The 47,481-nt window shown below is 70.3% G+C and carries 45 protein-coding genes, 1 tRNA gene and 2 pseudogenes; 18 read left to right on the top strand and 30 right to left on the bottom strand.

What is annotated here, in order from left to right; translation table 11 throughout:
- The 5 genes and pseudogenes from ACILSK_RS23590 to ACILSK_RS23610 form a co-directional block, all read right to left on the bottom strand.
- Window positions 1–260 (bottom strand): annotated as a pseudogene (locus tag ACILSK_RS23590) (hypothetical protein); the annotation flags it as partial.
- Complete coding sequence (locus ACILSK_RS23595; RefSeq protein ID WP_395729637.1) at window positions 260–418, bottom strand: hypothetical protein; 159 nt, start codon at window positions 416–418, stop codon at window positions 260–262. The pseudogene ACILSK_RS23590 and the gene ACILSK_RS23595, both read right to left, overlap by 1 nt.
- A gap of 474 nt (window positions 419–892) precedes the next feature.
- The gene (locus tag ACILSK_RS23600) at window positions 893–1,885 is read right to left on the bottom strand and encodes an AAA family ATPase (RefSeq protein ID WP_395729638.1); all 993 of its coding nucleotides are present in this window, start codon (window positions 1,883–1,885) and stop codon (window positions 893–895) included.
- Window positions 1,882–2,298 (bottom strand): hypothetical protein, encoded by a 417-nt coding sequence (locus ACILSK_RS23605; protein ID WP_395729639.1) that lies wholly within the window; start codon window positions 2,296–2,298, stop codon window positions 1,882–1,884. Before ACILSK_RS23605 ends, ACILSK_RS23600 begins: the two co-directional genes overlap by 4 nt.
- Before the next feature lie 36 nt (window positions 2,299–2,334).
- Window positions 2,335–2,544, bottom strand: coding sequence for a helix-turn-helix domain-containing protein (locus ACILSK_RS23610; protein ID WP_395729640.1), 210 nt, complete (start codon window positions 2,542–2,544; stop codon window positions 2,335–2,337).
- 96 nt (window positions 2,545–2,640) lie between these two features.
- Here ACILSK_RS23610 and ACILSK_RS23615 point away from each other — a divergent pair, with 96 nt between their 5' ends.
- The 3 genes and pseudogenes from ACILSK_RS23615 (at window position 2,641) to ACILSK_RS23625 (ending at window position 4,557) form a co-directional block, all read left to right on the top strand.
- The gene (locus ACILSK_RS23615; protein WP_395729641.1) at window positions 2,641–3,336 is read left to right on the top strand and encodes a helix-turn-helix domain-containing protein; all 696 of its coding nucleotides are present in this window, start codon (window positions 2,641–2,643) and stop codon (window positions 3,334–3,336) included.
- Window positions 3,329–3,550: pseudogene (locus tag ACILSK_RS23620) on the top strand (Arm DNA-binding domain-containing protein); the annotation flags it as partial. The gene ACILSK_RS23615 and the pseudogene ACILSK_RS23620, both read left to right, overlap by 8 nt.
- Window positions 3,551–3,609: 59 nt before the next feature.
- The gene (locus tag ACILSK_RS23625; protein ID WP_395729642.1) at window positions 3,610–4,557 is read left to right on the top strand and encodes a tyrosine-type recombinase/integrase; all 948 of its coding nucleotides are present in this window, start codon (window positions 3,610–3,612) and stop codon (window positions 4,555–4,557) included.
- Window positions 4,558–4,604: 47 nt separating this feature from the next.
- On the opposite strand, the gene ACILSK_RS23630 is transcribed toward ACILSK_RS23625, so the two are convergent.
- Window positions 4,605–4,686, bottom strand: a tRNA-Tyr gene (locus ACILSK_RS23630).
- A gap of 190 nt (window positions 4,687–4,876) precedes the next feature.
- Between ACILSK_RS23630 and ACILSK_RS23635 the strand changes: the two genes are divergently transcribed.
- The 4 genes from ACILSK_RS23635 (at window position 4,877) to ACILSK_RS23650 (ending at window position 8,073) form a co-directional block, all read left to right on the top strand.
- On the top strand, window positions 4,877–5,368 hold the full coding sequence (locus tag ACILSK_RS23635) for a YajQ family cyclic di-GMP-binding protein (protein WP_395729643.1): 492 nt from the start codon (window positions 4,877–4,879) through the stop codon (window positions 5,366–5,368).
- A gap of 142 nt (window positions 5,369–5,510) precedes the next feature.
- Window positions 5,511–6,446 carry an EamA family transporter RarD gene (gene rarD / locus ACILSK_RS23640; RefSeq protein ID WP_395729644.1) on the top strand — a complete coding sequence of 312 codons (936 nt, stop codon included), beginning with the start codon at window positions 5,511–5,513 and terminating at the stop codon, window positions 6,444–6,446.
- A gap of 75 nt (window positions 6,447–6,521) precedes the next feature.
- Window positions 6,522–7,349: a hypothetical protein gene (locus ACILSK_RS23645; RefSeq protein WP_395729645.1), complete on the top strand. Its 828-nt coding sequence runs from the start codon at window positions 6,522–6,524 to the stop codon at window positions 7,347–7,349.
- Between the two features lie 49 nt (window positions 7,350–7,398).
- Window positions 7,399–8,073, top strand: coding sequence for a class F sortase (locus ACILSK_RS23650; protein WP_395729678.1), 675 nt, complete (start codon window positions 7,399–7,401; stop codon window positions 8,071–8,073).
- An 18-nt stretch (window positions 8,074–8,091) separates the two neighbouring features.
- On the opposite strand, the gene ACILSK_RS23655 is transcribed toward ACILSK_RS23650, so the two are convergent.
- Entirely contained in the window at window positions 8,092–8,451 is a 360-nt protein-coding gene (locus tag ACILSK_RS23655) for a hypothetical protein (protein WP_395729646.1), read from the bottom strand.
- Between the two features lie 497 nt (window positions 8,452–8,948).
- On the opposite strand from ACILSK_RS23655, the gene ACILSK_RS23660 reads away from it, so the two are divergent.
- Together ACILSK_RS23660 and ACILSK_RS23665 are read left to right on the top strand one after the other, a co-directional pair.
- The gene (locus ACILSK_RS23660; protein WP_395729647.1) at window positions 8,949–9,254 is read left to right on the top strand and encodes an ArsR/SmtB family transcription factor; all 306 of its coding nucleotides are present in this window, start codon (window positions 8,949–8,951) and stop codon (window positions 9,252–9,254) included.
- Window positions 9,251–9,793, top strand: coding sequence for an SRPBCC family protein (locus ACILSK_RS23665; protein ID WP_395729648.1), 543 nt, complete (start codon window positions 9,251–9,253; stop codon window positions 9,791–9,793). Before ACILSK_RS23660 ends, ACILSK_RS23665 begins: the two co-directional genes overlap by 4 nt.
- Window positions 9,794–9,981: 188 nt before the next feature.
- On the opposite strand, the gene ACILSK_RS23670 is transcribed toward ACILSK_RS23665, so the two are convergent.
- Window positions 9,982–11,571, bottom strand: coding sequence for a helix-turn-helix domain-containing protein (locus ACILSK_RS23670; RefSeq protein WP_395729649.1), 1,590 nt, complete (start codon window positions 11,569–11,571; stop codon window positions 9,982–9,984).
- Window positions 11,572–11,818: 247 nt separating this feature from the next.
- On the opposite strand from ACILSK_RS23670, the gene aceA reads away from it, so the two are divergent.
- Both aceA and aceB read left to right on the top strand, forming a co-directional pair.
- Window positions 11,819–13,129 (top strand): isocitrate lyase, encoded by a 1,311-nt coding sequence (aceA, locus tag ACILSK_RS23675; RefSeq protein ID WP_395729650.1) that lies wholly within the window; start codon window positions 11,819–11,821, stop codon window positions 13,127–13,129.
- Between the two features lie 143 nt (window positions 13,130–13,272).
- Complete coding sequence (aceB, locus tag ACILSK_RS23680) at window positions 13,273–14,961, top strand: malate synthase A (protein WP_395729651.1); 1,689 nt, start codon at window positions 13,273–13,275, stop codon at window positions 14,959–14,961.
- A gap of 64 nt (window positions 14,962–15,025) precedes the next feature.
- On the opposite strand, the gene ACILSK_RS23685 is transcribed toward aceB, so the two are convergent.
- The 3 genes from ACILSK_RS23685 to ACILSK_RS23695 all read right to left on the bottom strand — a co-directional run bounded on the left by ACILSK_RS23685 (window position 15,026) and on the right by ACILSK_RS23695 (window position 17,490).
- Window positions 15,026–16,030 carry a hypothetical protein gene (locus ACILSK_RS23685; RefSeq protein ID WP_395729652.1) on the bottom strand — a complete coding sequence of 335 codons (1,005 nt, stop codon included), beginning with the start codon at window positions 16,028–16,030 and terminating at the stop codon, window positions 15,026–15,028.
- Window positions 16,031–16,130: 100 nt separating this feature from the next.
- On the bottom strand, window positions 16,131–16,904 hold the full coding sequence (locus ACILSK_RS23690; RefSeq protein ID WP_395729653.1) for an SRPBCC domain-containing protein: 774 nt from the start codon (window positions 16,902–16,904) through the stop codon (window positions 16,131–16,133).
- On the bottom strand, window positions 16,891–17,490 hold the full coding sequence (locus tag ACILSK_RS23695; RefSeq protein ID WP_395729654.1) for a helix-turn-helix domain-containing protein: 600 nt from the start codon (window positions 17,488–17,490) through the stop codon (window positions 16,891–16,893). Before ACILSK_RS23695 ends, ACILSK_RS23690 begins: the two co-directional genes overlap by 14 nt.
- Before the next feature lie 156 nt (window positions 17,491–17,646).
- On the opposite strand from ACILSK_RS23695, the gene ACILSK_RS23700 reads away from it, so the two are divergent.
- The 3 genes from ACILSK_RS23700 (at window position 17,647) to ACILSK_RS23710 (ending at window position 21,661) form a co-directional block, all read left to right on the top strand.
- The gene (locus ACILSK_RS23700) at window positions 17,647–18,219 is read left to right on the top strand and encodes a TetR/AcrR family transcriptional regulator (protein ID WP_395729655.1); all 573 of its coding nucleotides are present in this window, start codon (window positions 17,647–17,649) and stop codon (window positions 18,217–18,219) included.
- Between the two features lie 73 nt (window positions 18,220–18,292).
- Window positions 18,293–20,497, top strand: coding sequence for an MMPL family transporter (locus ACILSK_RS23705; protein ID WP_395729656.1), 2,205 nt, complete (start codon window positions 18,293–18,295; stop codon window positions 20,495–20,497).
- Between the two features lie 198 nt (window positions 20,498–20,695).
- On the top strand, window positions 20,696–21,661 hold the full coding sequence (locus ACILSK_RS23710) for an acyl-ACP desaturase (protein ID WP_395729657.1): 966 nt from the start codon (window positions 20,696–20,698) through the stop codon (window positions 21,659–21,661).
- A gap of 131 nt (window positions 21,662–21,792) precedes the next feature.
- Here ACILSK_RS23710 and map read toward each other — a convergent pair whose 3' ends face one another.
- On the bottom strand, window positions 21,793–22,563 hold the full coding sequence (map, locus tag ACILSK_RS23715; RefSeq protein ID WP_395729658.1) for a type I methionyl aminopeptidase: 771 nt from the start codon (window positions 22,561–22,563) through the stop codon (window positions 21,793–21,795).
- A 53-nt stretch (window positions 22,564–22,616) separates the two neighbouring features.
- Between map and ACILSK_RS23720 the strand changes: the two genes are divergently transcribed.
- Together ACILSK_RS23720 and ACILSK_RS23725 are read left to right on the top strand one after the other, a co-directional pair.
- The gene (locus ACILSK_RS23720) at window positions 22,617–22,892 is read left to right on the top strand and encodes a helix-turn-helix domain-containing protein (protein ID WP_395729659.1); all 276 of its coding nucleotides are present in this window, start codon (window positions 22,617–22,619) and stop codon (window positions 22,890–22,892) included.
- Between the two features lie 13 nt (window positions 22,893–22,905).
- A complete protein-coding gene (locus ACILSK_RS23725; RefSeq protein WP_395729660.1) occupies window positions 22,906–24,000 on the top strand; it encodes a hypothetical protein in 1,095 nt (364 codons plus the stop codon).
- Between the two features lie 102 nt (window positions 24,001–24,102).
- Here ACILSK_RS23725 and ACILSK_RS23730 read toward each other — a convergent pair whose 3' ends face one another.
- The 18 genes from ACILSK_RS23730 to ACILSK_RS23815 all read right to left on the bottom strand — a co-directional run bounded on the left by ACILSK_RS23730 (window position 24,103) and on the right by ACILSK_RS23815 (window position 44,850).
- Window positions 24,103–24,948 carry a polyprenyl synthetase family protein gene (locus ACILSK_RS23730; RefSeq protein WP_395729661.1) on the bottom strand — a complete coding sequence of 282 codons (846 nt, stop codon included), beginning with the start codon at window positions 24,946–24,948 and terminating at the stop codon, window positions 24,103–24,105.
- A 170-nt stretch (window positions 24,949–25,118) separates the two neighbouring features.
- Window positions 25,119–26,813: an NADH-quinone oxidoreductase subunit NuoN gene (gene nuoN, locus ACILSK_RS23735; RefSeq protein WP_395729662.1), complete on the bottom strand. Its 1,695-nt coding sequence runs from the start codon at window positions 26,811–26,813 to the stop codon at window positions 25,119–25,121.
- Complete coding sequence (locus ACILSK_RS23740) at window positions 26,813–28,489, bottom strand: NuoM family protein (RefSeq protein WP_395729679.1); 1,677 nt, start codon at window positions 28,487–28,489, stop codon at window positions 26,813–26,815. The genes nuoN and ACILSK_RS23740 overlap by 1 nt, the downstream gene beginning before the upstream one ends.
- 77 nt (window positions 28,490–28,566) lie before the next feature.
- Window positions 28,567–30,486, bottom strand: coding sequence for an NADH-quinone oxidoreductase subunit L (nuoL, locus tag ACILSK_RS23745; protein ID WP_395729663.1), 1,920 nt, complete (start codon window positions 30,484–30,486; stop codon window positions 28,567–28,569).
- A 26-nt stretch (window positions 30,487–30,512) separates the two neighbouring features.
- Window positions 30,513–30,812 (bottom strand): NADH-quinone oxidoreductase subunit NuoK, encoded by a 300-nt coding sequence (gene nuoK / locus ACILSK_RS23750; RefSeq protein ID WP_395729664.1) that lies wholly within the window; start codon window positions 30,810–30,812, stop codon window positions 30,513–30,515.
- Window positions 30,809–31,687, bottom strand: a complete 879-nt coding sequence (locus tag ACILSK_RS23755; RefSeq protein WP_395729665.1) for an NADH-quinone oxidoreductase subunit J — start codon at window positions 31,685–31,687, stop codon at window positions 30,809–30,811. Before ACILSK_RS23755 ends, nuoK begins: the two co-directional genes overlap by 4 nt.
- A 127-nt stretch (window positions 31,688–31,814) precedes the next feature.
- On the bottom strand, window positions 31,815–32,459 hold the full coding sequence (gene nuoI / locus ACILSK_RS23760) for an NADH-quinone oxidoreductase subunit NuoI (RefSeq protein ID WP_395729666.1): 645 nt from the start codon (window positions 32,457–32,459) through the stop codon (window positions 31,815–31,817).
- Window positions 32,446–33,792, bottom strand: a complete 1,347-nt coding sequence (gene nuoH / locus ACILSK_RS23765; protein WP_395729680.1) for an NADH-quinone oxidoreductase subunit NuoH — start codon at window positions 33,790–33,792, stop codon at window positions 32,446–32,448. The genes nuoI and nuoH overlap by 14 nt, the downstream gene beginning before the upstream one ends.
- Window positions 33,793–33,854: 62 nt before the next feature.
- Window positions 33,855–36,503 carry an NADH-quinone oxidoreductase subunit G gene (locus ACILSK_RS23770; protein ID WP_395729667.1) on the bottom strand — a complete coding sequence of 883 codons (2,649 nt, stop codon included), beginning with the start codon at window positions 36,501–36,503 and terminating at the stop codon, window positions 33,855–33,857.
- Window positions 36,503–37,813 carry an NADH-quinone oxidoreductase subunit NuoF gene (gene nuoF / locus ACILSK_RS23775; protein WP_395729668.1) on the bottom strand — a complete coding sequence of 437 codons (1,311 nt, stop codon included), beginning with the start codon at window positions 37,811–37,813 and terminating at the stop codon, window positions 36,503–36,505. Before nuoF ends, ACILSK_RS23770 begins: the two co-directional genes overlap by 1 nt.
- A 7-nt stretch (window positions 37,814–37,820) precedes the next feature.
- Complete coding sequence (gene nuoE / locus ACILSK_RS23780) at window positions 37,821–38,573, bottom strand: NADH-quinone oxidoreductase subunit NuoE (RefSeq protein ID WP_395729669.1); 753 nt, start codon at window positions 38,571–38,573, stop codon at window positions 37,821–37,823.
- A gap of 121 nt (window positions 38,574–38,694) precedes the next feature.
- Entirely contained in the window at window positions 38,695–39,969 is a 1,275-nt protein-coding gene (locus tag ACILSK_RS23785) for an NADH-quinone oxidoreductase subunit D (RefSeq protein WP_395729681.1), read from the bottom strand.
- A 113-nt stretch (window positions 39,970–40,082) separates the two neighbouring features.
- Entirely contained in the window at window positions 40,083–40,910 is an 828-nt protein-coding gene (locus tag ACILSK_RS23790) for an NADH-quinone oxidoreductase subunit C (RefSeq protein ID WP_395729670.1), read from the bottom strand.
- Window positions 40,907–41,506, bottom strand: coding sequence for a NuoB/complex I 20 kDa subunit family protein (locus ACILSK_RS23795; protein WP_395729671.1), 600 nt, complete (start codon window positions 41,504–41,506; stop codon window positions 40,907–40,909). The genes ACILSK_RS23790 and ACILSK_RS23795 overlap by 4 nt, the downstream gene beginning before the upstream one ends.
- Window positions 41,507–41,597: 91 nt before the next feature.
- Entirely contained in the window at window positions 41,598–41,966 is a 369-nt protein-coding gene (locus tag ACILSK_RS23800) for an NADH-quinone oxidoreductase subunit A (RefSeq protein WP_395729672.1), read from the bottom strand.
- 63 nt (window positions 41,967–42,029) lie between these two features.
- Complete coding sequence (locus tag ACILSK_RS23805; protein WP_395729673.1) at window positions 42,030–43,322, bottom strand: geranylgeranyl reductase family protein; 1,293 nt, start codon at window positions 43,320–43,322, stop codon at window positions 42,030–42,032.
- 132 nt (window positions 43,323–43,454) lie between these two features.
- Window positions 43,455–44,204: a demethylmenaquinone methyltransferase gene (locus ACILSK_RS23810; RefSeq protein WP_395729674.1), complete on the bottom strand. Its 750-nt coding sequence runs from the start codon at window positions 44,202–44,204 to the stop codon at window positions 43,455–43,457.
- Window positions 44,205–44,307: 103 nt separating this feature from the next.
- Window positions 44,308–44,850 (bottom strand): hypothetical protein, encoded by a 543-nt coding sequence (locus ACILSK_RS23815; protein ID WP_395729675.1) that lies wholly within the window; start codon window positions 44,848–44,850, stop codon window positions 44,308–44,310.
- Window positions 44,851–44,946: 96 nt separating this feature from the next.
- Here ACILSK_RS23815 and ACILSK_RS23820 point away from each other — a divergent pair, with 96 nt between their 5' ends.
- Window positions 44,947–46,227 carry an isochorismate synthase MenF gene (locus tag ACILSK_RS23820; protein ID WP_395729676.1) on the top strand — a complete coding sequence of 427 codons (1,281 nt, stop codon included), beginning with the start codon at window positions 44,947–44,949 and terminating at the stop codon, window positions 46,225–46,227.
- 10 nt (window positions 46,228–46,237) lie between these two features.
- Complete coding sequence (locus tag ACILSK_RS23825; protein WP_395729677.1) at window positions 46,238–47,314, top strand: CaiB/BaiF CoA transferase family protein; 1,077 nt, start codon at window positions 46,238–46,240, stop codon at window positions 47,312–47,314.
- Window positions 47,315–47,481: the final 167 nt, after the last annotated feature.

The raw sequence follows: 47,481 nt of genomic DNA on the forward strand, positions 1-47,481 counted from the left end.
TTGCCTTCGGCCGCATCGAGGAGGCGACGGGCCCGGTCCCGCAGCTCGGCCAGCTCATCCACTGCCCTGGCCGCCCCGCCCGTCTGTCGGGACTCCACCACCTTGCGCAGCGCCGGAGTGAGGTGGGAGTCGCGATGCCGGCGGACCGCGTCCTTGCTGAGCCCGTGCTCTTCGGCGACGCTGCGCTGGGAGGTGCCGACGGCCAGCGCCCGGTCGATCGTCTCCCGGCTGAGGTGGGAGCACACGGTGCAGGTGGGCATCAGGCCTCCCCGCCGGTGATGACGTAGGCGCCTCCGGGGCAGTCGTGCTCCGGTGCCAGTCCGCCGGCCATCCAGTCGATCCATCCGTCGACGTTGGCCCCGGCCTGGCCGTAGCACTCGTGCTCGCCGACCTGCCGGTGCAGCTTGCGCAGAGCCATCCTGTACCGGTGTGCCGCCCGCCTGATCTGCCCGAGGCCGGACCGCACGGCGTCAGAGTCCCGAGTCCCCCCGGTCACCTGCCGCTCGAGGTCCGCCAACCGCGCCAGTGCGCGCGCCGTCCGCACGTTGCTGCTTGCTGTCCGCCCCATGATCAGACCGCCTTCGGTGCGGTACGGCGCGGTGTGGCGCAGCGTGTGCCCGCTGATTGAGGATCAGCGGGCAAGCTCTCTAACTGCGGCGATGCGAGTGATGTGCACGCGGTGTGTGCAGCGGCGACCGGAGTCTCTGAGGTCCGGCGCGGAAGGGAAGCTTCCCGGTGCCGGGAAGCTAGTCGGGGAACTGTGGTGCTCATCCCCATGGACGCGTGGTGCTCATCCCCACGCGTCTCCTTCATCCCGTTCTCAGTCGCAGTCTCAGTGGTCTCACTCCTTAGAGTCGTGAGACCGTGAGACTGCTGAGACCGGACGTGAGACTCAGTGAGACTCGTGAGACTCATCGGTCATTCCTCCTCGGACGTAGAAGGGTCGGGACTTGGTCCCGGTATTGGTGAGGACACCGCCTGTGACCAGGTCATTCAGTGCTCGGTGGTAGGTCGCCTTCGGCATCTGGGAGGCGTCTCGGAGGGTGGCGCTGCTGGCGCCGGTGGAGCCGAAGTGTGAGTCGAACAGTGAGACCAGTTCGCGGGCCCGATCTGACCCGAGTCTCACGTCGTCGGTGGGGATTGCGATGCCGCTGCCGGTGCCGTCGATGAGGTGGAGGCGGAGTTGGTGGACGTCCTCGGTGGGCCCGTCCTTGCGCTTGGTGCGGGTGAGCTTGACCAGGGCGGCGTCGCCCTCGGTGGTGTAGACGGTGTCGACGCCGGCCTCCAGTGCAGATGATCCGCGGACGGTGGTGCGGTCCTTGCCGGTGTGATGGACGACCAGGACCGTGCCGTCCCCGGTGGACTCCCGAATCGCGTACAGCGCGGCGACTGCGACGCCCATGTCCTGCGCCGAGTTCTCGTCCATCCCGGCGGTGACCTTGGCCAACGTGTCGATGACGACGAACCGGAAGCCTTCGCCGCGGACGATGTGCCGGAGCTCGGCGACCGCTCGGCCGTCGAGCAGCCGGATCGGCTGCGGGAGGACGCTCAGCGTGTCGTCGGGCACTGTCAGCCCGTGGTGGATCTCCCATGCCCGGAACCGCTTGTGCAGGCCATGGGCGCCCTCCCCAGCCAGGTACAGCACGCGGCCGGGTTCGACGGGCCTGGTGTTCCAGGCGTGGCCGGTGGCGACGCACGCTGCCCAGGACTCGGCGACGAAGGACTTGAGCGATCCGTGGTAGCCGGCGAGCAGTGCCACAGTGTTCAGGTCGATGGTGCGGTGGATGAACGGGGCAGGCTCGGGAAGGGCGGCGAGATCACCACGGCTGAGGATCCGGTCGCGAAGGCGCGGCTGTTCGGGCCGCAGCTCGACCGGTGCCGTCACGAGTTGAACTCCGCGATCGCCTCACGCAGCTCATCGCAGGCCTGCCGGACCTGGACGGTCGTCCAGCCGACGATGATGAACCGGACCGAGGGGAGGTCGCGCCAACCATCCAGGGCCAACCGCAGGTTGGACATGGGCCACCTGCGCCACCAGGTCGGTCGCGGGAGGTGGATCTCCACCTCGGCCAGGTCGGGAGCGTCGGCGACGGCGTAGAACCGCCGGTTGATCTCGATGACATCCGGCCGATCTGTCAGGCTGATCGTCAGCCGGCCGGCGACCGACGGTGTGCCGATCCTCGGTTCGGGTTGCGGAGATGCGGGCCGCCAATGTTCAGGCGGCAGCTTGATCGCGAGCAGCCGCTCACCCTCGGCGCCGAGCTTGGGCCGAGCCAGCGGCGCGATCTGATCTGTCATGTCGTCTCCCTGCCCGCCCGGGGCAAGCTCAGGCCGTCAGGCCGCCGGCGTCTGGTCGGACAGCCCGAGCAGGTCGAGCAACTTGGCGGTCGGCACCTTCCAGCGCACGCCGACACGGAAGGTGGGGATCTCTCCTGCCTTCGCAGCCGCGTAGGTCTGGTTCCGGCCCATGCCGAGCAGCTCACCGGTCGTCGGCCAGAGATCGACCACCGCTCGTCCGCGGAGCTGTTCGGGAATCTCGATCACAGCGCGTCTCCTTTGCTGTACCGCACCAAATCTGTTGCTGACCATCATGCCCTTGCGCGCCCTGACGTTCTGCAATAAGATCGGTGCTATTCAGCAATGTCGATCTTGGAGGGCTGGCCCATGGCGGACGAGCAGGCGAGTGCGCCGTTCAGCTGGGACGAGGGCTCGGCACTCGTAGCCGACCTGGGTCGCGGCGAACACGCGCTGCGACGCATCAGTGACGAGCTCGACCGGCGACAGTGGACACAGGCCAAGCTGCTCAAGGCGATCAACGAGGTCGTCTTCGAGGACGGAGATCAGAGCAAGCGCCATCGAGATGGAGACATGCATCCGTCGACGCTGTCGCGACTGCTCAACGACTCACCTGACCAGAAGCGGCAACTCTCGATCGATCAGCTGCTCGTCATCGCAAAGGCCCTCGAGGTTCCGGTCGGAGAGCTACTGCTCCCAAGGGGTATGAGAGACCGATACGAAGCCTGGCGGTTGCTGAAAGTAGCTGCAGAGTTGCGTGCGCGGATCGCCGCGGATGAATACGAACTGGAGAAGCTGACCAACCGACTCGCAACGGTAGCCCGCGAGTCCGACGACTTCAGGGCCGACCTTTCGAACACGATTGCAGGCTTCCGAAAGCGGGACGAGGAGTTCCTGACGAAGGTTTGGGAGAACGACTCCGAGGCCATGCGACAACTCGGGAAAGAACCACCTGCTCGACAGAGCGTCGACGACTGGGCGCCCTCACCCTGGGAGCAGGTCTGCAGCCTGATCTTGACCAAGGCCGAGTCCGATGGCTGACCGGAGCGTGTGGCGCGCGTGCGGCTGCCGAGGCGAGGACGGCAAGCAGCTCGGCGATCAATGCCCGAAGCTGGACGACCCCAAGCACGGCACCTGGCGCTACCGGGTGAGTGGTGGCCTGGACCCCCGGACCGGCCGGCGGCGGCAGGTGTTCAAGGCTGGCTTCTCAACGCGCAAGGCTGCCGAGACGGCGCGCAACAAGGTGCGCCGCGAGCTGGACACCGGGGAGTACCGCGACGACGACAAGACCACCGTCGGCATCTGGCTGGACCAGTGGCTGGACAAGAAGGCCAGCAGCGGCAACTGCGCGCCTCCACCCTGCGGATGTATCGCCGCTACGTCACCGAGGACATCTCGCCGGCGCTCGGCCGATACCGGCTGTCCGACTTGCACCCACAGGTCGTTGATGAGTTCGTGGCCGGGCTGCTGGCCGACGGCCGCGGGAAGGTCACCGTCCGGCGGATCCACGCCACCCTGTCGAGCGCGCTGACCTCGGCCCGCAAGCTGCGGCTGATCGCCGTCAACCCGGCGGCCGACGTCGAGCTGCCGGACGGCACTCGGCGGAAGGTCCGCCCATGGGAGCCGGCCGAGCTCGGCACGTTCCTTGGCGTGGCCGCCGAGCACCGGCTCGGCGCGCTGTTCGAGGTCGCCGCGTTCACCGGGCTTCGTCGCGGTGAGCTGTGCGCACTGAGGTGGTCCGACGTAGACCTCGTGAACCAGGTCATCACCGTCCGGACCCAGCTCGTGCACACCGGCTCGCAACGGCTTGAGGGCAAACCTAAGACCCGATCGGGCGAGGACCGCCGACTTGACATCGGCAGCCGCGTGGTCGGCGCTCTGCTGGCTCACCAGCTGGCCCAGCAGAGCGAACGTGAAGCAGCCGGCACCGCGTACCAGGACAACGATCGGGTGTTCTGTCGTGAGGACGGCGCGGACCTGGACCCGGACAACGTCTCGCGCATCTTCCGGAGGCTCGTCGCCAAGGCGGAGCTCCGGCCGGTCCGGCTGCATGACGTACGTCACGGCGCAGCGTCGCTGATGCTGGCCTCCGGAACGGACATCGCGGTCGTCTCCAAGCGCCTCGGCCACTCGACGCTGTCGCTCACGGCGGACACCTACTCGCACCTCATCGGCGGAATTGGACGTCAGGCGGCCGATGCAGCGGAGGCCATCGTGCCCGCCAGTGCACACACATTGCACACATCAAGGCCGCAGAAATGACTCAGCGGGTCCCCTCCGAAGGGGGAACCCGCTGGTCAGTGCTGCGGTGGCAGGTGAGGGATTCGAACCCCCGTAGGCAATGCCGGCTGATTTACAGTCAGCTCCCTTTGGCCGCTCGGGCAACCTGCCGTGGGCCCGTCGATCCGGGCCCGGCACAGCGTACCGGGCCGCCGCGCGTGAACCGAATCGAGATCGACCCCGCCCGGCTCGAACGCCGAAGCGGTCCGGCATGGGTGTTGGATGGTGGGCCGGGTCCGTGCCGGCCGCGGGCCGCAGGGAAGTCGGGCAACAACGTGACGGCAAGAAAAGGAGCCAGGTCGTGGCAGACGCCTCGTTCGACATCGTGAGCAAGGTCGACCATCAGGAGGCGGACAACGCCCTCAACCAGGCGGCCAAGGAACTGTCCCAGCGATTCGATTTCCGCGGCACCGATACCACCATCGTCTGGGCCGGGGAGGAGGGCGTGACGATCACCTCCAGCACCGAGGAGCGCTGCAAGGCGGCCATCGAGGTGTTCAAGGACAAGCTGGTCAAGCGGGGCATCTCCCTGCGTGCCTTCGACGTCGGCGACCCGACCGCGTCGGGCAAGACCTACAAGGTGACCGGCAAGATCGTCCAGGGCATCGCCTCGGACAAGGCGAAGGCGATCGCCAAGCGGATCAAGGACGAGGGCCCCAAGGGCGTGCAGGCCCAGATCCAGGGAGATCAGCTGCGGGTGTCGGGCAAGAAGCGCGACGACCTGCAGGCGGTCATCGCATTGCTCAAGAACGCGGACCTGGACATCGCCCTGCAGTTCACCAACTACCGCTGACGGCGTCCGACGGCGGCACGGCGGTCCGGTGCGGGACTTCCGGGCCGCGACCCGCCGACCGTGATGCCCGATCGGCGTCCGATTCGCCTCCGGGACGGCGGCCGTCCTACCGTGGGCCCCGGCCTACGGATCGGGGTGACACGTGCGGGAGGCGACGTCGTCCGACGAACAGCGCACACGGTCGGCCCCCGCGGTCCGCTCCCGCGGTCTCACCTACGGACTGATCGCCTACGGCCTCTGGGGCCTGTTCCCGCTGTACTTCCCGCTGCTGGAGCCGGCCGGCGCGGCGGAGATCCTCGCCCACCGGATGGTCTGGTCGCTGGTCGTCTCGTCGATCATCCTGACCGTCGTCCGCGGCTGGCGGGCCATCGTCACCATGCGTCCGCGGACCTGGGGGCTCGTCGTCGCCGGGGCGGCGCTGATCGCGGTCAACTGGGGCATCTACATCTGGGCCGTGAACAACGGACGCGTCGTCGACGCGGCGCTGGGCTACTTCATCAACCCGCTGGTCAGCGTCCTGCTCGGCGTCCTGATCTTCCGCGAGCGGCTTCGCCCGGCCCAGTGGACCGCGGTCGGGCTGGGCACTACCGCGGTCCTGGTGCTCGCGGTGGCCGGCGGCTCGTTCCCCTGGGTCGCCCTGACGCTGGCCGCCTCGTTCGGCGTCTACGGGCTGGTCAAGAAGGTCATCCCGCTGGCCCCGACCGCCTCGCTGACGGCCGAGGGGCTGGTCCAGTTCGTCCCGGCGGTGATCTATCTGGTCATCGTCGCCGTCGCCGGCACCTCGACCTTCGGTTCGCTCGGCCCCGGCCACGCGCTGCTGATGGCCTCGTCCGGAATCGCCACGTGCGTCCCGCTGCTCGCCTTCGCGGCCGCCGCCCAATCCCTGCCGCTGTCCGTGCTGGGTCTGCTGCAATACCTGACCCCGGTCATCCAGTTCCTCATCGGCGTGTTCTGGTTCGGCGAACCGATGCCCGTCTACCGGTGGGTCGGTTTCGCCCTGGTCTGGCTGGCATTGATCGTCTTCACCGCCGACGCCCTGCGTCAGGCCCGCCGCGCCGCCGTCGCCCGCCGGACCTGATCCGGCCCCACCAATCCCCCACCCCGAGGTCTACGAATCCCGGCCGAACCGGGATTCCGAACGAGGGGAGCGACGATGCGACGCACATCCATGGCCGGTGCGGGAGCGGTGGCCTGCGTGCTGGGGGTGCTCCTCGCCGGGCCCACCGCGGCGTCCGCGGCCTCGGCGGGCTCGGGATCGGCGGCGGCATCGGATGACCGGAGCCGGTCCTACCAGGCCGCTCTCGACCCGATCACGGCGAACCAGGTCACCGGCAACGGTGCGTCCTGGATCACCGTCACCGGCACCACCGCCGAGGTGAAGATCCAGGTCAACGGGCTGCTGGACGGCGTACCGCACGCGCAGCACATCCACGTCGACGCCCTCGGCCAGTGCCCGAGCGTCCCGCAACAGCACAACGGCCTGCCGTCCATCACCGTCGCCGACGGCGCCCCGCTCTACGGCGGGATCGGCACGTCCCTGACGGTCGACGGCCCGACCTCGGCCGACCACGGCCTCGACGTCACGCACTTCCCGCACACCGGCTCCTACACCTACAGCCGGACGATCGAACTCGACCCGAATGTCGTGGCCAACCTGGCCCGCGGCACGGCCGTGCTGGTCGTGCACGGCATCGACTACAACGCCAACGGCGCGTACGACGACGTCCTGGGCGCCAGCGAACTCGACCCGAGCCTGCCCGCCGAGGCCACCGATCCGGCGCTGTGCGGCACGTTCGCGCCGATGCAGATGTCCGCCGTCCCCGACGGCGCCGCCGACACCGGCGGTGGATCGACGGCGACGACCGGATCCGGCGCGACGTCGAACGCGGCCGGTGCGGTTTCGGTCGCGGCCGGTGCCGCGGTGGGCGGATTGTTGCTCGGCGGCCTGGCCCTCGCCGGGATCCGTCGAGTGCAGGGTTGACGTGCGGGTCCGGTCCGGGCTCGGGTTGGCGGTCGCGACGGCCTTGCTCGTGGCCGGGTGCGCCGGGTCCGATGCTCCGTCGACGACCGGTTCCGACATCCGGCCACCGGCAGCGGCCGCGCTGCCCCCGACGTCGTCCCCGGCCGACCCGACTGCCCTGACCGCACCCACCGCACCGACCGCACCAACCGCACCAACCGCACCAACCGCACCAACCGCACCAACCGCACCAACCGCACCAACCGCACCGACGACGCTGCCGGACTCCGCGCCGCGCACGCTGTCGGTGCCGGCGATCGGGGTCGACAGCCCGCTGGTCGAACTCGGTCGCAATCCGGACGGCACGGTGCAGGTGCCGTCGTTGGACGACCCGGACGCGCGGCCCGGCTGGTATCGGGACTCCCCGACACCGGGCGCGCTCGGGCCGGCGATCATCCTGGGACACGTCGACTCGCGCCGGTACGGACCCGGGGTGTTCTACCACTTGGCCGACCTACGGCCGGGCGACGCAGTGGATGTCGCCCGCGACGACGGCACCGTGGCCCGGTTCGTCGTGGACGAGGTCCGGCAGGTCGCCAAGCGCGACTTCCCCACCCTGGAGGTGTACGGCAATCTCGATCATGCCGGCCTTCGGTTGATCACCTGCGGCGGCGAGTTCGACCCGGACGCCGGCAGTTACGAATCGAACATCATCGTTTTCGCCTCATTGGCCGGAACGGGCTGACCCGCGGGCGGGTGGCGGTCAGCCCCCGGCCGGCGCCGATCCGAACGCCGTGGACGGCCAGCCGAAGCCGGGATCGCCGGGCGACAGCGTCGATACCACCGCGGGCTCCGTCGGGACGGCCGGCTCGACCGAGGAGGGAGCGGGCACGTCGGCGACCGCGGGCGTGGGCGCCGCAGTCGGGGAATCCGTGGGCGCGGGCGCCGACGTCAGCACCGGAGAGGGTGTCGAGATGACGCCCGGCCCGGGACCCGGTGCCGAGGGATCCGACTGGGTGGAGACCATCAGCACCGTTGCCACCCCGGCGGCCGCGGCCGCCCCGACCGCCGCGATCAGGACGGCCGCCCACCGGCGACTGCGGTGCGGCCGCGCCTCGGTCACCCGGCCGACCTGCCGCCGGGGCGGCTCGGTTCGCCGGTGCGTCGTGGCGCTTCCGGCACCGTCAGCAGCGCCTATCGGCGCGGCCTCGGCGACTGTCGGGTGGTCCGGCCGGATCGGAGCGTCCGGCCGGGCCGGCGAGTCCGCGTGGTCCTCGACCGGACGAGCGGTCGGATCGGCACTCGGCGCCTCGACTGCGGAAGCGGAAACCGGCCGGGGCGGGTTGTCGAACACCAGGCGATGCCACCCGGTGGGCCGTTGCTCCGGCAACGGACCCAGCTGGCGATCGCGGGCGGCGGTGGCCACCCGACGGGAAATGCCGTCCGGACGGGGTGCGACCGCACCGGTCGAGCGAAGCCGGTTCCGGGACCGCTCGATCGACACCTCGACTCCCCTTCCGTGTGGCGTTGGCCCACGGGGTTCGGAGGCCGGGGCCGATCGGATGGGTCTCCCTCGTATATTCCTTGACACGTATATATCCGGTCAAGCATATTAGGGCGATGACCGAGACGACGTGGGCCGCCCTCGCGGATCCGCACCGGCGGGCCGTCCTCGACCTGCTGCGGGCCGGTGAACGGGCGGTCGGCGAGGTGGTGGATGCGCTGCGGCTCAGCCAGCCGCAGGCGTCCAAACACCTGCGAGTTCTGCGGGCCGCCGGGCTGGTGCAGGTGCGCAAGGACGCCCAGCGTCGCCTGTACCGTCTCGACCCCCGCCCGATCGCCGAGGTCGACGCCTGGCTGGCCCCCTACCGGCAACGCTGGAACGAGAGTCTCGACCGGCTCGAACACCATCTGGAGGACTCATGATCGTCGACCTGGGCAGCTACGTGCGGCACGACGGCCGGCCCGCGGTGCGCTTCGAGCGCCGGTTCCGGGCGCCCCTCGACCGGGTCTGGGCGGCCATCACCGATCCCGAGCAGCTGCCGGCCTGGTTCCCGTCCGCGGTCCGCTACCAGCCGGTGGTCGGCGGGGAGATCGCGTTCATCGGCGATCCGAATCTGCCGGAGCCGGAAGAGGTCGACCGGGTGCTGGTCTGGGATCCGCCGCGCCGCTTCGCGTTCGGCTGGGGCGGAGACGAGATCCATTTGGAGCTGACCGAAACCGACGACGGCTGCCGGCTGGTCCTGCTGAACGTGCTGGCCGAGGACGATACCGCCGCGCGCAATGCGACCGGCTGGCACGGCTGCCTGGCCGAGCTCGACAAGTTCATCGACGGCATTCCGAGCGGCGGCCCGCACGCCCAGCCGGTCGCCGACTTCTGGCCGGTCTACGACGCGCACATCGGGCGGGGCCTGCCGCACGGCGCCTGGATTCCGGACGAGGTGCAGGCCGCCCGGCCCACGTGATCGCGGCCGCCGACCCGCGCGGATAAAGTGGCCGACTCCCGTCCCAGCAGTCACATTCGGAATGGGTTCAGCCGCGCCGGCGCAGTTGATCCGCGCGGGCAGGGGTCGGCCGGCGGCCGGGAGGCTTCTCGGGCAGGGGTCGGCCGGCGGCCGGGAAGGCTCCACGAGCGGGGGTCACGGGCAGGGCGTCAGCCCGCGGCGTGGCGGTCCAGAAAGGTGAGCACCTCGACCTGGTCGACCCCGGGGAACACCCCGGGCGGCATGGCGGCCAGCAGGTGCGAGTGGACCCGCGCGCTGGGCCAGGCCATCCCCTCCCAGCGGTCGGCGAGTTCGCTCGGGGGCAGCGCGCAGCAGGTCGGGTCGGGGCAGCGCGACTTCGAGCGCTCGGTGGTCTCCCGGCCCCGCATCCACTTGACGTCGGCGTACGGCACGCCGACGTTCACCGAGAACAGGCCCTGCGCGGTGCGATCGACAATGGCCGTGCACCAGTAGGTTCCGGACTTTGTGTCGGTGTACTGCTGGTAGGCCGAGGACAGGTCGGGGCGATCGAAGACGACCCGGGCGGTCCAGTAGCGGCACACCCGCTGGCCCTCGATCGCCCCGGTGGCGTCCATCGGGAACTGCACGCCGTCGTTCTCGTACGCCTTGTAGATCACTCCGGCCTTGCTGATCCGCATGAAGTGCACCGGCAGCTCCAGGTGCCGGGTGGCCAGGTTGGTGAACCGGTGCGCGGCGGTCTCGTAGGACACCGCGTACGCGTCGCGCAGATCCTCGATCGCGATGTCCCTGGCCGCCTTGGCCTTTCGGAGCAGCGCCAGCGCCCCCCGTTCGGGGATGAGCAGCGACGCGGCGAAGTAGTTGATCTCCACCCGCTGCCGCAGGAACTCGGAATAGTCCTGGGGCACCTCGTGCCCCAGGACCACGTGGCCGAGCGCATTGAGCGCGAGCGAGCGCGAGTCGTGCTGTCCGGCGTCCGGCTGAGGCAGGTAAATGATCCGGTGGGCCAGATCGGTGACGGTCCGGGTGGACTGCGGCAGGTCGCCCGAATGCCGGAGCCGGAAACCCAGGTGCCCGGCGAGCCGGTCGACCACCGACCGGGTGATCGGTCCGCCCTCGTAACCGGTGGCGGTCAGCAGGTCGGCGGCCACCTTCTCGATCTCGCCGAAGTAGTTGCCCCGCCGGCGCATTTCGTCGCGCAGCTCGGCGTTTGCCCGCCGGGCCTGCTCGGGGGTGGCCTGCCGCTCGGCCTGGATGCGGGCCAGCGCCCGATGCAGGCCCACCAGCGATTCAAGGGCCTCGGTCGGCAACCGCGGCCCGGGCTTGACCGCCGGAATGTCCAGCGTCTTGAACGCCGACGACCGCTGGGCCCGTTCCAGCTCGATCTCCAGCGCCGCCCGGCGGGACGGCGGGGCCACGGCCAGCAGTTCGGCCAGGCTCGTGCCCAGCACCCCCGCCAGGGTGGTCAGCAGCGACAGCTTGGCCTCGCGCTTGCCGTTCTCGACCAGCGACAGCGCCGACGGGCTGATCCCGGCCGCCACCGCGACGTCGGACAGGGTCAGCCCGGCGCCCTTGCGCAGGTGTCGCAGCCGGCGGCCGATCGTCAACGGATCGGGTCCGCCACCCCCCTGTTCGGTCCTGCTCGGCTGCGAGCGACCCTGTGCGGAACGTTCGGGTTGTGTTTTGACAGCCGGCAGGCCGACCGGGCGACTGTCGACCGCGCCCACCCGTGATCGACTCGTCGAGCCCCCACCTGGCGAAAGGTGCTGTTCAACGGCCATTCCCGGGCCGACCCGGGGCGGGGCGTGACGCGCATCACGCACCCCCGCCGGGGCCTTTCGGGGGCGCACAGGGTCCTGATCACTCACTCCTGCACGATAGCGGAAGAATCGCATTTCTTTACAAGCGCGTTCGGCCCCGCACCCCCCGCCGGGCGCCGACAGTTGCCTGGTCGAGCCGATATGAACGGCGGGTAACGCGGAGCAACGCGCAGCCCACCGCATCGCGAACAGGAGAGGACGGCCAGCAATGACCGCCACGTTGGATCCCACCACGCAGGGTCACACCCGCACCTCGGACCAGGCCGCACTGCTGCGCCAGGAGTGGGCGGACGACGCCCGCTGGGCCGGCATCGAGCGCTCCTACACCGCCGAAGACGTCATCCGGCTGCGCGGCACCGTCCAGGAGGAGTACACCCTCGCCCGCCGCGGCGCCGAGCGGCTCTGGAACGCGCTGCAGACCAAGAAGTTCACCCGCGCCCTGGGCGCGCTGACCGGCAACCAGGCCGTGCAGATGGTCAAGGGCGGCCTGGAGGCCATCTACCTGTCCGGCTGGCAGGTCGCCGCCGACGCCAACCTGGCCGGCCAGACCTACCCGGACCAGAGCCTGTACCCGGCCAACTCGGTGCCCGCCGTGGTCCGCCGGATCAACAACGCCCTGCTCCGTGCGGATCAGATCGATCACGCCGCCGGCAAGACCGGGACCGACTACCTGGTGCCGATCGTCGCCGACGCCGAGGCCGGCTTCGGTGGCCCGCTGAACGCGTTCGAGCTGATGAAGGGCATGATCGCCAGCGGCGCCGCGGGCGTGCACTGGGAGGATCAGCTCGCCTCGGAGAAGAAGTGCGGCCACATGGGTGGCAAGGTGCTGATCCCGACCAGCCAGCACTGCCGGACCCTGAACGCCGCCCGGCTGGCCGCCGACACCTCCGGCGTGCCGAGCATCATCGTCGCCCGCACCGATGCGCTGGCCGCCGACCTGATCACCAGCGACGTCGACCCGGTCGACCAGCCGTTCCTGACCGGTGAGCGCACCTCGGAGGGCTTCTACCGGGTCAAGAGCGGCCTGGAGCCGGTGCTGGCCCGGGCCAAGCAGTACGCCCGGTTCGCCGACCTGATCTGGGTCGAGACCGGCACCCCGGACCTGGGTCTGGCCCGCGAGTTCGCCACCGAGCTGCACAAGGAGTTCCCGGGCAAGCTGCTCGCCTACAACTGCTCGCCGTCGTTCAACTGGCGCTCGAAGCTCTCGGATGCCGAGATCGCGACGTTCCAGGACGATCTGGGAGACCTGGGCTACGCCTTCCAGTTCATCACGCTGGCCGGTTTCCACGCCCTGAACCACTCGATGTTCACCCTGGCCCAGGGCTACAGCAAGACCGGCATGTCCGCCTACGTGGAACTGCAGCAGCGCGAGTTCGCCGACGAGGCCGTCGGTTACACCGCGGTGAAGCACCAGGCCGAGGTCGGCACCGGCTACTTCGACCAGGTGGCCACGGCCCTGAACCCCGACAGCGGCACCCTGGCGCTCAAGGGGTCGACCGAAGAAGAGCAGTTCCACTGATCTAGCCTCGGTACCGGGTCGGTGCACACCCTCGCACCGGCCCGGTACCGATTCCAACGCCGGGTCGCCGCTCCACCTCGCCGCCGGACCCAGGGCGTCACTCACCACCACACGCAGCACGTTTCCTGACAGGAGCAGTGAAGATGTTCGGACCGCCCAAGGCCCCGAAGATCAAGGGCATCATGCAACCCCGGTTCGACGAGATCCTCACCCCCGAGGCCCTCGCGTTCATCGCCAAGTTGGACGGGGCCTCGGCGGGCCGCCGCGCCGAGCTGCTGGCCGCCCGCCGCGAGCGCGGCAAGCGCATCGCCGGCGGCGAGCCGGTCGACTTCCTGGCCGAGACCGCGTCGGTCCGCGAGGACGCCGCCTGGCAGGTGGCCGCGCCCGCCCCGGGACTGGAGGACCGGCGCTGCGAGATCACCGGCCCGACCACCCGCAAGATGAGCATCAATGCGCTCAACTCCGGGGCCCGGGTCTGGATGGCCGACTTCGAGGACTCGACGGCGCCGAGCTGGTTCAACATCATCGACGGGCAGCTCAACCTGTTCGACGCGATCCGCGGGAACCTGGAGTTCAAGGACGAGTCCGGCAAGGAATACAAGGTCGGTGAGCAGACCCCCACCATCGTGGTCCGCCCCCGCGGGTGGCGGCTGTGCGAGAAGCACCTGACCATCGACGGCCGCCCGCTGCCGGCCGCGCTGATCGACTTCGGCCTGTTCTTCTTCCACAACGCCCAGCAGCTGATCGACAACGGTGCCGGTCCTTACTTCTACCTGCCGAAGCTGGAATCGCACCTGGAGGCGCGGCTCTGGAACGACATCTTCGTCCAGGCCCAGGCGCTGCTCGGCATCCCGCAGGGCACCATCCGGGCCACCGTGCTGATCGAGACCCTGCCGGCCGCGTTCGAGATGGAGGAGATCCTCTACGAGCTGCGCGACCACTCCTCCGGCCTCAACGCCGGACGCTGGGACTACATCTTCAGCTACATCAAGACGTTCGCCCACAACGGGCCCGAGTACGTGCTGCCGGACCGCGCCAACGTCACCATGACCACGCCGATGATGCGCGCGTACACCGAACTGCTGGTGTCGACCTGCCACAAGCGGGGCGCCCACGCGATCGGCGGGATGGCCGCGTTCGTGCCCAGCAAGGCCGACCCGAAGGTGACCGAGCAGGCGCTGGCCAAGGTCAAGGCGGACAAGGAGCGGGAGGCGGCCGACGGCTTCGACGGCTCCTGGGTCGCCCACCCGGGCCTGGTGGCGACCTGCACCGCCGCGTTCGACGCGGTCCTGGGTGACCGGCCGAACCAGCTCGACAAGCTGCGCCCCGACGTGCATGTCACGGCCGCCGACATCATCAACCCGGGCTCGACGCCAGGTGCGGTGACCCTGAACGGGCTGCGCACCAACATCTCGGTCGCGCTGCGGTACCTGACCGCCTGGGTGTCCGAGCAGGGCGCGGTGGCCATCGACAACCTGATGGAGGACGCCGCCACCGTCGAAATCTCCCGCACCCAGGTGTGGCAGTGGCTGCATTACAAGACCAAGCTCGCCGAGGGCCTGGTGGTCACCCGCAAGCTGGTCGACGAGCTGATCGACAACGAGGTCGCCGAGCTGCACCGGCAGGCCAAGGACGAGCGGGCCCACCGGCACGTCGACGAGGCCAAGGACGTGTTCGTCGAGGCGGCCCTCGGTGACGACCTGCCCGGTTTCTTCACCCCGTACGCGTACGTCCGGTACCTGATCGCCCGGCCGCTGCAGCCCTCCGGTCCGCTGTCCGCCGACGACCTGCGCATGTCCGAGCGCGTGCCGCGGGAGCACCAGCCCGCCTGACCACCAATCTCAGGCGTTCATGGACGGCCCGGCGATCCCCCACCAGGGGTCGCCGGGCCGTTCGTCACTTCTTCGTCGTGTGCTTCTGGGCGTAGAGCCTCTTTCCCTTCAGGTTCTTCTTGTCGGCGGTGCGCATGTCCTCCTCGGAGCTGTAGTCCTCGGCCTCCATCTCGGACTGCTCGTCGTAGATGGCACGTTCATCGGCACCCAGATCTGTTGGCTTCAGGTCGCCGAGCCACACATCGTAGAAACGCCCGACCTGTCGACGACCGAGATCCGCCGACCCGATGAACGCGAAGTCATCGAGAAACTCATCGAAGGTGCGCGTGCCACCCTTGATCAACCGCAGAATAGCCCGGTAGATCTTGGCCGCCCCTTGCTTCCGCCACTCCTCGGCCAGATAGACCGTCACCGTCAGCATCGCTGCAGCTCGCTTCTCGAGGTGCGATGCGAGAGCGGATTCGTCGAGATCGAGCAGTGCGGTGGCGATCGCCGAATCCGTGAGGCCGCCACTGCGCAGACCGCGGATGTACTCCGCGTAGGTATCACCGAGTTTCACCTTGCCCCAGTCGGGCGCCCGCGAACCAAGCTTGGGTGCGCCGCGCTTGTAGACCGCGCTGATCGGTCCACCGAAGGCGGTGATACTGACTCCTTGCGACGTCGTGGTGAAGTTCTGATAGGCAGGAAAGACCGAGTGGTGGAAGGGATTTGTCGACGCCGCGAGATCAGCCGGGGTGTCAATGACCCACTGCGACCCAGCGTCCAGATTCCAGGCGGCCAGCAGACCCTTGCGCAGGTCATCGGCATTCGAAGCGTCATTGACGTAATTCATCACGTTGACCTTGTTGACGACGATGTCGATGTGCTGCTCTTTGACGTACTGTGTCGCGTCCGCCTTCATCCGGCGGATCACTCGCGATCCGATGACCGGCGCGACGAGGCCGCGGACCGGTACCGGATGCAGTCCCGGCTCCGCCGAGACCGGATCGGTGCCACGGTCGCCGGCGTCGAGCCGTTTCGGGATGGCATGGCGTCCGATCGGCGACGGATCGGCGGTCGAATGTGTCATCTCCCCCCCCCTCGAGCCACCCGACATCAGTCAACACCCGGCGTCAACCGCGACGGAGCTGAGCATCGGCCCCGTCGCGAGACGAGCCGACATCCCGCAGTCAGGAGGCTGACGGCATCTCGCCGGGCACCGTGACCGGCTGGAACTGGCCGTCCCACCAGCCGTCCCAGGCCGTCCGCAGCCGGGCCACGGCCGCGTCGGACATTCCGTAGAGGCACAGGATCGCGGCGGACCCGGCCACCGGCCGGTGCGGCGCCGGCGGTGAATCGGCGACCTCCAGCAGCCCGTCGCCCCACTCGGTCACGGTCAGGCCGAACTGCTGCTCGGTCCGGAAGAACACGCTTCCGCTCAGCGTGATGCCCATCGGCAGGGTGACGGCGTAGTCGCCGCCCACCGGCACAGCCGCGATCTCGGCCAGGCCGAGCCGGGTCACGATCGGGCCGGGCTCGAGCGGGGTGCCTGCGGTGAAGTGGGTGACCCGCACGTCGCCAGGGTGCCGTTCCATCGCCCACTTGAGCTGGTGCAGGAACGTCGTCCAGCCCTCGGTGATGTCGTCGTAGTAGGCGTCCCAGTCGGGATCGGCGCCGCGCGGAGCCCGGGTGATCCGGACCCGGACCCCGCCGTCCACCTCGGCCAGGTCGAACACGTCGGTGCCGAGCGACAGCCGGGTCGGCGGTTCCTCGGTGACGGCCGGGTTGAAGTAGATCGTCTGGATCTCCGGCTCGAGCGCATCGGTTCCGTCCGGCAGGTCGTACTCCCAGCCGTGCCAGTTCCGCAGCCGGCCAGGCTCCCGCAGGGCCGCCCAGACGTCGGCGATCGGGGCGGCGATCGTGACCTCGATGGCCGGGGTCACCGCTTTGTCAGGCTGGGACATCGGCTGCATCCTCATCGGTTCGCGGCGTCGGGTGACCGGCCACCAGAAGCCGGAAGGGCCGGCCGCCCACGGAGTCGAAGTCCGCGACGACCCCGGCCAAGGCCCGGGCCAGCGCGTCGGTGAACTCGTGCACGGCCACCGGCGCGGCGATCCGGACATCGGCCTCAAGGGTGAAGGTGAGTAGGCGCCGGCCGGCCGCGTCGGCCCGGGCGGCCATCCGGCCGACGTCGCGCACGGTCGCCGACGCGGCCCGGACCAGGTGGTCGGCGGCGTGCCGGTCGCCGTCCCCGTCGCCCGGCGCGGTGTCCCCCAGCACACCGGGGTCGACCACCAGGGCACCCGCGACGGTCCGCAGGACCCGCTCGGTGAACCCGCGCCGGGGTCGCAACTCCACCAGCTCCAGAAGGTGCTGCCCCTCGAGCACCCGCAGGTGGTAGTTCAGCTTCTGCCGCGGGAGTCCGAGCTCGCGAGCCAGCTCGGCCGCGGATGCCGGCTGCTGCAGCCGGTCCAGCAGCCGCCGGCGCAGGTCGGGCAGGGCACAGGCCACCCGCTCCGGGGTGTCCAGCAGGGCCATGGCGGCGCTCATCGGGACAGTGTCGAATAGACAAATTCATTTGTCAATTGACCAAGGCCCGCTACCGGTGGCCTCGCCGAGCGGCCCAGCGGCGGGTGAGTCACCTCACCGACCATATTGGTCGGCAGACCGACCATTTTGGTCGGTCAGGCTGGTAGGGTCACCCGCATGACCCGCGCCTTCCGCCAGCAGATCGACGACGGCATCCTGGACGAGGCCGCCGCCCTCTTCGCCCGCCAGGGCTTCGCGAAGACCTCGGTGCAGGACATCGCCAACGCGGTCGGCCTGTCCAAGGCCGGCCTGCTGCACCACTTCCCGACCAAGGACGCGATCCACGACGCCGTCCTGGCCCTGGTCGGCACCCTGGGGGGCCGGCTGGTGGACCAGATTTCCGAACTCCCCGCCGGCCCCGCCCGTGATCGACGGGCCCTGGAGGCGGTGCTGGACATCGCGGCCGGGCATCCGGGACTGGTCTCGCTGATGCTCTCCCCCGCGATGAATCCCGGCCCCGTCCCCGGCGCCCCCCGCAGCCCGGCCGAGGACCCGGCGGCCGCGGTGCTGGCGATCTTCGGCGTCGATCCGGACACCACCGGCGACGAGCGTCAGGTCCGGGTCATCGGTGCGCTGTCGGCCCTCGCGGTGCTCACCATTGCCGCCGGCCAGCACGACAAGAGCTCGGCCTGGCGCCCGTACATCCTGCAGACCTGCTTCGACGCGCTCGGCGGCGGCGCCGACTCGTAGCCCGGCCCGCTCGCCCACCACCTCACCCGAGCGCCTGAATCCACCGACAGAACCAGACAGAAAGCAGCCCACCATGGCCCGCCTGCTCTACCGACTCGGCACGTTCGCCCACCGGCGCCGCTGGGCCGTCGTCCTCACCTGGCTGATGATCCTGATCATCGGTGTCGTCGGCGCCCTGACCCTGGCCGGCAAGACGTCGAACACGTTCTCCATCCCCGGCCAGGAATCGACCATCGCGCTGGACAAGATCTCCGACAAGTTCGGCGCCGGTGACGGCAACGCCAGTGCCCGGGTGGTCATTGCGGCCCCCGCCGGGCAGACCCTGACCAGCCCCGAGAATGCCGCCGCGGTCAGCGGTCTGGTCGCCGAACTGGGTCGGCTCCCCGGCGTGGTCGACGCCGGCAATCCGCTGAACCCGCAGGCCCCGGGGGTCAATGCCGACCAGAGCACCGGATACAGCACGGTGACCTACGGCGTCCCCCAGGGCGAGGTGACCGCCGCCGAGCAGGATGCGCTGCTCGCCGCCGCCCAGCACGCGCACGGCACCGGGCTGACCGTGGAGGTGACCGGCACCGCCGTCACCGACCAGGGCGCGGTGCCCGCGGGCGCGGGCGAGGCGATCGGCGTCATCCTGGCGCTGCTCATTCTCGCGTTGACCTACGGTTCGCTGGTCGTCGCCGGCATGAACCTGCTGACCGCCGGAGTCGGCGTCGGGGTCGGCGTGCTGGGCATCACCGTCGTCAGCGGGTTCGTCGACCTGCAGTCGACCACGTCGGTGCTGGCCACCATGCTCGGCCTGGCCGTCGGCATCGACTACGCGCTGTTCATCATCACCCGGTTCCGGCATGAGCTGCAGCGCGGTGCCGACGTGCGGTCGGCCATCGGCATCGCCGTCGGGACCGCCGGCTCGGCCGTCGTGACGGCCGGCCTCACCGTCGTCATTGCGCTGGTCTTCCTGTTCGTCGCCGGCATCCCGTTCCTCACCCAGATGGGCATCGCCGCGGCGGCCACCATCGTGGTCGCCGTGCTGGTGGCGCTGACGCTGGTGCCGGCCATCCTGAGTTTCCTGGGTCTGCGGGCGCTGCCCCGCCGGCGCCGCGGCGCCCCGACCCTGCCCGCCGGCGGCCGGCACGCGGTCCCCACCCCGGGCTTCCTGGAGCGCTGGGTCGGCACCGTGACCCGGCACAAGATCGTCGCCGTGCTCGCCACCACGGTCACCCTTGGCATCATCGCGATCCCGTTCTTCTCCATGCAGACCACGCTGGTGCAGACCCCCGCCGACGGCAGCACCCAGGCGCGGGCCCAGCAGCTGCTGGCCGACGGATTCGGCGAGGGTTTCAACGGGCCGCTGACCATCCTGTTCGACGGCCCCGACGCGGTGGCCTCGGCCGCGTCGGCAGCCGGGCCCGTCGCGGCACTGGCCGACGTCGCGATGGTCACCCCGCCCATCCCGAGCGCGGACGGCACCGCCGCCCTGCTGACCGTCATCCCGCAATCCGGGCCGACCAGCGAGGCCACCGAGCAACTCGTGCACGACCTGCGGGCGACGTTGCCGACCGTCACCTCGGGGGTGGACACCTACGTCACCGGCAGCACCGCGGTGAGCGTGGACGTCGCCGCCGCGCTGAACGAGGCGCTGCCGATCTACCTGGCCATCGTGGTCGGTCTGGCGGTGATCCTGCTGGTGCTGGTGTTCCGGTCGATCCTGGTCCCGCTGGTCGGCGTGCTCGGCTTCTTGCTGACCGTCGGCGCCGCGCTCGGCGCCACCGTCGCGGTGTTCCAGTGGGGCGCTCTCGCCGACCTGGTCAACCTGGACCGCACCGGCCCGCTGATCAGCCTGACGCCGATCATCGTCATCGGCATCCTGTTCGGGCTGGCCATGGACTACCAGGTGTTCCTGGTCTCCCGCATGCACGAGGCGCACGCCCACGGGGCCGGCTTCCTGGACGCGATCCGCACCGGCTTCCGGCAGGCCGCGCCCGTGGTGGTCGCCGCCGCCGCGATCATGTTCTCCGTCTTCGCCGGATTCGTACCGGCCGGCGACGGGCCGATCAAGTCGATCGCGTTCGCGCTGGCCATCGGCATCCTGGTGGACGCCTTCGTGGTCCGGATGATCCTGGTGCCGGCCGCGCTGGCGCTGCTCGGCGAGCGGGCCTGGTGGCTGCCGTCGTGGCTGGCCTGGCTGCCCACGCTGGACGTCGAGGGCGCGGGACTGGAACGCCCGGAGCCGGGTGGGGACGCGACACCGCCGCGGGAACTGGTCGGCGCCGGGCACTGATCGGTTCGACGACTCGGCGGGCGGCCGGCCCTACCGGACGCCGGGCCGCCGGGTTCCGGAACGGTCGCCCCGGTCATCCCATGCGATCGCATGGTGCTCGCCGGCCGACCCACCAGGTCATTGGTCCCGTCCCGCCGCGGGCATCCCTGCTCTAATGTGGCGGCTGGGTACTTGTCGAGCCTCACCTGGAGAAACGCTATGAGCACGAACGGCGGCCGCATCCCCGACGGACCCGAGGGCGTGCAAACGCGGCTGCTGTACGAGTTGGAGCCGGTCGTCGAGGAGAACCTCAACCGCCACACGGCCATCGCCAAGGACTGGATGCCGCACGACTACATCCCGTGGAGTCGGGGACGCGACTTCGCATTCCTGGGCGGCGAGGACTGGGTTCCCGAAGACTCCCCGCTCGACCCGGTGGCCAAGACCGCCATGGTGGTCAACCTGCTCACCGAGGACAACCTGCCCAGCTACCACCGGGAGATCGCGACCCGGTTCGGCCGGGAGGGCGCCTGGGGCCAGTGGGTCGGCCGGTGGACGGCCGAGGAGGGCCGGCACGGCATCGCGCTGCGCGACTACCTGGTGGTCACCCGGGGCGTCGATCCGGTCAAGCTCGAGGCGCTCCGGATGGAACACATGACCGCCGGGTACGACTCCGGCGAGAAGACGATGTTGCAGGCGGTCGCCTACGTCTCCTTCCAGGAGCTGGCCACCCGGGTGTCCCACCGCAACACCGGGGCGGCGACCAACTGCCCGATCGCCGAGCAGTTGCTGGGCCGCATCGCCCAGGACGAGAACCTGCACATGATCTTCTACCGGAACCTGGTCGCCGCGGCCCTGGAGCGGGCTCCGGACGAGACGATGTGCGCGATCCGCGACGAGGTGGTCGGGTTCACCATGCCGGGAGCCGGCATGACCGACTTCCAGCGCAACTCGGTGACGATCGCCAAGGCCGGCATCTACGACCTGCGGCTGCACCACGACGCGGTGATCATGCCGGTGCTCAAGTACTGGAAGATCCTCGACCGCAGCGACTTCGGGCCCGTCGGCGAGCAGGCCCGGATCGAACTCGTCGAGTTCATGGCCGAGCTCGACGCGCAAGCCACCCGATTCGTCGAGCAGCGGGAACGGATGCGCGCGCGGCAGGCGGCCCGGGCCGGCGGCTGACCCGGAGTCGTTCCCGCGGCAACCATCACCCGGCCCGATGGAACACCACCGGCGTAAGTAGACCGGTCATGCGCCACTCACCCCGGCCGAACCCACTCGTTCAGCCCGGGCTGCGGCTCAGCCGCCCCGGTTCAGCCGGGCTCGGTCAGGATGACGGGCCCGCCCCGGGTGATCGCCACGGTGTGCTCGGTGTGCGCGGTGCGGCAGCCCGTGCTGCTCCGCAGCGTCCAGCCGTCAGGGTCCATGACCAGGCGGTCGGTATCGGCCATCACCCATGGCTCGATGGCCAGCAGCATCCCGGCCTTGAGCTTCAGACCGCGGCCCGGCCGCCCGTTGTTGGCCACGTGTGGGTCCTGGTGCATGGTGCTGCCCACCCCGTGGCCGCCGAACTCGGTATTGACCCGGTAGCCGGCGCCCGTCAGCACCGTGCCGATGGCGTGCGAGATGTCACCGACCCGCTGACCGGGCCAGGCCTGGCCGATGCCCGCGGCCAGGGCCGCCCGGGTGCTGTCGATCAGCTGCCGGTCCGCCGGGGCCGCCGACTCGCCCACGACGAAGCTGATGGCGGCGTCGGCCACCCAACCCTGCACGCTCACCGCGAAATCGAGCGTCAGCAGGTCGCCGTCCACCAACCGGTAGTCGTGCGGCAGACCGTGCAACACCGCGTCGTTGACCGATGTGCAGATCACCTTGCCGAACGGACCGCGACCGAACGAGGGTGCGTAGTCCACGTAGCAGGAGACCGCCCCCTCGTCGGCGATCATCTTCCGGGCCCACTCGTCGATCTCGAGCAGGTTGGTGCCGGGTCGGCTACGCTGCCGTAGCTCGGCCAGGACCCGCCCGACGAACCGGCCGGCCGGCCGCGCGGCTTCCACCTGACGAGGGCTGAGCACCTGGATCACGTCAACTCCCGTCCAACCCTTCGGTATAACTATCCCGGTATTACTATACGGAGATGGTCCGGGTTCCACTCACTCCCGACGAGGTCCGACGCGGCCAGGAGATCGGTGCCCTGCTCCGCGAGGCGCGCGGTGCGCGCACCCTGATGGACGTGGCCGTGGGGGCCGGCATCTCCCCGGAGACGTTGCGCAAGATCGAGACCGGGCGCATCCCCACCCCCGCCTTCACGACGGTTGCCCAGCTGGCCGCGCAGGTCGGCCTGTCGCTCGATGCGATCTGGCGCAGCGTCGAGGCCGACCCGGCCGCGGTGGACCTCGGTCGGGTCAGTTGACCACCGGACGCCGATGACGTCCGGCAGTTCGTTGCGCCGTCACGCGCGGGCGACGTTCGGCCTCGCCCGTCTCGATCGGCAGTCCCTGAAGACGATCGCCCGGGCCGAGCTGCCGCAGTTCGCCCGGATCGTCATCGTCGCGGCGGTGGGCTGGCAGGTCTGTCTGTGGCTGGGCGCGACCGTCGCGCCGATCTACGCGGTGCTGGTGCCGCTCGTCAGCCTGAAGTCGGACCCGTTCTCGGCCTTCAACCTCTCCTGGTCACGCCTCGTGGGTGTGCTGATCGGGCTGCTGATCGGGGTCGGGGTCACCCAGGTCGTCAGCCAGGACGTCGTCGCGGTCAGCCTGGTCCTCGGCCTGTCGCTGCTGATCGGGATGCTCGTGCGGATCGGCGGGGCCCCGAACCTGCAGATCGCGATCTCGGCCCTGCTGGTCTTCGTCAGCCCGGACGCCGGCGCCTACGGGCTCACCCGGCTGTGGGAGACCGGGGTCGGCACGGTGGTCACCGCGCTGCTCACACCGTTCCTGTTCCCGGCCGATCCGCTCAAGGCGGCCCGGCGCGAACTGTCCGGCGTGGCGAACACCCTCACCGCGTCGTTGCGGGAATCGGTCGCGGTCGCCGGTGCCGCCGACCTGACGGCAGCCGAGCGCATGCGGCAGATGGTGCGGGTGGCCGAGCGACTCGACGGTGCGTCCGCGCACGCCCGGACCCTGGAGGCGCAAATCACCAGCGCGACGAAGTCGGCACCGTGGAGCGTGCTGCGGCGGGGCGCTTTGCGGGAGGTCGGCCGCCTCGGCCCGTCGCGGGAACTGGCGTCGCGGACGGCGGCCAACATCAGGTCCTTCGCGGACGAGGCGATCGCCTTCGCCGAGCGCGAGGAGTACGCCAAGGACGCGCAACTGCGGGCCGACGCGCTCGCCGAGATGACCGAGCCGCTGGCCGACGCGATCGGCTCCGCACTGACCGGACAAGGCTTCGACGACGACCTGGTTCGGGCCCGGGCGGCCCGGCAGGCGTTCATCGTCAGCGAGCACTCCACGATCGCCTCGGTGACCCGGCGGCCACTCAACCGGATCCTGGAGGACCTGGAGCGGTTCGCGGCGACCTGATGGGCCGAGGCCCGACGGGACCACACGGTGCGGTCACCGGCACACACCGAACGAGGCCCAGCGCACGACTCCCGAGCCGGAGCGGGATCGCTCGGCGTGCGCTCAGCGGGTGCGGTCGACGACGTACCGGACCAGGGACGCCAGGGCGTCCTTGGACGACGATTCCGGCAACAGGCGTAGTTCGGCGGCCGCGGCATCGGCGTAGCCGGCCAGCGTCGCCCGCGCCTTGGCCATGCCCGGCGATGCGGCCAGCAGCGTGACCGCCTCGGCCACATCCTGCTCGGCGTGGATGGGACCCCCGACGAGTTCGCGCAGCCGCGGGTCCGCCGCCGGGTCGGCGAGGGTGTACAGCACGGACAGCGTCCGCACCCCCTCGCGCAGGTCGGTGCCCGGCGTCTTGCCCGAGTCGGTCGAGCAGACGTCGATGATGTCGTCCGAAATCTGGAAGGCCACCCCGACCGCCCGGCCGTACCGGCGCAATGCGAGCACGTGCTCCTCGGGGGCGCCCGAGAAGATGCCCGCGTACCGGGCGCAGGTGTCGATCAACGACGCCGTCTTCTCGTCCAGCACCCGCAGGTGGTGGTCGATCGGATCCTCGTCCCGACCCGGCCCCACCGTTTCCCGGGTCTGCCCGGTGACCAGCTCGGCAAACGTCTCGGCGATGATCCGCACCGCGTCCGGCCCCAGCCCGGCGACCAGCCGCGACGCGTGGGCGAACAAGAAATCACCGGTCAGGATCGCGATCGAGTTGTCCCAGCGGGCGTTCGCGGACTTGGCCCCGCGGCGGAGCTCGGCCTCGTCCATCACGTCGTCGTGATACAGGGTGGCCAGGTGGATGAGCTCGGTGACCGCGGCCGCGGTGACCACCTCATCGGACTCCGGTCGCGGCCCGATACCGGCCGCCACCAAGGTGAACAGCGGCCGGAACCGCTTGCCGCCGGCATGCATGAGGTGCGAGGCGGAGCTCCTCGACCTGGATCAATCCGGCGGAAACGCGCGCGGTGAGGTCGCGGTCGGTGAGCTGGATACCGGCCAGCATGGTCGGGGCGTTCATCACGACCAGCCTATGTCAGGTTGCGACCGGCTTGTGCCGCCGTCGCCTCCGACGCAGCGCCCGTTCACGACAGCAGGGGGAGCGGAATGCTCAGCAGGTCCAGCACCGGACCCGGGAAGAGGCCGAGCCCCAGGGTCACGATCACCGCAACGGCGATGACGATCGTGGTCAGCAGGCCGGGCACGACCACGTAGGGACTGTCCCCCGCGACCCCGGCGGCCACCGGCGTCCGCACCGTGGTCGCCGCCGTTCCGGCCGCACCCGCGGCCACGCCGACGGGCTGCTCGGCCGGGATCGTCTTCGCCGGATCGGCGAAGTACATCACCACGACGATGCGCAGGTAGAAGAACGCGGTGATCGCGGTGGCGATCATCGCCAGGACCACCCACGCGCCCAGGCCGGCCTCCATCGCGGCGGTGAACACGGATAGCTTCCCGATGAACCCGGCCGTCAGCGGGATCCCCGCAAAGGACAGCAGGAACAGGCTCATCGACGCGGCCAGCACCGGGGACTTGCGCGCCATCCCGGCCCAGTCGGCGACGTGCGACGCCTCACCGTCACCCTTGCGCACGACGGTCAGGATCGCGAACGCACCGATCGTCGCCATCCCGTAGGTCAGCAGGTAGAACATCGTCGCCGACGCGCCCGTCTCCGACATCGAGATCACGCCGAGCAGGATGAACCCCGCGTGCGCGACCGAGGAGTAGGCGAGCATCCGCTTCATGTCGGTCTGGGTGATGCCGATCACCGAGCCGATCACCATCGACGCACCGGCGATCACCGCCAGCACCGGCTGCCACGTCCAGGTCATCGGCTCCAGCGCGACCAGGCACACCCGCAGCATCGCGGCGAACGCGGCGACCTTGGTGCACGCGGCCATGAAGGCGGTCACCGGTGTCGGCGCACCCTGGTACACGTCCGGCGTCCAGAGGTGGAACGGGCCGACCGACGCCTTGAACAGCAGGCCGACGACCACCAGGGCCAGCCCACCCAGCAGCAGCACATCGCTGCTGTCGCCGGCCCGGGCCTGCGCGGCGACCGCCGCGAACTGGGTGGACCCGCAGTACCCGTACAGCATGGCCAGGCCGTAGGCGAAGATCGCCGAGGTGAAGGCGCCCAGCAGGAAGTACTTGACCGCCGCCTCCTGCGAGATGAGGCGGCGCCGCCGGGCCAGCCCGCACAGCAGGTACAGCGGCAGCGACAGGACCTCCAGGGCGACGAACAGGGTGACCATGTCGGTGGCCGCCGGGAAGATCATCATGCCGGCGACCGCGAACAGCGCGAGCGGGAACACCTCGGTCTGCATCGGGGTGGCGGCCCGGGCGGCCACCCGGTCCCGCTGCGACCCGACCTTGGCGGCGGCCTGGGTGACGAACGCGCCGCCCGGCTCGGACACCCGGTCGGCCATCAACAGCACCGACGGCAGGGCGAGCACCAGCAGCACCCCCCACATGACGTAGGTGGCCTGGTCCACTGCGACCGCGCCGCCGAACGTCACGCCGTAGTCGTCGCGGTTGGCGCCGAGCAACGTCCAGACCAGCGCCGCGGCCACCGTGAGCAGAGCCAGCACGACCTGGACCGGGTACCGCCACCGGCGGGGCAGGAACGCCTCGAACAGCACACCCACGATGGCGCCACCGAGGACGATCAACATCGGCGCGGTCAGCGTGAAGCTGATGTCCGGCGGGGTAATCGGATCGACCGGCGCGGCCGAGGTGAGCACCACGGCGGGCGCGGCGAGAGCAGACAGGACCGTCATCACTGACCGCCTCCCAGGGGCGCGTCGATCGCCGGCACCGGATCGGTGTAGCCGGCGTCAACCATGGTTCGTTCGGCAGTCGGGTTGATCACGTCCAGCACCGGCTGCGGGTACACGCCGAGGAAGATGATCAACAGCACCAGCGGCGTCAGCACCGTGATCTCGCGCGGCGTGAGATCCCCGAACAGGGCTCGCACCTTGCCCCGGGCCCCGTGCCCGGCCACGGCCTCGGCCTGCGCCACCGCGACGGGCGATTCCGCCACCGCGCCGCCCGGTACCGCCGCCGGCTCCCCGACCTCGGTCGACGGGACCGGCCCCGGCCCCTCGATGGCGGCGCCGCCGGTCACCACCGGGTCGTCGGGTCCGCGCCCGCCGATCACCGCGGCGCCGCGCACCGGACCGGTCATCGTCCGCTGGAAGATCCACAGCATGTAGACCGCGGCCAGCACGATGCCGATCGTGGCGACGACCGCCCACGCCGGATGCCGGCTGAAGGTGCCGATCAGCACCATGAACTCGGAGATGAACGAGTTCGTGCCGGGCAGGGCGACGGTGGCCAGCGCCGCGATCAGGAACATGCCGCCGAGGATCGGCGCCACCTTCCACACCCCGCCGTAGTCGCCGACCAGCTTGCTGCCGCCGCGGGTCGTGAGCATGCCGACCACCAGGAACAGCAGGCCCGTCGCGATGCCGTGGTTGACCATGTACAGCGCCGCACCGGCGATCGACTGGGTGGTGAAGGCGAACACGCCCAGCGCGATGAAGCCGAAGTGCGCGATCGAGGTGAAGGTGACGAACCGTTTGAGGTCGGTCTGCCCGGCGGCGACGATCGCGCCGTAGATGATGCCAAGGACGGCCAGCAGAATGATGACCCAGGCCAGCTTGCTGCTGGCCGCCGGCAGCAGCGGCAGGCAGATCCGCAAGAACCCGAAGGTGCCGACCTTGTCCAGCACGCCGACCAGCAGCGTGCCCGCCCCGACCGGCGCCTCGGTACCGGCGTCCGGCAGCCAGGTGTGCAGCGGCACCAGCGGTGCCTTGATGGCGAACGCGATCGCGAATCCCGCGAAGATCCACATCTGGGTGGATTCGGGGATCTGGCTCGAGATGGCCCGCAGGGTGACCCAGTCGAACGTGCCGCCGTTGGGCAGGACCTGGGCCGACGCGACGTACAGGCCGATCACCGACGCGAGCATGAGCAGGCCGCCGAGCAGCGAGTACAGGAAGAACTTGGTCGCCGCGTACGCCCGGCGGACCCCGCCGAACGCGCCGATCAGGAAGTACATCGGGATCAGCATGACCTCGAACATCACGTAGAACACGAAGACGTTGGTGGCCGCGAACACGCCGACCATCGCACCCTGCAGGACGAGCAGGAGCGCGAAGTAGCCGCCGATGGTCCGGCCGGCGGGCAGCTTCTCCTCCCACGACGCACCGAGCACGATCGGCATCAGCACCGCGATCAGCGCGATCATGGTCAGCGAGATGCCGTCGACGCCGAGCGAGAAGTTGATGTTGAAGTAGGGGATCCAGGTGACCGAGAAGGTCTCCCGGAACGGCAGGTCCACCACTGCGGTCGTGGCCGTGTAGGCGATCCACAAGGCCACCGCGACGGCCAGTTCGGCCAGCGAGAAGACCAGCGCGGTCAGCTTCACCGTGCGTACCGGCGCACCGGCCATGGCGGCCAGCACCAGCGCGCCGACCACCGGCAGGAAGATCAGGACGACCAGGTACCAGGAGTTCGTTCCGATGTCAGTCACGCCGACCTCACCAGCAGCAGCATGAGCACCACGACGAGGGTGCCCGCGAACATCGACAGGGCGTACGAGCGGACATAGCCGTTCTGCCAATGCCGCCATCGGCCGGACAACCCGCCCAGGGCAGCAGCGCTGCCGTTGACCAGGCCGTCCACCCCCTTGGCGTCGGCGTACACGGACGCGCGGGACAGCCAGATGCCCGGCCGGGCGAACAAGGTCTCGTTGATGGCGTTGCCACCCACATCGGCCCGGGCCAGCGTGACGATGGCCGGCACCGGCATCGGCGCGGTCACCGGCACCGGCCGGCGGCCGATGAACCAGTAGGCGATGAACACGCCGACGGCGACCACGGCCAGCGTCGCGATGGTCACGACGATGGCCGGGAACGGCGGGTGCGGCTCCTCGTAGGGACCGACCGACGGCGCCAACCAGTTGGCCAGCCGGTCGTTGATGGCGAAGAACGCACCGGCGCCGACCGACCCGACCGCCAGGATGATCATCGGAATGGTCATCACCGGCGGCGCCTCGTGCGGGTGGTACTCGCGCCCGTCGGTCGACTTGAGCTGCTTCCACCGAGGCTCGCCGAAGAACGTCATGATCATCAGCCGGGTCATGTAGAACGCGGTGATGCCGGCGCCGATCAGCGCGGCCGAGCCGAGCAGCCACCCCGTGACGCCCTCGGCCGCGAACGCGGCCTCGATGATCGGGTCCTTGGCGTAGAAGCCGTCGAACAACGGGAACCCGATGATCGCCAGGTACCCGCAGGCCATGGTGCCGAAGGTGATCGGCAGCCGGCGGGCCAGCCCGCCATAGCGGCGCATGTCCACGTCGTCGTTCATGGCGTGCATGACGGAGCCGGCGCCGAGGAACAGGCCGGCCTTGAAGAAGCCGTGGCACAGCAGCAGCAGGATGCCCAGCGCATACACCCCGGCGCCCAGCCCGACGGCCAGGAACATGTACCCGATCTGGGAGACCGTGGAGTAGGCCAGCACCTTCTTGATGTCGTCCTTGGCGCAGCCGCCGATGCAACCGACCAGCAGGGTGACGGTGCCGATGATTGCGACGACGAGGCTGCCGTCGGCGGTGACGTCGTAGATCGGCGAGCTGCGGGCGATCAGGTACACGCCCGCGGTGACCATGGTCGCGGCGTGGATCAGGGCCGACACCGGGGTCGGGCCCTCCATGGCGTCGGGCAACCACGCCTGCAGGGGCACCTGACCCGACTTGCCGCAGGCGCCGAGCAACAGCAGCAGGGCGATCACGGTGACCGTGCCCGGCGACTGCTCGGCGAGCCGGTCGATCTGCGAGAACACCCCGTCGTAGGAGACGGTGCCCAGCTCCTTGAACATCAGGAAGATGGCCAGGGCCAGGCCGACGTCACCGACCCGGTTCATGATGAACGCCTTCTTGGCCGCGGTGGCCGCGGACGGCCGGTCCGACCAGAAGCCGATCAGCAGGTAGGACGCCAGGCCGACGCCCTCCCAACCGGCATACAGGGTGACGAACGAGCTGCCCAGCACCAGCAGCAGCATCGCCGCGACGAACAGGTTGAGGTAGGCGAAGAACTTGCGCCGGTCGGCGTCGTGCGCCATGTAGCCGATCGAGTAGATGTGGATCAGCGAGCCGACCCCGGTGATCAGCAGCACGAAGGTGATGGACAGCGGGTCGACCAGCAGCCCGAAGTCGATGTTCAGTCCGGCGGACTGCATCCAGGTGTAGACCTGCACCGTGTGCACCTGATCGGCACCGGATGGTTCGCCGATCAGCCGGATGAAGATCAGCACACCGAGGACGAACGACGCCAGCACGGTGGCGCAGCCGATCAGATGCCCCACCCGGTCCAGCAGCCGCCCACCGACCAGCAGCACGATGGCGCCGGCCAGCGGCAGGGCGATGAGGAGCACGGATGCTCCGAGCAAACCCGTCACAGTCGTCAAACTCCCGATCAGAACTTCAGCAGGTTCGCGTCGTCGACCGAGGCGCTGCGCCGACTGCGGAAGATGGACATGATGATCGCCAGGCCGACGACGACCTCGGCTGCGGCGACGACCATCAGGAAGAACGCGAACACGACGCCGTTGAGATTGCCCCAGAGGTTCGAGAACGTCACCAGGGACAGGTTCACGGCGTTGAGCATCAGCTCGACGCACATGAACACGACGATCGCGTTCCGGCGCACCAGGAAGCCGACGGCGCCGATGCCGAACAGCAGCGCGGACAGCACCAGGTAGTGATTGGGCGTCATCGCGCTCCCCCGTCAGGACCGTCGGCGTCGACGTCCGAGTCGACGCGCTGCGGGTGTTCGGCGCTCTCGATCTCGGTCAGCGTCCCGCCGCTCCGGAACCGGCGGGCCACCTGCTCGCTCTCCGCGACCTCGACCAGGTCGGACACCGATCCGGGCGCGATCGACCCGTCGGGCAGCAGCGCCGGGGTGGCGTTGGATGACGACCGGGCGAACACGCCGGGCCCGGGCAACGGGGACATCCGGTCGGACCGCATCCGCTCGTGCACCCGCTGCCGCTGCGACTTGCGCTCGCCCGGCGCCTTCTCGATGTGCGTGAGCACCATCGCCCCGGTCGCCGCGGTGATCAGCAGCGCGCTGGTCAGCTCGAACGGGAACAGGTAGTCGGTGAACAACAGTTGGGCGATCGCCCCGATGGGACCCCGGTCGGTGTAGGCGCCGGCCAGCCCCACCGATGGCACCGCGCGCAACGCGCGGAGCAGCCCGGCGACCAGCAGCACGACGAACCCGATGCCGAGGACGATCGCGATGATCCGCTGCTTGCGCAGCACCTCGAAGGTGGAATCGCCGGAGTCCCGACCGGTCAGCATCAGCACGAACAGGAACAGCATCATGATCGCGCCGGTGTACACGATGATCTGCACGAACCCGAGGAACTCGGCGTTCTGGTTGATGTACAGGCAACCCAGAGACAGCATCGTCAGCACCAGCCAGAGCGCCGAGTGCACCGCGCTGCGGGAGAAGACCATGCCGACCGCGCCGAGCACGGCCAGCGGCGCCAGGATCCAGAACGCGATGAGCTCGGCGCCGGGGTCGGTGTTCGGCGCGGCGGTCGCCGTGTCGGCGGCCGCCTGAACCGCGGCGGCGAGGAGCGACATCACGCCAATCCCTCCCCGGCCCGCTTCGCAGGCTCAGCGACCCGGCCGCCGGAGCGGGGTCCGTGCTGCTGATTCACTCGCTGCCGCTCGTTCATGCCGTTCTGAATGCTCACTCGCCGGCGCTCGTTCATGCCTGCCCCTGGGTTCGGACCCGGACCGCCGCGGGGTGATCGGCGCCCTGCGGCGCGGAGACCGGCGGCTCCTGCCCGGCCTCCTGAGCTTCGGATCGGTCGGCCGCGGGGCCGACCCCGCCGCCGGCGGCCGCCTGCCGGACCAGCTCGGGACCCCGGGCGTAGTAGTCGTGCTCGTCCCCCAGCCGCATCGGGTGCGGCGGCTGCTCCATCCCGGGCAGCAACGGGGCCAGCAGCATGTCCTTGGTGTAGATCAGCCGCTGCCGGTCGTCGTCGGCCAGTTCGTACTCGTTCGTCATGGTCAGCGACCGGGTCGGGCAGGCCTCGATGCACAGGCCGCAGCCGATGCACCGCAGGTAGTTGATCTGGTAGTTCTTCCCGTACCGCTCACCCGGCGAGTAACGCTCCTCGTCGGTGTTGTCCCCGCCCTCGACGAAGATGGCGTCGGCCGGGCAGGCCCACGCACACAACTCGCAGCCGACGCACTTCTCCAGGCCGTCCGGGTGCCGGTTCAGCTGGTGCCGGCCGTGGTAGCGCGGGGCCGGCTGGTCGGGCTTTTTCGGGTAGTCCTCGGTGACCACCGGCTTGAACATGGTGGCAAAGGTGACCCCGAACCCCTTGACGGGATCAAGAAACGACATCGCTGCCTCCCGGCAGGTCGTGCCCGGCACCGGCCGGGGTGAGGGCCGGGGCATCGGACGCCCGGCCGGCCGCGTCGGCGCGGCGCGAGCGGATCGGCGGCACCGGCACGATCAGGTCCAGCGGCGGCACCGGGTAGGCGCCACGGGCCTCCGGCACCACCGTGCCGCCGGGTGCACCACCGACCGATTCGCCGGGTTCGACGGCTCCCACATCGTCCTCCGGCAGGTCGACGAGGAACTCGTTCTTCTTCGACGGTGGCCAGGCGATGGCCGCGATGATGATCACCGCCAGCGGGATGCCGACCCACAGCAGTACCTGGGTGGTGGAGAAGCCCTCGGCGTTGCGCAGCACCCGTACCGAGCCGACCAGCACGATCCACACCAGCGAGACCGGGATCAGCACCTTCCAGCCGATCGCCATGAACTGGTCGTAACGGATCCGGGGCAACGTTCCGCGGAGCCAGACGAACACGAACATGAACGCCAGGACCTTGATGAAGAACCAGAGCATCGTCCAGTAGCCGGTGTTGGCCCAGGGCAGCATCGAGACCGGCCAGGGCGCCATCCAGCCGCCCAGGAACAGGGTGGTCGCGATCGCCGAGACATTGATCAGGTTGATGTACTCGGCCAGGAAGAACAGGCCGAACCGCATCGAGGAGTACTCGGTGTTGAACCCACCGACCAGCTCGCCCTCCGCCTCGGCCAGGTCGAACGGCGCCCGGTTGGTTTCGCCGACCATGGAGACGCAGTAGACGATGAACGACACCGGCAGCAGCCAGACGTACCAGCCGGGCTCCTGCTGGGTGACGATCCCCGCCGTCGACAGGGTGCCGGCGTACAGGAACACCGCGACGAAGGACAGGCCCATGGCCACGTCGTAGGAGATCATCTGCGCGGCCGAGCGCAGACCGCCGAGCAACGGGTACGTCGACCCGGACGCCCAACCGCCGAGCACGATGCCGTAGACACCGACCGAGGCCAGGCCGAGCGCGACCAGGACACCGACCGGCGGATCGATCAACTGCAGCGCGGTCTGCTCACCGAACATCGTGACCTCGCCACCCACCGGGATGATCGAGAAGATCAGGAACGCCGGGATGGCCGAGAACGCGGGCGCCAGGATGTACACCACCTTGTCCGCCTTCGCGGGGATGATGCCCTCCTTGAAGTGCAGCTTCAACGCGTCGGCCAGCGACTGGAGCAGGCCGAACGGGCCGTTCCAGTTCGGGCCGGGACGGTGCTGCATGCGCCCGACCACGCGGCGCTCGAACCAGATGGCGAACAGCGTGAGCAGCAGCAGGATGATGAAGATCAGCAGGGCCTTGATCAGCATCAGCCACCACGGGTCGTCGGCCAGCAGCGGCTCGACCGACCCGTCCGGCAACGGCTGGGCATTCACAGCGCCGCCCCTTCCGCGGAAGACTGCATCGAGTCCCGCACTGTCTCGTCCAGCAGGACGGGGTCAATATGCACCCGGGCACCGACAGCGGCACCGAGCCGGCCGCCGGTGGGCATGCCGTCGATCATGGCCGGCAGCCAGACCACGTCCGGCACCATCGGGGTGACCGCGACCGGCAGGGTGATCGAACTGGCAGGTCCGCGGACCGCGACGGGGTCGCCGTCGCCGATCCCCAGGGCATCGGCCACGGCCGGGGCGACCCGGATCACGTCCGGCCGAGCGGTCCCGGCCAGGTACGGCTCGCCGTCCATCGCCCGGCCGCCGTCCAGATTCATCCGCCACGACGCCAACCGGTAGCCGGACCCGCCCGTCCCGCCCTCTCCCGAGTTGATCATGGCGTTCTCTGCGCGACTCGCCGACGACACGCCGGGCTCGGAACAGGGTTCGCCATGATCAACAGCGAGGGGGGCGGTGCCGCCCGACCACACCCCCAGCCGGGCCAGTTCACCGGCGGCGGCGGACGGGGTCTGGGTGTACAGGTCGACGTCCATCTCGACCCCGAGGGTGTCCAGGATGCGGCCCTCGTCGAGCGTGCCGGCCTCCGGCAGTGCGGCGTCGAACGGCCGCAGCCGGCCTTCCCAGTTCAGGTAGGCGCCGGACTTCTCCACCGCGGCGGCGACCGGGAACACCACGTCGGCCAGCGCGGTCACCGCACTGGCCCGCAACTCCAGGCTCACCACGAAGCCGGCACCGGCGATCGCGGCCAGCGCAGCCGCCGGGTCCGGCAGATCGGACACCTCGACGCCACCGATCAGCAGGCCGGCCAGGCCCCGCGGGCCCTCGGCGACGGCCTCGTCCGCGGCGTCGTCGTCATCGACGGGCAGGGCGACGTCGGCCAGGATCCCGGAGGTGTCCCGACCCGGTGCGTCCGGAATCGTCACCCCCCAGGCGGCGGCCACCTCCGCGCGCGCGGCCGGATCGGCCAGCGGGCGGCCACCGGGCAGCACGGTGCCCAACGCACCGGCGTCCAGCGCGCCCCGCTCGCCCGCCCGGCGCGGCACCCAGGCCAGCCGGGCCCCGGTCGCGTCGACCAGCGAAGCGACCTCGGTGAGCAGGCCGGGCGTCTGCGCCGCCCGCTCGCCGACCAGCACGACGGCGCCGGAGGTGCGCAGTAGCGCGCCCAGCCGGTTGCGCTCCGCAGCGTCGGCGACCCCGGCGGACGCCAGTTCGTCCGATCCCAGCCCGCGGAGGACGCCGACCTCGTCACCGGGCCCGGCCGCGATCACGGTGCCGAACATCTTGGTCAACCCGCGGGAGGCGAACGGCGCGACGGAAAACACCGGAAGACCATTCCTCCGGGCGGCCTTGCGCAGCCGCAGGAACAGGCTGGCCGATTCCTCCTCCGGCTCCAACGCCACCAGCAGCACCACCGGGGCGGTTTCCAGCGAGCCGAACGTCACCCCGCCCCGGCCCGGCGCGGTGCCGGCCACCCGGCCGGCCAGGAACCGGGCCTCTTCGGCGCTGTGCTGCCGGGCCCGGAAGTCGATGTCGTTGGTGTGCAGCGCGACCCGGGCGAATTTGGCGTACGCGTACGCGTCGGTGACGGTCAGCCGGCCCCCGGCGAGCACACCGACCCCGCCGTTGTCGCGCGCCTTGAGCAGCCCTGCGGCCGCCACCGACATGGCCTCGGTCCAGGACGCCGGCTCCAGCTCACCGGCGGCGTTGCGGACCAACGGTCGGGTGATCCGGTCGGGCTGGCGGACGTACTCGAACGCGAACCGGCCCTTGTCGCAGTTCCATTCCTCGTTGACGTCCATGTCGATGCGGGCCAACCGGCGCAGGGTCGCCCCGGCCCGGTGGTCGGTGCGCAGCGCGCAGCCGCCGGCGCAGTGCTCGCACACCGTGCTCGTCGAGACCAGGTCGAACGGCCGGGCCCGGAACCGGTAGGCCGCCGACGTCAGCGCGCCGACGGGGCAAATCTGGATCGTGTTGCCGGAGAAGTAGGACTGGAACGGTTCCTCCGAGTTGATCCCGATCTGCTGGGCCGAGCCGCGCTCCAGCAGTTCGATGAACTTGTCCCCGGCGATCTGGTCGGAGAACCGGGTGCACCGCTGGCACAGCACGCACCGTTCCCGGTCCAGCAGGATCTCGGTGGAGATGGCGATCGGCTTGGTGAAGACCCGCTTGGGCTCGCGCAGCCGGGAGACGTTGGAGCCGTTGGCCATCGTCTGGTTCTGCAGCGGGCACTCACCGCCCTTGTCGCAGATCGGGCAGTCGAGCGGGTGGTTCAGGAGCAGGAATTCCAGGTTGGAGCGCTGCGCCTTCTCCGCGACCGGCGAGGTCAGCTGGGTGTTGACGACCATGCCGTCGGCGACCGTCTGGGTGCACGAGGCCTGCGGCTTGGGCATCTTGCGGCCGCCCATCTCCACCTCGACCAGGCACTGCCGGCAGGCGCCGACCGGGTCGAGCAGCGGGTGGTCGCAGAACCGCGGGATCGCCGTGCCGATGCGCTCGGCGGTCCGGATCACCAGCTCACCCTTGGGCGCGATGACGCTGACGCCGTCGATGGTCAGCCGGACGTGGCCCGCCGGTACCGGCTCCGGTTCGGGTGCCGCGGCCGGCGGTGGAACTGCTACCTGGGTCATCAGTGCGCCCCTGCCAGTTGCCGGTGATCGACGACCGGCGGCGTCCGACCGGTCACCAGGTCCTCGAACTCGGACCGGAAGTACTTGAACGAGGACAGGATCGGCGTGGCCGCCGCATCACCCAGGGCGCAGAACGAGCGGCCGGCGATGTTGCCGGCGGCGTCCGCCATGGTGTCCAGGTCCTCCAGGGTCCCGTGACCGGTCACAATCCGCCGCAGGATCTGCACCAGCCAGCCGGTGCCCTCCCGGCACGGCGTGCACTTGCCGCACGATTCGTGCTTGTAGAACTCCAGCCACTTCCACACCGCCCACGGCACGGACACCGTCTGGTTGAAGCACATCAGCGCGGTGGTGCCGAGCATCGAGCCGGCCGCCGCGACATCGTCGAACGAGAGCGGCACGTCCAGGTGCTCGGGGGTGAAGATCGGCGTCGAGGAACCACCCGGGGTGAAGAACTTCAGCGGGATGCCGTCGCGCATGCCGCCGGCCGAGGCCAGCAGCTGCCGCAGGGTGGTGCCCATCGGCGCCTCGTACTGGCCGGGGCGGGTGACGTGACCGGACAACGAGTAGATCTTCGGGCCGGGCGACTTCTCGGTGCCCATCGACCGGTACCAGTCGGAGCCGCCCATCACGATGGTCGGCACGGACGCGATGGTCTCGACGTTGTTGACCACGGTCGGGCAGGCGTACAGGCCCTCGACCGCCGGGAACGGCGGCTTGAGCCGCGGCTGGCCGCGGCGGCCCTCCAGGGAGTCCAGCAGCGCGGTCTCCTCGCCGCAGATGTAGGCGCCGGCGCCGCCGTGCACCACGATCTCCAGGTCGTACCCGGTGCCCAGGATGTTCCGGCCGAGGAACCCGGCCTCCTTGGCCTGCCGCACCGCGTTGGCCACCCGGCGCATCGCGTGCACCGCCTCGCCGCGGATGTAGATCGCGCAGAACGGCGCCCGGATCGCGTAGCAGGTGATGATGCAGCCCTCGACCAGCGAGTGCGGATCGGCCATCATCAGCGGAATGTCCTTGCAGGTGCCCGGTTCGCCCTCGTCGGCGTTGATCACCAGGTAGTGCGGCTTGGTGCCACCCTTGGGCAGGAACGACCACTTCAGCCCGGTCGGGAAGCCGGCGCCGCCGCGGCCGCGCAGGCCGGAGTTCTTCACCAGTTCGATCAGCCGCTCGGGCTCGACGCTCAGCGCGGTGCGAACCGCCTGGTAGCCGTCCAGCTGCCGGTAGGTGCCGATGTCCCACGACCGGGGGGAGGCCCACCGGCGGGTGAGCACCGGCGTCAGCGGCGCGGTGTCTTGGGTCTGGGTCACCGGGACCTCACTTCTTCTCCGGCAGCGGCGGGAACTCGACGGTCTCGGGCATCACGGGGGCCCGCTGGCCCGTCTGCTCGGCCAGCACCGCCCCGCGCAGGGTCGGCGCGGACGCGGTCGGCGCCTCCACCCGGTCCGCCAGATCCGGGAAGATGCCGGCGATCTCCAGCTCGGTGGACCGGAAGTCGGTCAGCGGCGCGCCCCGGGTGGGGTGCGGCTTGCGGCCCTGCTGCAACTCATTCACCAGATCCAGCGCGCTGTCCGGGGTCTGGTTGTCGTAGTACTCGTAGTTCACCGTGAGCACCGGCGCGAAATCGCAGGCGGCCAGGCACTCGGCGTGCTCCAGGGTGATCGACCCCGGGGTGCCGGGCTCACCGGCGGTCTGCTCGTGCCCGATGCCACCCAACCGCCGGGACAGCGTCGCGTAGATGGCGTCCCCGCCCAGGGCGGCGCAGAGCGCGTTGGTGCAGACGGAGACCAGGTGCTCGCCGCACGGGGTGCGCTTGTACATGGTGTAGAAGGTCGCGACCGCGGAGACCTCGGCCTCGGTCAGCCCCAGTTGGGCGGCGCAGAACTCGATGCCCCGCTGGGACACGCAGCCCTCCACCGATTGCACCAGGTGCAGCAGCGGCAGCAGCGCCGACCGGGACACCGGGTACCGGGCGATCAGCTCGGCCGCCCGGGCGTGGGTCGGCTCGTCGAAGACGACGCCGGTGTCCAGGAACACCGGCACGCCGATCCGGCGGTTGGTGTCGCTCATCGGCTCGCACCTCCCGCGCGGATGAAGTCGTCGACTTCCGTCACACCAGTCCCATTTCGCGTCAGTTGATCCGCGCCGGCGGAGATGATCCGCGCGGTCAAGGGGGGGCCGGGCCGGGGGGTCACCGGTCGACCCCGCCCATCACCGGGTCGATCGAGGCCACGGCGGCGACGACGTCGGCGATCATCGACCCCTCGGACATCGCCGGCATCGCCTGCAGGTTGACGAACCCGGGATCGCGCAGGTGCACCCGCCACGGCCGGGTGCCGCCGCTGGACACCACGTGGCAGCCCAGCTCGCCGCGCGGGTTCTCGATGCCGACGTAGGCCTGGCCGGCCGGCACGTGGAAGCCCTCGGTGACGATCTTGAAGTGGTGGATCAGCGATTCCATCGACTGGCCCATGATCTTGCGGATGTACTCCAGCGAGTTGCCCATGCCGTCCGAGCCGATGGACAGTTGCGCCGGCCAGCCGATCTTCGGGTCGCCGACCATCACCGGGCCGGGCTCGCGCAGCCGCTCGTTGCACTGCTTCATGATCTTGAGCGATTCGTGGATCTCGGCCAGCCGCAACAGGAACCGGGCGTAGCAATCGGCCTCGGTCAGCACCGGGACCTCGAAGTCGTAGGTCTCGTACCCGCAGTACGGCATGGTCTTGCGCAGGTCCCAGGGCAGCCCGGCGGAGCGCAGGATCGGGCCGGTGATGCCCAGCTGCATGCAGCCCTCGAGCGGCAGGATGCCGACACCGACCGTCCGGGCCTTCCAGATCGGCTGCCCGGTCAGCAGCTTGTCGTACTCCGGCAGCCGCTGCTCCATGATCTTGATGAAGGCGTCGATCCGCTCGGTCGAGTTCTCCGGCAGGTCCTGGGCGACCCCGCCGGGCCGGATGAACGCCATGTTCATCCGCAGGCCGGTGAGGAACTCCATCAGGTGCAGGCCCTCTTCGCGCTCGCGGAAGCCGGCCGTCATGCCGGTCAGCGCGCCCAGCTCCATGCCGCCGGTGGCCAGCGCGACCAGGTGCGAGGTGATGCGGGTCAGCTCCATCAGCAGCACCCGGATCACCTGGGCGCGCTGCGGCACCTCGATGCCCAGCAGCTTCTCCACCGACATGCAGTAGACGGCCTCGTTGAACGCCGGGGACAGGTAGTCGGCCCGGGTGACGAAGGTGACGCCCTGGGTCCAGGTGCGGTACTCGCACGACTTCTCGATGCCGGTGTGCAGGTAGCCGATCACCGACCGGGCCTGCACGACGGTCTCGCCCTCGAGCTCGAGGATCAGCCGGAGCACGCCGTGCGTCGACGGGTGCTGCGGACCCATGTTGATGATGATGCGTTCGTCGTGCTCGAAGTCGGTCTCGGTGACCAGGTCGTCCCAGTCACCGCCGGTGACGGTGAACATCCGACCCTCGGTGGTGTCGGTGCCGCGCGCCGCCCGGATGCGCGTCGCGCTGTCCTGGTCGTCGGGAGGAAGGAAATCCTCGGCGAAACGCGTTCCGCCGGCGGGGGGTTCAGTCATGAGTACGACCTCCGCTGATCCGGGGCGGCGATCTCGGCTCCCTTGTATTCGACCGGGATGCCGCCGAGCGGGTAGTCCTTGCGTTGCGGGTGACCCAGCCAGTCGTCCGGCATCAGGATGCGGGTCAGCCCGGGGTGCCCGGAGAACTGGATGCCGAACATGTCCCAGATCTCGCGCTCGTGCCAGTCCGCCGTCGGGTACACGGCGACGGCCGACGGGACGTGGGCGTCGTCGACGTCCACCGCGACCTCCAGCCGGATCCGCCGGCGGTAGGTCATCGAGGTCAGCTCGTACACCACGTGCAGCCGCTTGGCGACGCCCTCGCCGTAGTCCACCCCGGAGATCGACGACGCCAGCTCGTACCGCAGCGAGGCGTCGTCCCGGACCGCCCACAGCATGACGGTGAGGAAGTCCCGATGGATGTAGAAGGTGATCTCACCGTTGGCCACCGTGGTCTGCAGCAGGGCCAGCGGCGGGATGGAACGTTCGTGCATGGCGGCCAGCAGGGCGTCGGCGACCTCGTCGAACCACCCGCCGTACGGCCGTTCCGCCGGTGCCGGGGTGTACGGCTCGGTGACCAGCAGCCCGAAGCCGGACGTGTCACCGGAGCCGTGCGCGCCGAACATGCCGTGCCGCTCGACCCCGGTGGTCGTCACCGGCGCGCTCGGCCGGTGCAGCGCCTGGGCAGGAAGGTCGGAGTGGGAAGGCCCGATCTCGCCCTTCGCCGAGGCGTCGGACGTGGTGCCCGACGGCTTCTCGGCGGGGGTGTCGACGGAGCTGCGATCCGGCTGGGCGGCCGGTCCGGTGCCCGATGGAGTGGTCATTTGCGGCCCGCCTCCAGCGCCTGGACGTTGACCTCGGGTGTGCCGATCGGTGCCGGCAGCTTGCCGTACCGCACGGATGAGGCGACCAGTTCGGTGCGCCGGCCGTCGGTCTCGGCGGCCCGGGCGGCGTTCAGCGGCTCGTCCATGATCTTGGCGTGCAGCTTGAGGATCGCGTCGATCAGCATCTCCGGCCGCGGCGGGCAGCCCGGCAGGTACATGTCGACCGGCACGACGTGGTCGACGCCCTGCACGATCGCGTAGTTGTTGAACATGCCGCCCGACGAGGCGCACACGCCCATCGACAGCACCCATTTCGGCTCGGCCATCTGGTCGTAGATCTGCCGCAGCACGGGCGCCATCTTCTGGCTCACCCGGCCGGCGACGATCATCAGGTCGGCCTGCCGGGGCGAGGCCCGGAACACCTCCATGCCGAACCGGCCCAGGTCGTACCGGGGGGCGCCGGTCGTCATCATCTCGATCGCGCAGCAGGCCAGGCCGAACGTCGCCGGGAACAGCGACGCCTTCCTGGTCCAGTTGACCAGTTTTTCCACGCTGGTCAGCAGAACCCCGTTGGGCAGCTTCTCTTCCAGTCCCATGTGTCCTGCTCCCTTCTCGAACGCGGCGGTGTTCGGAATGTCCGGGCGGTGGTGACCGTCCCGGGCGCGGCGGCCCGGGACGGCGGTGGCCTCAGTCCCAGTCGAGGCCGCCGCGGCGCCACGCGTAGGCGTAAACGACGGCGACGGTCACGATGAACAGAATGATCTCCACCAACCCGAGCACGCCGAGCGCGACGGCCGACTGGGCCCACGGGTAGAGGAAGACGATCTCGATGTCGAAGACGATGAACAGCATCGCGGTCAGATAGAACTTGATCGGGAACCGGCCGGCGGTGCCGGCCGGCAGCGGCGTCGGCTGGATGCCGCACTCGTACTGATCGATCTTCGCCCGGTTGAACCGGCGCGGGCCGAGGCCGTCACTGACCACCGTGACCATGGTCACGGCGAACCCGGCGACGACGATCAACAGGATGACCACGGGCAGGTACGTGCTCGTCATCGACCGGCACCTCCAACTGTGTCGACGGACTCGCCGCGCTCAGCGGCGGCGGGCCGGCTGCGTTCACACACTGGGTGCCGCCTTGACCAGCGCCCGGGTCACCCGGTCCGCCCAGTCCCCGCCGCGGCTGTCGTACAGCCCGGCCAGGACCTTGAGCACCAGGTACATCAGATCCTTGCGCGGCAGCCCGAGGCGGGTCGCCGTCTTCATCACCGCCGGCTTGCCGATCAGACCGGAGAAGATACCGCCGAGCCGGTAGTACGAGCCCAGGTGCTCCTTCATCGCGGTCGCGTAGCCGTGCAGCGCCGCCTCCCGGCTGGGCCCGTCCGGCCGGCCGAGGGCCTGCAGCACCGCGTCGGCGGCCAATGCGGCGGACTCCATCGCGTAGGCGATGCCCTCGCCGTTGAACGGGTTGCAGGAGCCGCCCGCGTCGCCGACCAGCAGCAAGCCATTGGCGTAGTGCGGGGTGCGATTGAAGCCCATGGGCAGGCCGGCGCCGCCGATCGAGCCGATCGCGTTCTCCTCGCGGAGCCCCCACTCCTCCGGGGTGCCGTCCAGCCAGCGGCGCAGCAGCGCCCGATAGTCGGTGTGGCCGAACGCCTTCGACGAGTTGAGCATGCCCAGGCCGACGTTCACGGTGCCGTCGCCGAGGCCGAAGATCCAGCCGTAGCCGGGCAGCAGGGTCGGCTTGGCCGGATTGCCGCGGTCCCACAACTCCAGGTGGGACTCCAGGTAGTCGTCGTGGGTGCGGGCCTCGCTGCGGTAGTACCGGCGGACCGCGACGCCCAGCGGCCGGTCCTCCCGCTTGTTGATGCCCATGCCGACGGCGACCCGAGCGGACACCCCGTCGCAGGCCAGCACCAGCGGGGCCCGGAACTCGCGCGGACCGTCCGCGGTCTTGGCCGTGACCCCCAGGATCCGCCCGCTGCGCTCGTCGACGATCGGCTCCTTGACCGTGGTCGCCATCCGCAGCCGGGCGCCGGCCTTGACCGCCAGGGTGGCCAGCATGTCGTCGAAGTCGCGGCGGGTGCGGACCAGGCCGAAGTCGGGGAAGTCCTCGAGCACCGGCCAGGGCAGCTCCAGGCTGGTGCCGCCGCCGATCACCCGCAGGCCCTTGTTCTTGATCCACTCCGGACCGGACACGTCGATGCCAAGGGCCAGGACCTGCTTGACGCCACGCGGGGTCAGCCCGTCCCCGCAGACCTTCTCCCGGGGGAAGGTGGACTTCTCGAGCAACAGGACGTCGACACCGGCCCGGGCGAGATGGGTCGCGAGCGTCGAACCCGCCGGGCCCGCGCCGACGACGATGACGTCGGCGACGGTGTCCGGATCCGAGACCGGACTGGACAGGGTCATCTCCGATCCTTCCCCGCATCGCTGCAGATCGGTAGTGGCACGGGCAGGCGGCGGCGTCCCCGGCCATGAGTTTGTGAATTCGTTCACGAACTCATGGGCAACAGTGTAGGACCCACTTCACGGGGCGAGAAATCACGGGGGTGGTGGGTCAGGACGTCCGCGTCGGGCGCGCGGATCCGCCTCCCCGTCCGCACGGCGGACGGCGTGATGCAGGGCCACGACCCCGAAGGTCATGTTCTTCCACACCACATCGGTCCAGCCGGACCGGGCGATCATCCGGGCCAGCGAGGACTGGTCCGGCCAGGCGTCGATGGTCTCCTGCAGGTACGTGTAGGCCTCGGGGTTGGACGACACCCGACGGGCCAGCAGCGGCAGCACCGTGCGCAGGTACCAGGAGTAACCGAGGCGGATCGGAGCCGGCCGCGGCCGGGAGAACTCGCAGACCAGCAACTGCCCGCCCGGACGAACCACCCGGGCAAACTCGGCCAGCGCCTGGGCCGGGTCCTCGACGTTGCGCAGGCCGAACGAGATCGTCACCGCATCGAAGGACTCGTCGGCGAAGGGCAGTCGCATGGCGTCGCCCGCGACCCGGGGCTGCTGCCGGGCATCGCTGCGGGCCGCGGCCAGCATGCCGACGGAGAAGTCGGTCGCCACGGCCCAGGCCCCGGTGGCGGCCAGCGCCTTGGTGGACACCGCGGTACCGGCGGCGACGTCGAGCACCCGCTGGCCGGGCCGCAGTTGCAGGGCCCGGACGGCATGCCGGCGCCAGCGCCGGTCGTTCCCCATCGACAGCACGGTGTTCGTCCGGTCGTACTTGGGCGCGACCTCGTCGAACATCGCGGCGACCTGTCGCGGCTGCTTGGCCAGATCCGCCCTGTTCATCGTGTGCCCTCCCGGAGCGGCCGCCGCGGCAACAAGGGTGCCGGCCCGTGCCGGCGGCGAAACTGCCGGCCGATCGCCCGGTAGCCTACCGAGTCCGACCTGCTCAGACGGTCGAGGCAGGCCGGACGGCCGCATGTCCGGGCGGGCGCCGCGCGCCGAACAGCAGCCGGCTCATCGGCATCCGCGCACGTCGGTGGCACCACCACAGCAACGGGACGGCCACCAGGTAGGTCACCGCGAGGGTGACCGCGATCATGATCGTGCCCACCGCCGCGGTGCGACCGGCCACCCGAGCGATCTGCGGATCGACCGTGGAGTACTCCACCACGAATTGCTGACCGACCGACAACAGTCCCGGGTAGAGCACGCCGCCCTCGGGCCGGATCGTCGCGCCGGTGCCGTCCACGAACTCGATACCGGTCCGGAGCGGGGACACCGACAGCACGGTGGCGTTCGCACTGCCCGGGTGCTCGTCGATCGCGCGGTCGTTGAGCCGCATGCCGATGGCCAGGGCGATCATCATGATCGTGACGGCCAGGACGACCAGCGCGACCAACCGGCCGCCCCACCGCCAGGCCCGGAGCCGGCGGGTCGGCTCCCCCGGGCCGGGACCGGCGTCGGGGCTCGCGGCCGGGATCCCCGTCATCGCCGCAGTGTAGGACCCAGCCCTGGGCACTCGGAGTGGGTGAGTCGTATCCCATCCGACGGTCCACCTTCGCGCGGACGACTAGTGTGGACGCTCGTGACCGCCTCGCCGACCACCCGCCTTCTGGGCTCGGCAGTGACGACTCGCCGCGAGGACGCCGTCGATTCGGACGCGGAATCGGACACCGCCGCCGCGACCGACTCGTCCGCGGCGCTGCTGTCCCAGCTCCCCCGGCCCACCGGATCGGTGTGCTTCGTGCGCGGCGGCCAGGGCTTGGTCGGCTGGGGCGAGCACGCCCGCTACACCACCACCGGGTCGGGCGCCGCCGGGCGCATTCAGGAGTGGTTCGACGAGGTCCGGGCGAGCCTGCGCGTCTCCGACCCGATCGGCGAGCCGGGCACCGGCCCGGTGGCGTTCGTGTCGCTGGGTTTCGACGATTCGGATGTCGCGGTGGCGGTGATCCCGCAGGTGATTGCCGGTCGGACGGCCGCCGGCGGGTTCGTCACCCGCATCGGCGCGGCCGGGTCGGCCGGGCTGTCCGTGGCGCCGGTGCGCACTCCCGGACGGATCAGCTACGCGGACGCGGACCTGTCGGTCGCCGGGTTCACCACGGCGGTGGCGGCCGCGACCGAACGGATCAGGCGCGGCGAGCTGGAGAAGGTCGTGCTCGCTCACGACCTCGTGGCCACGGCCGACCGGCCGGTCGACGAGCGCCTGTTGCTGCAACGGCTGGCCGCCGCCTATCCCGGATGCTGGACGTTCGACGTCGAGGGGCTGGTCGGGGCCAGCCCGGAACTGCTGATCCGACGTCAGGGTCGGCTCATCGCCTCCCGCGTACTGGCCGGCACCGCCTGGCCGGAGCATGTGGACGACGCGGTGGCCGCGGACCTGCTGCACAGCTCGAAAGACGTCGCCGAACACGCGTACGCGGTGCGGTCGGTCAGCGACGTGCTCGCGCCGGTCTGCGACGAGCTCGACGTGCCCTCCCGGCCGGCCCCGCTCGAACTGGCCAACCTCACCCACCTGTCGACCGACATCACCGGGCGCCTGGGCGATGTCACTCCGACAGCGCTGGAACTGGCCGCCCGCCTGCACCCGACCGCGGCGGTGGGTGGCAGCCCGACGGACACGGCCCGCCAGGTGATCCGCGAACTGGAGCCGATGAGCCGCGGCCGGTACGCCGCCCCGGTCGGCTGGGTCGACGGCCGCGGGGACGGCGAATTCGCGATCGCGCTGCGCTGCGCACAGGTGAACGGCCGGACCGTCCGGCTGCTGGCCGGGTGCGGCATCGTCGCCGACTCCGAACCGGAGACCGAGGCCCGCGAGGCCCAGATCAAGATGATCCCGATCCGGGACGCGCTCGAGTCCGCACGGTGAGAGCGGCCTGATGCCCGGTCCGCTGGACGGACTGCGGGTGGTCGAACTCGGCGGGATCGGCCCGGTCCCGCACGCCGGCATGATCCTGGCCGATCTGGGGGCCCGGGTGGTGCGGGTGGAACGGCCGGCCGACGGGTCCGGACTCGGGCCGGCCGAACGGGATCTGCTCCTCCGCGGTCGGATCCGGCTGCCCGCCGACCTCAAATCCGCCGCCGGGGTCGCCGCCGTGCTGGCCGCGGTCGACGACGCCGACGTCCTGCTGGACGGCTTCCGGCCCGGTGTCGCCGAGCGGCTCGGGGTCGGGCCCGACGTGTGCCTGGCCCGCCGCCCGTCGCTGGTGTACTGCCGGCTGACCGGCTGGGGACAGGCCGGCCCGTTGGCCGACCGGGCCGGGCACGACATCAACTACCTCGCGTTGACCGGCACCCTGGACGCGCTCGGTGCGGCCGGCGGTCCCCCGCAGGCCCCGACCAACCTCGTCGCCGACTTCGGCGGCGGCTCGATGCTCGCGGTGCTGGGCGTCCTGGCCGCGCTGTACGAACGATCCTCGTCCGGGCTCGGGCAGGTGATCGACGCGGCGATGGTCGACGGGGTCGAACTGCTCTCCCAGATGCTGTGGTCGCTGCGGTCGACCGGCTGGTGGGGCCCGGACCGGGGCACGAACCTGCTGGACGGCGGCGCCCCGTTCTACGACGTGTACGCCTGCGCGGACGGGCGGTACGTGGCAGTCGGCGCGTTGGAGCCGCCGTTCTACGCCGCGCTGCTGGCCGGGCTCGGGTTGACCGACGCCGGCCTGCCGGCCCAGCTGGATCGAGCGGGCTGGCCGCAGCTGCGGACGGCCTTCGCGCGCGCCTTCGGGTCGGCCGACCTGGCGCATTGGGTGAGCGTGTTCGACGGCACCGACGCCTGCGTGACCCCGGTGCTGACCGCCGCCGAGGCGGCGGCCCACCCGCACCTGGTCGCCCGGGGCACCCTGATCGAGGTGGACGGGGTGGTGCAGGCCGCGCCCGCACCCCGCTTCTCGCGCACCCCGCCCGCTCCGGTGCCGTCGCCCGAGGCCCCTCGCCCCGCCACCCCCCGCAGTTGATCATGGGCTCGCGGCCGTTCTGACTCGGGGCCTTGTCAAGGGGTCGGTGCAACACGGGGGTCATCAGGCGGCCCGTGCCAGGAACTGGGCCAGGGCTTGGGCTGGGGTCCTGAGGTCCAGCGTCGGACGAGGCCGTTGGTTGAGCGAGTCCTGGACTCGTTTGAGGT

This window comes from Nakamurella sp., assembly GCF_044224575.1.
Classification (GTDB): domain Bacteria; phylum Actinomycetota; class Actinomycetes; order Mycobacteriales; family Nakamurellaceae; genus Nakamurella.

What these genes read in the sequence shown, in the direction of transcription:
- nuoI (WP_395729666.1), bottom strand. Translation starts at nt 32,459, where the DNA reads ATGTCGTTTCTTGATCCCGTCAAGGGGTTCGGGGTCACCTTTGCCACC.
- nuoN (WP_395729662.1), bottom strand. Translation starts at nt 26,813, where the DNA reads ATGACGGTCCTGTCTGCTCTCGCCGCGCCCGCCGTGGTGCTCACCTCG.
- ACILSK_RS23660 (WP_395729647.1), top strand. Translation starts at nt 8,949, where the DNA reads ATGACCGAGACGACGTGGGCCGCCCTCGCGGATCCGCACCGGCGGGCC.
- ACILSK_RS23800 (WP_395729672.1), bottom strand. Translation starts at nt 41,966, where the DNA reads ATGACGAGCACGTACCTGCCCGTGGTCATCCTGTTGATCGTCGTCGCC.
- ACILSK_RS23795 (WP_395729671.1), bottom strand. Translation starts at nt 41,506, where the DNA reads ATGGGACTGGAAGAGAAGCTGCCCAACGGGGTTCTGCTGACCAGCGTG.
- nuoE (WP_395729669.1), bottom strand. Translation starts at nt 38,573, where the DNA reads ATGAGCGACACCAACCGCCGGATCGGCGTGCCGGTGTTCCTGGACACC.
- ACILSK_RS23605 (WP_395729639.1), bottom strand. Translation starts at nt 2,298, where the DNA reads ATGACAGATCAGATCGCGCCGCTGGCTCGGCCCAAGCTCGGCGCCGAG.
- ACILSK_RS23670 (WP_395729649.1), bottom strand. Translation starts at nt 11,571, where the DNA reads ATGGCCGTTGAACAGCACCTTTCGCCAGGTGGGGGCTCGACGAGTCGA.
- ACILSK_RS23595 (WP_395729637.1), bottom strand. Translation starts at nt 418, where the DNA reads ATGGCTCTGCGCAAGCTGCACCGGCAGGTCGGCGAGCACGAGTGCTAC.
- ACILSK_RS23785 (WP_395729681.1), bottom strand. Translation starts at nt 39,969, where the DNA reads ATGTTCACCGTCACCGGCGGTGACTGGGACGACCTGGTCACCGAGACC.
- ACILSK_RS23710 (WP_395729657.1), top strand. Translation starts at nt 20,696, where the DNA reads ATGAGCACGAACGGCGGCCGCATCCCCGACGGACCCGAGGGCGTGCAA.
- ACILSK_RS23720 (WP_395729659.1), top strand. Translation starts at nt 22,617, where the DNA reads ATGGTCCGGGTTCCACTCACTCCCGACGAGGTCCGACGCGGCCAGGAG.
- ACILSK_RS23770 (WP_395729667.1), bottom strand. Translation starts at nt 36,503, where the DNA reads ATGACCCAGGTAGCAGTTCCACCGCCGGCCGCGGCACCCGAACCGGAG.
- ACILSK_RS23645 (WP_395729645.1), top strand. Translation starts at nt 6,522, where the DNA reads ATGCGACGCACATCCATGGCCGGTGCGGGAGCGGTGGCCTGCGTGCTG.
- nuoH (WP_395729680.1), bottom strand. Translation starts at nt 33,792, where the DNA reads ATGCTGATCAAGGCCCTGCTGATCTTCATCATCCTGCTGCTGCTCACG.
- ACILSK_RS23725 (WP_395729660.1), top strand. Translation starts at nt 22,906, where the DNA reads ATGACGTCCGGCAGTTCGTTGCGCCGTCACGCGCGGGCGACGTTCGGC.
- ACILSK_RS23695 (WP_395729654.1), bottom strand. Translation starts at nt 17,490, where the DNA reads ATGAGCGCCGCCATGGCCCTGCTGGACACCCCGGAGCGGGTGGCCTGT.
- ACILSK_RS23825 (WP_395729677.1), top strand. Translation starts at nt 46,238, where the DNA reads ATGCCCGGTCCGCTGGACGGACTGCGGGTGGTCGAACTCGGCGGGATC.
- ACILSK_RS23730 (WP_395729661.1), bottom strand. Translation starts at nt 24,948, where the DNA reads ATGCATGCCGGCGGCAAGCGGTTCCGGCCGCTGTTCACCTTGGTGGCG.
- ACILSK_RS23705 (WP_395729656.1), top strand. Translation starts at nt 18,293, where the DNA reads ATGGCCCGCCTGCTCTACCGACTCGGCACGTTCGCCCACCGGCGCCGC.
- aceA (WP_395729650.1), top strand. Translation starts at nt 11,819, where the DNA reads ATGACCGCCACGTTGGATCCCACCACGCAGGGTCACACCCGCACCTCG.
- ACILSK_RS23810 (WP_395729674.1), bottom strand. Translation starts at nt 44,204, where the DNA reads ATGAACAGGGCGGATCTGGCCAAGCAGCCGCGACAGGTCGCCGCGATG.
- ACILSK_RS23805 (WP_395729673.1), bottom strand. Translation starts at nt 43,322, where the DNA reads ATGACCCTGTCCAGTCCGGTCTCGGATCCGGACACCGTCGCCGACGTC.
- ACILSK_RS23685 (WP_395729652.1), bottom strand. Translation starts at nt 16,030, where the DNA reads ATGACACATTCGACCGCCGATCCGTCGCCGATCGGACGCCATGCCATC.
- ACILSK_RS23740 (WP_395729679.1), bottom strand. Translation starts at nt 28,489, where the DNA reads ATGGCCGGTGCGCCGGTACGCACGGTGAAGCTGACCGCGCTGGTCTTC.
- ACILSK_RS23755 (WP_395729665.1), bottom strand. Translation starts at nt 31,687, where the DNA reads ATGTCGCTCCTCGCCGCCGCGGTTCAGGCGGCCGCCGACACGGCGACC.
- ACILSK_RS23815 (WP_395729675.1), bottom strand. Translation starts at nt 44,850, where the DNA reads ATGACGGGGATCCCGGCCGCGAGCCCCGACGCCGGTCCCGGCCCGGGG.
- ACILSK_RS23700 (WP_395729655.1), top strand. Translation starts at nt 17,647, where the DNA reads ATGACCCGCGCCTTCCGCCAGCAGATCGACGACGGCATCCTGGACGAG.
- ACILSK_RS23665 (WP_395729648.1), top strand. Translation starts at nt 9,251, where the DNA reads ATGATCGTCGACCTGGGCAGCTACGTGCGGCACGACGGCCGGCCCGCG.
- aceB (WP_395729651.1), top strand. Translation starts at nt 13,273, where the DNA reads ATGTTCGGACCGCCCAAGGCCCCGAAGATCAAGGGCATCATGCAACCC.
- ACILSK_RS23615 (WP_395729641.1), top strand. Translation starts at nt 2,641, where the DNA reads ATGTCGATCTTGGAGGGCTGGCCCATGGCGGACGAGCAGGCGAGTGCG.
- nuoK (WP_395729664.1), bottom strand. Translation starts at nt 30,812, where the DNA reads ATGACGCCCAATCACTACCTGGTGCTGTCCGCGCTGCTGTTCGGCATC.
- ACILSK_RS23690 (WP_395729653.1), bottom strand. Translation starts at nt 16,904, where the DNA reads ATGTCCCAGCCTGACAAAGCGGTGACCCCGGCCATCGAGGTCACGATC.
- ACILSK_RS23790 (WP_395729670.1), bottom strand. Translation starts at nt 40,910, where the DNA reads ATGACCACTCCATCGGGCACCGGACCGGCCGCCCAGCCGGATCGCAGC.